Here is a 57671-nt window from a genome sequence, read left to right on the forward strand (position 1 = left end):
TCGTGGACCCACGGCGTCCCCCGCCGGTTCGCGGCGTCACCCGCGGGCTCGCGGCGTCACCTGTGAACACAGCGCTGCCCCGCGAATTCGCGGCGTCACCCTGGATTCACAGCGTCAGCCGCCAGTCCTGGCCGACCAGGTCCTGCCCGAAGCTGTGGTGCGGCGACTCGGCGACCAGCTCGAATCCGGCCCGCTGGTAGAGGGTGCGGGCCGAGGCGAGGACGGAGTTGGTCCACAGCACCATCTCGCCGTACCCGGCCTCCCGGGCGAACTCGATGCAGGCGTCGACGAGTTGCCGCCCAGCCCCGTGCCCCCGGGCCTCCGGCTCCACGAGCAGCAGCCGCAGCCGGGCGACCCCCGGTCTGCCGTCCCGTACGCACATCACCGCGCCCACGCGCCGCCCGCCCAGCTCCCCTATCCAGGTGCGGTCCCACCGCGGGTCGAAGTCCTCGGCGTACTCCGCGACGATCCGGGCCACCAGCGCCTCATAGCTCAGGTCGAAGCCGTACTCGGCGGCGTAGAGGGCGGCATTGCGCTCCACCATCCAGCCGAGATCACCGGGGCGGGAGGTGCGCAGCGTGACCCCGGGCGCGCGGTCCCCGCGCGGCTGCCGTGCCTCCTCGCCGGGCCGCTCTACCCCGTTCCCGGATTGCTCTGCCCCCTTGCCGGGTCGTTCCGTAACTTCGCCGGGCTGCTCCGTCCCTGCGCCGGGCCGTTCCCCGCCCTCGTCGAGCAGCGTGCGGACGGTGCGCATCGCCTCCACCAGGCGGGCGCGGTCCGCGGCCGGCAGCCGCCGCAGCAGTGTCCCCGCGGCGTCCTGGGAGCGCTCCTCCAGCAGGCCGGCCGCCTCCCGGCCGTCCTCGGTCAGGGTGATGCGCTGCCGCCGGGAATCCTGCTCGGACCTGCCGCGGGTGATCAGCTCGCGGTCCTCGAACTTGCCGAGCAGCCGGCTGAGATAGCCGGCGTCCAGCGACAGCGAGGCGCGCAGATCCGCGGCGTCCACCCGCCGATGGTTGGCGATCTCGTAGAGCACCCGCGCCTCGGTGAGGGTGAACGGGGTGTACAGATGCCGCCCGTAGTCGAGCGCGCCGATCAGATTCGTATAGAAGCGGTTGAATCTGCGCAGCTCACGGACGTCGGCCGCGGCATCGGACCGTCCCCCGCACAGGGCGTCGGGCGGTGTGTCGGATGGCCGGCCGGTCGGCGGGTCGGTTGGTGCCTCGGACGGCGTCCTGACGATCATGGCCAGCCCCTCACCTTTGACTGAGTCAAGCTTGACTGAGTCAAGAGTAAGCCGCCGGGGCCCCTCCGCACATCCCTCTTTCGTGTCATCCGTCCTTTCGTTCCGGCATTCGTTCCGTCATGCATTCCTTCGTTCGTTCCGCCGTGCCTCTGCACCGGCCCCGCCCCCGCCCTCGTCCCGACCCTGTGTTCGCCTCCCGCCACGCGGTCTGGCGCCCGCCGCCCGGAAGGCGCTTACTGGAGCGGGACTGCCACCTGCCTGCTGTGCGCGAGAGGGGCCGGGCCGTGACACGCACGACCGTACGCATCGCCATGAACGGCGTGACCGGACGCATGGGGCAGCGCCAGCACCTGGTGCGCTCCCTCCTCGCCCTGCGGGAACAGGGCGGCCTCGAACTGGCCGACGGCACGGTGATCTGGCCCGAACCGGTGCTCGTCGGCCGCAGCGCGCCCAAGCTCCGGGCCCTGGCCGGGCGGCACGGCCTGGCGCACTGGAGCTGCGACCTCGACGCCGTACTGGGCGACGACTCGATCGGCATCTACTTCGACGCCCAGATCACCGCCGCCCGCGAGGAGGCCGTGAAGAAGGCGATCGCCGCCGGAAAACACCTCTACGTCGAAAAGCCCACCGCGAGCAGCCACGCGGGCGCGCTGGAACTCGCCCGGCTGGCGCAGGAGGCGGGCGTCAAGAACGGCGTCGTCCAGGACAAGCTCTTCCTGCCCGGCCTGCGCAAGCTCCGCCGCCTCGTCGAGGGCGGCTTCTTCGGCCGGATCCTGTCCGTACGGGGCGAGTTCGGCTACTGGGTCTTCGAAGGCGACTGGCAGCAGGCACAGCGCCCCTCCTGGAACTACCGCGCCGAGGACGGCGGCGGGATCGCGGCCGATATGTTCCCGCACTGGGAGTACGTCCTGCACGAGCTGTTCGGGCCGGTCAGAACCGTCCAGGCGCAGCTGGCCACCCACCTGCCGCGCCGCTGGGACGAGTCGGGCACCCCGTACGAGGCCACCGCGGACGACGCCGCATACTGCGTCTTCGGGCTGTCCGGCGGCATCGTCGCCCAGATCAACTCCTCCTGGGCGGTCCGGGTGCACCGCGACGAACTGGTCGAGTTCCAGGTCGACGGCACCGAAGGGTCGGCCGTCGCGGGCCTGCGCCACTGCCGCGTCCAGCACCGCGCCCACACCCCCAAACCGGTCTGGAACCCCGACCTTCCGGCAACCGAACCGTTCCGCGCGCAGTGGCACGAGGTCCCCGACAACGCCGTCTTCGACAACGCGTTCAAGGCGCAGTGGGAGCTGTTCCTGCGGCACGTCGTCCGTGACGAGCCCTGGCGCTGGGACCTGGCGGCGGGCGCCCGCGGCGTCCAGCTCGCCGAACTGGCGGCGCGGTCCTCGGCGGAAGGCCGCCGCCTGGACGTCCCGGCGCCGGGCCGGTGAACGCGCCCGCGGGGCCGCCCCCGCCCGGGAAGGACCCCGCCACCCGCCCCCACGGGCCGGACTCCACCCGTCGACACGTGCCGGACCCCGCCCGCCCGTTCTCCGCGCGGCCCCCGCTCCGCTCCCGTACGGTCTTCGCCGCCGCCCATGTGGTCGCCGATCCCCGCGCCGACACCACCCCGGACGGCCCGGCTGCCGTCGACTGGGACGCCACCCTCGCCTTCCGGCACCACCTGTGGGCGCACGGCCTGGGCGTGGCCGAGGCGATGGACACCGCACAACGCGGTGCGGGCCTGGACTGGAGCGCCGCCGCCGAGCTGATCCGGCGCACCGCCGCCGAGGCCGCGGCCGTCGGCGGCCTCCTCGCCTGCGGCGCCGGAACCGACCAACTGCCGCCGCACCCGGCCTCCTTGGCGGACATCCGGCGCGCCTACGAGGAACAGCTCGGCCTCGTCGAGGCCGCCGGCGGCCGCCCGGTCCTGATGGCCTCCCGCCGGCTGGCCGATGCCGCCACCGGCCCGGACGACTACCGCGAGCTCTACGGCCACCTCCTGCGCCAGGCCGCCCGGCCGGTGATCCTGCACTGGCTCGGCCCCCTGTTCGACCCGGCGCTGGCGGGCTACTGGGGCAGTACGGAACTGGACGCGGCCACCGAGACGTTCCTCGCGATCATCGCCGACCACCCCGCCAAGGTGGACGGCGTCAAGGTCTCCCTGCTGGACGCCGGCCGGGAGGTGGCGCTGCGCCGCCGGCTGCCGCCGACGGTGCGCTGCTACACCGGCGACGACTTCCACTACCCGGAGCTGATCGCGGGCGACGACCACGGCGCCAGCGACGCGCTGCTGGGCATCTTCGACCCGCTCGCCGTGCCCGCCGCCGCAGCCCTGCGCCTCCTGGACAGCGGGGACACCGCGGGGTTCCGGGCCGCCCTGGACCCCACCGTCGCGCTCGCCCGGCACCTCTTCCGGGCACCCACCCGCCACTACAAGACCGGCATCGTCCTGCTGGCCTGGCTGGCGGGCCACCAGTCCCACTTCACCATGCTCGGCGGCCTGCAGTCGGCCCGCTCCCTGCCCCACCTGCGGCGCGCCCACCAACTGGCCGACGGACTCGGCCTCTTCCCCGACCCGGAACTCGCCGCCCACCGCATGCGGCAACTCCTCGCGGTCCACGGGACGGAGCTCGCGGCATACGGGACGGAGGCGGAGGACGTATGAGCGACAGCCCTCTCTGCCTCCTCAGCCGCCTCAGCCTCAGCCAGGAGACCGTCCGGCAGTGGTCCCTGCCCCAACTGACCGACGGCTGTGCGCGGGCCGGTGTACGGGGCGTGGGGCTGTGGCGCGCCCCGGTGCAGGAGTACGGGGTGGCCGCGGCCGCCCGGCTCGTACGGGACGCCGGCCTGCGGGTCACCAGCCTGTGCCGGGGCGGTTTCCTCACCGCGCCGGATCCGGGCGGGCGCGCGGCCGCCCTGGACGACAACCGGGCGGCCGTCGACGAGGCGGCCGCCCTCGGGACGGACACCCTGGTCCTCGTCTCCGGCGGGCTGCCACCCGGCAGCCGGGACCTGCCCGGCGCCCGGGAGCGGGTCGCCGACGCCCTGGGCGAGTTGGGCCCCTACGCCTTACAGCGGGGCGTCCGGCTGGCTCTCGAACCCCTGCACCCGATGTACGCGGCGGACCGCTGTGTGGTCTCCACGCTCGCCCAGGCGCTGGACCTCGCCGAGCGGTTCCCCGCCGGACAGGTGGGCGTGGTCGTGGACACCTACCACCTGTGGTGGGACGACACCGTCGGCACACAGATCGCCCGCGCGGGCGGCACCGGCGCCGAGGCCGCCTCCCGGATCGCCGCCTTCCAGCTCGCCGACTGGGTCACCCCGCTGCCCGAGGGCGCCCTGCTGGGGCGCGGGCAACTCGGGGACGGAGCGGTGGATCTGCGGTGGTTCCGGGAGCGGGTCGACGCGGCCGGCTACCGGGGGCCGATCGAGGTGGAGATTTTCAACCCGGCGCTGTGGGCACGCGACGGCACGGACGTGCTGGCCGAGATCGTGGACCGCTTCCGCACCCACGTCGGCTGACGCGCGCAGGCCGGATGGCGCACGCACGCCGGATGACGCGCCCAGGCCGGGGGCGCAGGCACTCGGACGACGCACGAGTGCCGGACGAGGCACGCAGGCCGGACGATGCACGAGCGCCGGAGGGCGCTCACGCCGGATGACCGGGAAATGCACACGGCGGGTGCCGGAGAAATAACTCAGCTGATGCGCGCAACCGTTGGCCGCCCACAAAGGTCATAGCTGACGCTGGTCCCGAAAGGGGAGGGGCCCGGGGGGGATCCGGGGACCGGCGTGGAGGGGGAATCGAGGGGCCCGACCATCGGACGGGCCCCTCGATGGTGCACCGGCGATCCGGCGAGCGGTCCGGCGGGGACCGGCCCGCTCCGGATCGCCGCCTGCCGGCGCGATGTCAGACCCCGGCGGTACGGTCGGTCCATGGTCAACGCAGCCGTGCTCGAAGGGGTCCTGGAGCGGATCACCTACGCCAACGAGGAGAACGGCTATACCGTCGCGCGGGTCGACACCGGCCGCGGCGCGGGCGATCTGCTGACCGTCGTCGGCGCGCTGCTCGGGGCACAGCCGGGCGAATCGCTGCGCATGGAGGGCCGCTGGGGCTCCCACCCCCAGTACGGCAAACAGTTCACCGTCGAGAACTACACCACCGTCCTGCCCGCCACCATCCAGGGCATCCGCCGCTACCTGGGCTCCGGCCTGATCAAGGGCATCGGCCCGCGGATCGCCGACCGCATCGTCGAGCACTTCGGCACGGACACCCTCGACGTCATCGAGACCACCCCCGCGCGCCTGGTGGAAGTACCGGGCCTGGGCCCCAAGCGCACCAAGATGATCGGTGCCGCCTGGGAGGAGCAGAAGGCCATCAAGGAGGTCATGGTCTTCCTCCAGGACGTCGGCGTGTCCACCTCCATCGCGGTGCGGATCTACAAGAAGTACGGCGACGCCTCCATCTCCGTCGTCCGCAACCAGCCCTACCGCCTGGCCGCCGACGTCTGGGGCATCGGCTTCCTGACCGCCGACCGCATCGCCCAGTCCGTGGGCATTCCGCACGACAGCCCCGACCGCGTCAAGGCGGGCCTGCAGTACGCGCTGTCGCAGTCCACGGACCAGGGCCACTGCTTCCTGCCCGAGGAACAACTGATCGCCGACGCGGTGAAGTTGCTCCAGGTGGACACCGGCCTGGTCATCGACTGCCTGGGCGAGCTCGCCGCGGACCCGGAGGGCGTGGTCCGCGAGCAGGTGCCGGGCGACGGGGACGGCGCGCCGCCGGTCACCGCCGTCTACCTGGTGCCCTTCCACCGCGCCGAGATCTCCCTGGCCGGCCGGCTGTCCCGGCTGCTGCGCACGGACGAGGACCGGATGCCGGCGTTCCGGGACGTCGACTGGGACAAGGCACTGGCCTGGCTGGCGCGGCGGACGGGCGCCGAGCTGGCCCCCGAGCAGCAGCAGGCGGTGCGGCTGGCGCTGACCCGGAAGGTCGCGGTGCTCACGGGCGGGCCGGGCTGCGGAAAGTCCTTCACGGTCCGTTCCGTCGTCGAGCTGGCCCGCGCCAAGAAAGCCACCGTGGTGCTGGCGGCGCCCACGGGCCGGGCGGCCAAGCGGCTCTCGGAGCTGACCGGCGCCGAGGCCTCCACGGTCCACCGGCTCCTGGAGCTCAAGCCCGGCGGGGACGCCGCCTATGACGCCGACCGGCCGCTGGACGCCGATCTGGTGGTGGTCGACGAGGCCTCGATGCTGGACCTGCTGCTCGCGAACAAGCTGGTCAAGGCGGTGCCGCCGGGCGCCCATCTGCTGCTGGTCGGGGATGTCGACCAGCTGCCGTCGGTGGGGGCGGGCGAGGTGCTGCGCGATCTGCTCGCCGGGGGAGGGGCCGCGCGTAGCGGGTCTGACAGCGGTGGTGGTCGGGCGACGGGAGGGACCGTGCCGGCCGTCCGGCTGACCCGGATCTTCCGCCAGGCCCAGCAGTCAGGGGTGGTCACCAACGCCCACCGCATCAACTCCGGCGTCCCGCCCCTGACCACCGGACTGACGGACTTCTTCCTGTTCGCCGAGGAGGACGCCGAGGAGGCCGGACGGCTGGCGGTGGACGTCGCGGCCCGCCGGATCCCGGCGAAGTTCGGCCTCGACCCGCGCCGGGACGTCCAGGTGCTCACCCCGATGCACCGCGGCCCGGTCGGTGCGGGCGCCCTGAACGGCCTGCTCCAGCAGGCCGTCACCCCCGCCCGCCCCGACCTGCCCGAGCGCCGCTTCGGCGGCCGGGTCTTCCGCGTCGGCGACAAGGTCACCCAGATCAGGAACAACTACGAAAAAGGCCTCAACGGCGTCTTCAACGGCACGGTCGGCGTGGTCACCGCCCTGGACGGTGACGAGCAGCGGCTGACCGTGCGCACCGACGAGGACGAGGAGATTCCGTATGACTTCGATGAACTCGACGAACTCGCCCACGCCTATGCCGTGACGATCCACCGCTCGCAGGGTAGTGAGTATCCAGCGGTGGTGATTCCGGTCACCACCAGTGCCTGGATGATGCTGCAGCGCAATTTGCTGTATACCGCCGTGACCCGGGCAAAGCGCTTGGTGGTGCTCGTCGGCTCCCGCAAGGCCCTGGGGCAGGCCGTCCGCACGGTATCCGCCGGTCGGCGGTGTACGGCGCTCGATCACCGGCTCGCCGGTGCGATATGAGAGGTCCCCCCTCTTTCCCATTCGGGGCGAAGGGGGGCAGGATGGGCACTCAGACGGCACTGAGTGCCGCAGACAGGCCCTATGGCCGACCCCGAGTGCACAACCAAGGCCCAAATGGGGGAAGGTATAGGCAGTCAGGGCACCTCGAAGAAGAGGCACAACGTCGGTGAGGGATGACGTGAGCGACAACTCTGTAGTACTGCGTTACGGGGACGGCGAATACAGCTACCCGGTCGTCGACAGCACCGTTGGCGACAAGGGCTTCGATATCTCGAAGCTTCGCGCCCAGACCGGTCTGGTGACCCTGGATTCCGGTTACGGCAACACCGCGGCGTATAAATCCGCGATCACCTATCTCGACGGTGAGAACGGGATTCTTCGTTACCGCGGCTACCCGATCGAGCAGCTCGCAGAGCGCAGCACGTTCGTCGAGACCGCGTACCTCCTCATCCACGGTGAGCTGCCCACCGTCGATGAGCTGGCGAACTTCAAGCAGGACATCACCTACCACACCCTGCTCCACGAGGACGTCAAGCGCTTCTACGACGGCTTCCCCCGGGACGCCCACCCGATGGCGATGCTGTCCTCGGTCGTCAGCGCGCTGTCGACCTTCTACCAGGACAGCCACAACCCGTTCGACGAGCAGCAGCGCCACATCTCCACGATCCGGCTGCTGGCCAAGCTCCCGACGATCGCGGCCTACGCGTTCAAGAAGTCGGTCGGCCACCCGGTCGTCTACCCGAGCAACGACCTCGGGTACGTCGAGAACTTCCTGCGTATGACCTTCTCGGTGCCCGCCGCGGACTACGACCTCGACCCCGTGGTGGTCAACGCCCTCGACAAGCTGCTGATCCTGCACGCCGACCACGAGCAGAACTGCTCCACCTCCACGGTCCGCCTGGTCGGCTCCTCGCAGGCGAACCTCTTCGCCTCGATCTCGGCCGGCATCAACGCCCTGTGGGGCCCCCTGCACGGCGGCGCCAACCAGTCCGTGCTGGAGATGCTGGAGGGCATCCAGGCCAGCGGCGGCGACGTCGACTCCTTCATCCGCAAGGTGAAGAACAAGGAAGACGGCGTGAAGCTCATGGGCTTCGGGCACCGCGTCTACAAGAACTTCGACCCCCGCGCGAAGATCATCAAGGCGGCGGCGCACGACGTCCTCTCCGCGCTCGGCAAGTCCGACGAGCTGCTGGACATCGCCCTCAAGCTGGAGGAGCACGCGCTGTCCGACGACTACTTCGTCGAGCGCAAGCTCTACCCGAACGTCGACTTCTACACCGGCCTGATCTACCGGGCCATGGGCTTCCCGACCGAGATGTTCACCGTGCTCTTCGCGCTCGGCCGGCTGCCCGGCTGGATCGCCCAGTGGCACGAGATGATCAAGGAGCCCGGCTCCCGCATCGGCCGCCCGCGGCAGATCTACACCGGTGTCGTCGAGCGCGACTTCGTGCCGGTCCAGGAGCGCTGACCCCTCCGAGGCCGGCTCCCCGCACGCAAAAAAGAAGCGCCCCGCCTCCGGATCCCCCCACGGGTCCAGAGCGCGGGGCGCTTCCCTTGTCCCGGTTGGATTCCCCCCACGGGATCCGTCCGGGCGTTCCGGGTTGCACCGCGATCTGCCGGGACGCGCACATTCGGGAGGGCCGCTCAAAGCTCCCCGGGCACGTCGCCCCGGCCACGCGTAGCCGGGCACGATCCCCCAAGATCAGCCCGGCTGTGCAGTGCAAGCCCCGCCGGGGTGCCTGCACTTGCCCGGTTAGACTCGCGACCCCCCTCAATGGTTACGTTCGGATGAGTGTGATCTGGGTCTCTTGCCATATGGGGGCGAATGCGGTCAAGGGCCTCCATAGGGAGATCGAGACCCTTGGGTATGGGTGTTGTGCCGGTTGTAAGGGCCGTGTGAAATTTCCCGGGCGCGGGGCCGTGGGGAGCTCCGGGGTCCGCTGCGGGTAACCCGGGAGGTCCGGCGTGGCGCGTCAGGCCACCTGTCCCGCGAGCTCGTAGCCGGCCTCGTCGACGGCCGCCCGCACCGCGTCCTCGTCCAGCGGCGCCTTGGACGTCACGGTCACCAGGCCGATGGCCGCGACCGCCTGTACCGAACTCACCCCGGCGAGCTCACCGATCTCGGACGACACCGCCCCCTCGCAGTGGCCGCAGGTCATGCCGGTGACCCGGTACGTGGTGGTCACCTCGCCGACCTGGACGTCGGTGCCGCCGGACTGGCAGGAGCCTTCGGGGGTGCAGCAGGAGCCGTTCTCGGTCATGGGGGATCTCCTTGTGGTGCCGATGTGTTCCGCGTGGTGCTCGTGCGTGCAGTGTGGTGCTGTGTGTTCCGTGTGCTGTCACGTGCCAGGGAGGTGTGCCGCACCGTGAGTGGCTGGCTCCGGCAGAACCCGGCGCCTCCCGACGCTCGGTACTTTATACCCCTAGGGGGTATCAATCCAGCTTCCGGGTGCACCCGCCGCGCTGCCCCCGCGCCCCACCGCGTTGCCGCACGCCCCGCCACGCGTCAGCCTTGGGATATACGGGCTCGGGGCGGATCCGAGGAGGCGGCCGTATGGACGTACTCGCCCTCTACGGCCTGCTGGTGCTCACCACGCTGCCACCACTGATCCCCAACTCGGCGCTCCTTGTCACGACCGGAGTACTCGCCTCCCGGGGCGAGGTCTTCCTCCCCCTCGTCCTGCTGACCGTCGGGGGCAGCGCACTGCTCGGGGACCTCCTCATGTACGCCGCCGCACGCCGCTTCGGCGGGCCCGTACGGGCCTGGATGCGCCACAACCCCCGCCGCCGGGCACTGCTGGAATGGACCTCGGGCCGCATCCAGCGCTACGGCCTGCCCTTCGTGATCGCCGTCCGGTTCCTGCCCAGCGGCCGGATCGTCGGCGCCCTGGCCTCCGGAGTGCTGCGCTACCCGCTGCGCAAATACGTACTCGGCGCCGCCATCGCCGAGGCGACCTGGGCGACGTACTCGGTCGGCCTCGGCTACGTGGGCACCGCCACCACCGGCCGCCCCCTCTACGCCGTCGGCGTCGGCTTCGGAGTCTCCTGCGCGGTCGCCGCCGCCGGCGCCGCGATCCAGTGGGCCGCCCGCCGCCGCACCCTGCGCGACCCGCCGGAGGAGAGCGGCGAGGGTGAGAGCGGCGGAACCTCCGAAGGAGGCGACGGCGGCCGGGGCGAGGGGCGGGGTGAGGGACGGGGCGGCCGGGCCTCGGCCACCGCGTCGGCGCGATTGTCAGTGGGTGGACCTACAGTGCAGTCATGGCATTGTTACGCAGAGTGATTTTTTGGGTGGGATGCCTCACCCGCGGTGGCCCGTACATCCGCCACGGCCACCGGCTCGCCCGTGCGCCGCGAACGCTCACACGCCTCGGCGATGTACAGCGCCTCCAGGGCCTCCGCGGGCGAGCACGGGCTCGGGGCACGCCCCGCCGCGACCTCGGCGAAGGCGCCCAGCTCGGTGACGTAGGCGTCGTGGAAGCGCTCCATGAACGTGGCGTACGGGTCCGCCGCCCGCTGCCACGACAGCTCCGGCTCGGCGGAGGGCAGCGGCGCACGGTCGTCGAGGCCGACGAAACGGGCGCCCTCGGAGCCGCAGACCTCCAGCCGGACGTCATGGCCCGCGCCGTTGTAGCGGGTCGCCGTGACGGTGGCCAGGGTGTCGTCGTCGAAGCGCAGCAGCGCCGCGCAGGTGTCCACGTCGTCGCCCTCGGCGAAGAAGGGTGCGCCGCGGTTGGCGCCCTGGGCGTAGACCGAGACCACCTCCCGGCCGGTGAGCCAGCGCAGGATGTCGAAGTCATGGATGCTGCAGTCCCGGAACAGCCCGCCGGAGGTGGGGATATAGCCGGCGGGCGGGGGCGTCCGGTCGCTGGTGCAGGCCCGCAGGGTGTGCAGCCAGCCCAGCTCACCGGAGTGCAGCGCCTCGCGGGCGGCGCGGTAACCCGCGTCGAAGCGGCGCTGGAAACCGATCTGTACCGGCACGGAGCCGGCCCGCGCCCGCTCCACCACGCCGACGGTGCCCGGCACGTCCAGCGCAACCGGCTTCTCGCAGAACACCGGCACCCCGGCGTCCAGGGCCTGGTGGATCAGCGTGGCGTGTGCACTGGTCGCGGCGGTGATCACTACGCCGTCGAGGCCGTCCGCGTACATCTCCCCGACGCTCGCCGCAGGCCGTACACCCAGGGTCTCGGCCAGCGATGCGGCGCGTGCGGGGTCCGCATCCGCGACGGTGATGCCGGTGACGCCCGGGACGCTCAGCAGGGTGCGGGCATGGAACGCGCCGATGCGCCCGGTGCCGATCAGACCGATCTTCATGCCTCGGGTCCTTTCCGGGGGAGGGGCTTCCGGGACCGTTGGAACGGTCCAACCGTCGCTTTCACGGGCACCCTGCATGTCCTGATGTCTGCATGTCAACCATTCCGCAGCGTCGTTTGGTGGTCGCTTGGTGGTGCGTTGACGTCGATCCGGCCCGATGGGAGGCTCGGCCTATGGAACGGTCCAACCAGTGCGCCGACGGGCAAGCCGCAGGGCAGCCGGACGAGCCGCCCGGAGAGCGGGACCGTGCACGTTCCGGCGAGCGGCCGGGAGCGGACCGGCATCCGACGATCCGCGGTGTCGCCGAGCGCGCGGGCGTCTCCAAGTCGCTCGTCTCGCTCGTGCTGCAGGGCTCACCGCGGGTCAGTGCGGCCAGGCGGCAGGCCGTGCTGGCGGCGATCGAGGAACTGGGCTACCGGCCGAACGCCGCGGCCCGCAGCCTGGCCGCACGCCGCACCCACACGGTCGGCGTGCTGCTGCACGATATGCGCAACCCCTGGTTCGTCGAGGTGCTGGACGGCCTGAACTCCCTGCTGCAGGCGCACGGTCTGCGGATGCTGATGATCGACGCCCGACTGGACCGGCGGGCCGGTCAGGACTTCGCCCGTACCTTCCAGGAGCTGCGGGTCGACGGCATCGTCATCGTCGGCCAGCTCCCGGACACCGACGGCCTCGCCGAGGTCGCGGAGCGGCTGCCGACCGTCATCGCCGGCAACCACGAACCGCGGCTGCCGCGCGTCGACCTCGTCGCCAACGACGATGAGCGCGGCGCCCGGCTCGCCACCGAACACCTCCTCGCCCTCGGCCACCGGCGCCTCGCCCATATCGCCGGACAGGGACAGGTCGGCGAGCTGCGCCGCCGCGGCTTCGAGGCCGCCATACGCTCCCACGGCCCGTCGGCGAGCGCCGTCGTGGAGAGCGGCGACGGAACCGAGGAGGGCGGCTACCGTGCGGCCGTCCGGCTGCTCCACCCCTCGCGTGCCCCCGGACGCCCTGCCCCCGGAGGCCCTTTCCCCGGAGGCCCTGTCACCGGAGATCCCACCGCCGAACGTCCCACCGCCGTCTTCGCGTTCAACGACATCTCCGGCGTCGGCGCGCTGTCCGCCGCCCAGGAGCTGGGGCTCGATGTCCCCGCCGATCTCTCCCTCGTCGGCTACGACAACACCTACCTCGCCCGCATCCGCCACCTCTGGCTCAACTCGGTGAACAACGCCAGCCACGAGGTCGGCCGGCGGGCGGCGCGCTGCCTCCTGGACCGCATGGAGCACCCCGAGGCCCCGGCCGGGCAGCAACTCGTGCCCCCGGAACTGGAGATCAGAGGCTCCACGGCACCACCCCGGACCGTCTGACCCACGGCTGAGCATCCTTGCCCGGGGCGTCCGCCCGGCGCACGCCCGCCCGTCCCGCCCGGCCCCCTACGCCCATCCGGCCCCCTACGCCCATCCGGCCCCCTACGCCCATCCGGCCCCCTACGCCTTCCCGCCCCGCAGTTCGCGGTCCACTGCCCGCAGCAGGGTCAGCAGCATCCGGTTCAGCGGAGTGGCGATGCCGTGCCGTTCACCGGCCCTGACCACCGCGCCGGTGAGGAACTCATGCTCCAGCGGACGGCCCGCCAGGCGGTCGTAGAGCATCGAGGAACCGCCGTCCCGAGGCGCCGTGGCGTACAGCTCAAGCGTCCGCGAGATGTCCGCCTCGCCGATGTCCGCCCCCTCGGCGCGCGCGACGACGGCCGCCTCGCGCAGCAGATCGCGGGTGAGCGCGGCCATCTCCGGGTCGGCGAAGATCCCTGTCCGCTGCTGGAGAAGAGCCGTGATCGGATTGGCCGCGAGGTTGGTGAACAACTTGCGCCAGGCGGCCGTGGTGAAGTCCGGCACGCGATGCACCCGCAGCTCGCTGCCGTCCAGCAGGGCGGCAAACCGGTCCGCCAACGGACCCTCGGGCACATGCAGTTCACTGGCGACGTGATGCAGGACCCGGCCGGGCGCGGTGCGCTCCGCCGAGATGTAGACCACGGTGGGGAGGATGCGCGTGCCCCGGGGAACGAGCGGAGCGACACGCTCCTCCAGGCCGATGCCGTTCTGCAGCACCGCGACCGCGGTGTCCCGGCCGCACAGCCGCCGCAACCAGCCCTCGGCGCCCGCGGTGTCCTGCGCCTTGGTGGTCAGCAGCACCCAGTCGACCGGCCCCACCTGCGCCGGATCGGTGACGATACGCACCGCGGCGGGCCGGACCGTGCCGCCGCTCTCGATGCTCAGACCGTCCAGCGGGCTGCGTACGCACAGCGTGACGTCGAGCCCGGCCCAGCGCGCGAGGGCCGCGGTGTAGCCACCGATCGCGCCGCCGCCGATCACCGCGATCCGGGCGGGTGCCGCTGCTGGGGAGCTCCGGGGCATACCTCGATCGTAGAGCCGGGGAAGCCTGACGGGTGGGTGCCGCCCGGGCCCCGGCGTCGCCCGGGAGCGGGGCCCGGGCCGTACGTACCGGTGGCTCTCAGCGCCGGCCGCGCTGGCCCGGCCGCTGCGCCACCCACGCTCTGACCGTGTCGGCGAACCAGTACGGTTTCCCGCCCTCCACCAGATCCGGTTCGGGCAGCAGCCCGTGCTTGCGGTAGGAGCGCACGGTGTCCGGCTGCACCTGGATGTGCGCGGCGATCTCCTTGTACGACCAGAGCTTGCGGTCGGTCATCTCTGCCACCTCCTGAGAGCCGTACGCAGGGTCGGCCCGGAGGAACCGGCAGGGGGCTGCGTACGGCCTGGTGATCACTCACCCTGTGCCTGGACAACGACACCGAGTAACCATGGGGGAGGGGCTGTTGATCGGCTGTGACGGAAGCCCCGCGTAACGGTGACAGCCGTGACGCGAGCCGGATGGCTGTGACGGGGGCGGGACGGACCGGAGCGGGGGCGGGACGGACCGGAAGGGGTGCGAAGCGGCCAGGAACGGGCCGGGAGGGCCCGAAAGGCGGGGGACGGAGCGGCGGTGGCCCCGCGACAAGGCCGGCGGCGGGCCCGGGGCGAAACGGCGTGCGGCGGGCCGGCCCCCCCGCTGGGGAACCGGCCCGCCACACGTACATGTACACCAGCAGCGGCCCTGCCGGCCGGGCAGCCCGCTGTCAGACTGTCCGGCCCGCAGCGCGGCGGGTCAGGCGATCAGGCGTAGAGCGCCCGCCAGGTCTTCTTGTCGACCTTGCCGTTGGCGGTCAGATGATGCCGGGACTGGAACTTCTTCACCGCGGCCAGGGTCTTGGGACCGAAGTAGCCGGTCACATCTCCCCACGGGAGATAGCGGCGGTTCGCCAGCAGGCACTGCACCTGCGAGACGCGGTCGCCGCGCTGACCGTAGACGGTGAGGGCAGTTCCGTTGTAGTACGCGCAGGCGGCCAGCGGGCCGGGCCGGCCGGCCGCCGGACTGTCGGCGGACGCCGGACCGGCGAGCAGTCCGGCGGTCAGCAGCCCCGCGGTCGCGGCCAGGACGGCCGTGCGCCTGACGGCTTGGCTGAGAGAGTTGGCATTCACGAATTCCCCCGTTTCCCCCGTTGGATGTGATTCCACCCGTTCTGACGCCGGGCAAGCGGCGCGCGGTTCCGGCAATGCCTCGGCACTTGGCGCGCGCCGGCACTTGGCGCGCGCCGTGGCGCGCGCCGCCGTCAGCTTTGGCCCGGACTCCCGCCGGGGCTTCGGCCCGGACTCCCGCCGGGGGTCCCGTTCGGGCTGCCGCTCGGGCTCCTCGTGCCCGGTGCCGCCTTCGTGGCCGCCTTGCGCAGCTCGTGCTCCAGATCCTCCAGGGCCAGCCCCTTCGTCTCCGGTGCGTACCGCTTGCAGAAGACCAGGGACAGCACACACATCACGCCGAAGAACCAGAACGTGGTGCCCGCGCCGACCGCGTCGAGCAGCAGCGGGAAGGCCAGCGCGACCCCGAAGTTGACCATCCACATCATGAACACCGCGGCGCCCATGGCCAGTCCGCGCACCTTCAGCGGGAACATCTCGGCGAGCAGCAGCCAGACGCCGGTGTTGAGGGTGGCCTGCATGAACGCCATGTAGAGAACCATCAGGCCGAGCACGAGGGCGCTGACGGCGGTGGAGTGCGGAAGGCGGAAGGCGGCACCGAGCAGGGCGAGCGAGACGGCCATACCGGCCAGCCCCGCGAGCAGCATGGGCCGCCGGCCGACCCGGTCGATCAGGGACATCCCGATCGCCGTGGCCAGGACGGAGATCGCGCCGACCGCGATGGTGGCGGTGATCGAGGCGCCGGTGCCCAGACCGGTCGACGCCAGGATCTTGGGCGCGAAGTAGACCACGGCGTTGACCCCGGTGATCTGCTGGACGGCCGCCAGACCGATCCCGACCAGCAGCAGCCGCCGCACCCACGGGGTGCGCAGCTGCTGCCAGGCGCCGCGCCGGGCGTCGGCCTCCAGTGCGCGGGCCTGATCGATACGGGCCAGCTCGGCGGGTACGTCCTCGGCGGGCAGCGTACGGTGCAGCACCCGGCCCGCCTCGTCCGGCCGGCCCTTGCTGATGTACCAGCGCGGTGTGTCGGGCAGGAAGAACAGCCCCGCGAACAGGGCCACGGCGGGCAGCGCCGCGAGGCCCAGCATCCAGCGCCAGGCCGCCCAGTGCGCCAGAACGGCATTGATGAGGTAGGCGAGCAGCTGACCGCTGACGATCATCAGCGAATTGAAGGAGACCAGCCGGCCGCGGATGTGCGGGGGCGCGATCTCGGACAGGTACAGCGGGGTGATGACGGAGGCGCTGCCGACGGCGAGCCCGAGGACGAAGCGCGCCACGGTCATGAAGGGGACGCTCGGCGAGAGCGCGACGGCCAGCGCACCGCCGATGAACACGGAGCCCGCCCACAGCAGGGAGTCGCGCCGGCCCAGCGCATCGGCCATCCGTCCGCCGATCAGCGAACCGAAGGCCGCGCCGATCAGCAGCGCGCTGGTGATGATGCCTTCGCCCAGAGAGGTGAGGCCGAAATGGCCCTCCATGAAGGGGAGGGCGCCGGAGATCACTCCGGTGTCGTAGCCGAACAGGGCGCCGCCGAGGGCGGCAATGGCAGCGATGCCGACGATGAAGCGCTTGGCGCTGCGGGCCCGCACACTCTCGCGCGGGCCGGCGGGCGCCATCTGGCTGGTCGGAGCGGCCATCCTCAGCTCCGGTACGCCGTGCCGACCCGCCCGGCGGCCGGGGCCGTGGTCAGGGCCGGGGCCGGAATCAGGGCCGGTGTCGGTGTCGGCCGGGCCGGGGAGGGGCGGGCCGGCGAGGGGCGCAGGGGTATGAGGCCGGTTGTGCGGAGCGGGCCGGCGTCAGGGGTGACGTGCATGGTGCGGGGGCCTTTCGGTGGTGCGGGGCCTTTCGGTGGGGTGGCGGTACGGCGACGGCCACTAGCGGTACAGCGACGGCCGCTCGATCAGGTCGACGGTCACCCGCTCGCCGGTGGTCTGGGCCCGTACGCCCGCCTCGCACACGGCGGCCGCGGCGTAGCCGTCCCAGCAGCTGGGGCCCTCGACCTCGCCGCGCCGGGTGGCGTTCACCCAGCGCTGCACCTGCCGGTCGTAGGCCTCCTCGAAGCGCTCCACGAAACCAGGGGGGATGGTGCCACCCCAGTGGCCCGAGATGTTGCTGAACACTCCGTGGTCGTCGCCGATCCTGGCAGTGCCGCCCTCGCAGACCGCCTCGCAGCTGACCTGGTAGCCGAAACCGCAGTTGACGAAGATTTCGGTGTCCACGACCTGGCCGCCCGCGGTCTCGAAGAGGACCAGCTGCGGGTCGCTGAGGCCTTCCGGTGCGTTGCCGGTGGGCGTCGGGCGCAGCACCCGGACCGCGGTGATCTCCTCCTCCAGGAGCCAGCGGGTCACATCGATCTCATGCACCACCGAGTCGTTGATCATCATCGCGTTGGTGAAGCCGGGCGGGGTGTCGGCGTTGCGGTGCTTGTTGTGGAGCATCAGCGGGCGACCGTAAGTGCCCTGCTCCAGAAGGGACTTGAGGGTGCGGTAGTCGGCGTCGTAACGGCGCATGAAGCCGACTTGGACGCGGCGGTGCCCCAGCGCCTGCTCGGCCTCCAGGACGCGCAGCGCGGAGGCCGCGTCCGGCGTCAGCGGCTTCTCGCACAGCACGGGCAGATCGCGCGCGAAGGCCTCCAGCAGCGTCGCCTCGTGCGCGGGTCCCGGCGAGGCGATCAGTACGGCGTCCACCGCGGGGTTGTCCATGGCGGCGGCCGGGTCGGTGTAGGGGGTGCACCCGTCGATGCCGTCGGCGAGGTGCTTGACGCGGTCCGCGTCGATGTCGACCACGGCCGCCACCCGGGCACCGCTGATCACCTCATTGATCCGGCGTACGTGGTCGGCACCCATCCGGCCGGTGCCGATGACGGCCACGCCGAGCGTTTCGTGCGAAGTCATGTCGTCCTCAAGTCCTTACGTTTCCTTACGTGCTACAGAGTGTGATGTACGCTGGGAACTGATTACTCTCCGTAATCGTTGCCGGGGTGTGAGGAGGCGGTCGTGAGGCATACGCATGCGAGACGTACCTGCGCGAGACGTGCCTGCACGAGGCATAGCTGTACAGGGCGCACGCCTCGAGCCGCCCGAGCTGCGGGCGGCGTGCCGCCTTGGAGGGGCGCACGGCCTTGAAGCGGTGTGCGGCGCAGGGGTGGCGCGCGGCCTCGGGGCGGCGCGCGGTCGTGAGGTAGCGCACGGCCTCGGGGCGGCGCGGGGTCGTGAGGTGTGCACGGCCCCGCTGTAGCGGGTGGTTCAGGCGCCGCAGGAGCGCAGGAAACGGCGGGTGCGCTCGGCGATGGGGAACGGCTGGTCGGGCGGGCAGGGGTACATGTCCTGCTCGACGATGGCGAAGAGGTCGACATCCAGTTCCTGGGCGGCCTGCAGGACGGGCGGCAGGGCGGGCACGCCGAGCGGCGGCTCGCACATCACGCCCTGCTTGACGGCCGGGCCGAACGGGGTGCCGTTGGCGACTACCTCGCCGAGGATGTCCGGGTCGACCTGCTTGAGGTGGAGGTAGCCGATCCGCTCGCCGTAGGTGCGGATCAGCTTGACGCTGTCGCCGCCGCAGTAGGCGTAATGGCCGGTGTCCAGGCAGAGGTTGACCAGGCCGGAGTCGGTGGCGTGCAGGAACCGCTCGACGTGTTCCTCGGTGTCGATATGGGTGTCGGCGTGCGGGTGGACGACGATGTCCAGCCCGAACTCGTCCCGTACGCGCTTGCCCAGCCGCTCCATGCCGGTGGTCAGGTGCTTCCACTGCTCCGCGGTCAGCTCGCGCGGCTCGATCTCCTCGGCGGTCTTGTCGTCCCGCCAGAAGGACGGGATGACGACGAGGTGTCCCGCGCCCATCGCCTGGGTGAGGGTGGCGACCTCGGAGACGTGCGCCCAGGTCTTGTCCCATACGGACGGGCCGTGGTGCAGCGAGGTGAAGATCGTGCCGGCCGAGACCTGCAGGCCGCGGCGGGTGATCTCGTCGCGCAGGACGGCGGGGTCGGTGGGCAGGTAGCCGTACGGGCCGAGCTCGATCCACTCGTAGCCGGCTTCGGCGACCTCGTCCAGGAAGCGCTGCCAGGGCACCTGCTGGTCGTCGTCGGGGAACCAGACTCCCCATGAGTCGGGTGCGGAACCGACGCGAAGGCGGTCCAGGACGGGCGGGGCGGCATGGGGAACGGACATGCTGCGGCTCTCCTCTCGCCGGTCGGCGGTGACCGGGAGGCGCTGGGGTGGGTCGTGGGGCACAGCCTCTCTGCCGCCCCGGGGAGTGTCAAGACTTCGTCCTGACATTAGGACTTAAGGACTTTGACGGCTCCAGTTGGTACACCCAGGCGTCCCGGAGGGTGTTTCCGCGGCGCCCCGGATGGTGTTCCCCCGGCGCCTCGGTCGGTGTTCCCGCGGTGCGTCGGCTGGTGTTCCCGCGGCGCGTCGGCTGGCGCCTCGGTCGGTGTTCCCGCGGTGCGTCGGCTGGTGTTCCCGCGGCGCGTCGGCTGGCGCCTCGGTCGGTGTTCCCGCGGTGCGTCGGCTGGTGTTCCCGCGGCGCGTCGGCTGGCGCCCCGGTCGGCGCCCCGCGGTGCCCCGGTCGGCGCTCGGCGGCGCCCCTGGCGTTCCGTGGTGCTCCGGATTGCCTCCCGGATTACCTCGGGGGTGTTCCGGGCGGGTCGGTCTCCGCTCTTTTCGGCCCGGCACTCCCCTTCGGTGCCCCGGCCGGCCCTTCGGGGCCCCGGCCCGAGACCTCCCTTCAACGTCAGTATGTAAGGACAAATTGTTGACAGGGTCTGACTCTCCCCGTTAGACCTTTCCTCAGAGCCGAACCCGCCGAATCCGCCGCGCCGGCCGACCCGAAGGGGCGCACATGACCGAGCCGTACGACCTGATCACCATGGGCCGCATCGGAGTCGACATCTACCCGCTGCAGACCGGTGTGCCGCTGGCGCAGGTGGAGACGTTCGGGAAGTTCCTCGGTGGCTCGGCCACCAATGTGGCGGTCGCCGCGGCCCGGCTCGGCCGGCGGAGCGCGGTCATCAGCCGCACCGGAAGTGACCCGTTCGGCGACTACGTCCATCAGGCGCTGCGCGACTTCGGTGTGGACGACCGCTGGGTGACCCCCGTCGACGCCTATCCGACCCCGGTCACCTTCTGCGAGATCTTCCCGCCGGACGACTTCCCGCTCTACTTCTACCGCCGCCCCAAGGCCCCCGACCTGGTCATCCGCCCCGAGGAACTGGACCAGGACGCGATCGTGGGCGCCCGGATCTTCTGGGTCACCGGCACGGGGCTGTGCGAGGAGCCCAGCCGCAGTGCCACCCTCGCCGCGCTGGAGGCCCGCGCCAGGACGGGGGCCACCGTGTTCGACCTCGACTGGCGCCCGATGTTCTGGGGCGGCGAGGGCGGCGCCTCCGGGGACGGCGGCGCGAGCGGCGCCGCGGCGATGGCCACCGCCCGCCCGCATTACGAGGCCGCCCTGCGGTACGCCACGGTGGCGGTCGGCAATGTCGACGAGGCCGAGGTCGCCACCGGACTGCGCGACCCCAAGGCCTGCGCCCAGGCGCTGCTGGACATGGGTGTCGAGCTCGCCGTCATCAAGCAGGGCCCCAAGGGTGTGCTCGCCGTGCACCGGGACGGCCGTACCGCCGAGGTCCCGCCGACCCCCGTCGAGGTCGTCAACGGCCTCGGCGCCGGCGACTCCTTCGGCGGCTCGCTCTGCCACGGCCTCCTGGCCGGGTGGGACCTGGAGCCGATGATGCGCTACGCCAACGCCGCCGGCGCGATCGTCGCCTCCCGTCTCGCCTGTTCGTCCGCGATGCCCACGGCCGACGAGGTCGACGCGTTCCTCGCGGGGCGGTGACCCCTGTGGCCGCCTTCGTCCCTGCCACCCCTGCGGCCGCACCCACCCCCGTCGCCCTGGGCCCGCCTACCCCCGTCCCCCCGGGGCCGGGCCGCCCACCCCGTCACCCCGGGGCCGCCCCCGCAGCCGTCCCCGCCCCACCTGTGCACTCAAGAAGGTGAGTTGAGCCTTGAATCCTCGGATCAGTGACCTCGCGACGCTGCGGGCCCGGCACCCCGAAGCCGTCGCGGAGGCCGCCGCCCGCCGCACCCGTCGTCCGCTCATCGGCGACAGCGGCCGGCTGATGATCGTCGCGGCCGATCACCCGGCCCGCGGAGCGCTCGCCGTCGGAGACCGGCAGCTCGCCATGGCCAACCGTCTCGATCTGCTCGAACGCCTGGTCCTTGCGCTGTCCCGGCCCGGTGTGGACGGGGTGCTCGCCACCGCCGACATCCTGGAGGACCTGCTGCTGATCGGGGCCCTCGAGGGGAAGGTCGTGATGGGCTCGATGAACCGCGGCGGTATCGCGGGTGCCGCCTTCGAGATGGACGACCGGTTCACCGGGCACCGCCCCCAGGACCTCGCCCGGCTCCGTTTCGACGCCGGCAAACTGCTGCTGCGCATCGACTACAGCGACCCCGGTTCGCTGACCACCCTGGAGACCACCGCCCGTGCCATCGACGCGATGGCCGAGCGGCAACTCCCCGTCTTCGTGGAGCCGTTCCTCTCCTCCCGAATAGAAGGCGCGGTCCGCAACGACCTCAGCGCCGAGGCCGTCACCCGCTCGGTGGCCATCGCCTCCGGCCTCGGCGGCACCTCCGCCTACACCTGGCTGAAGCTGCCGGTCACCGACGACCCCGACGCCATGGCCCGGGTCTGCGAGACCACCACGCTGCCGACGGTGCTGCTCGGCGGCGACATCGGCAGCACCGTCCGGGACCAGGAAGCCGCCTACGAGAAGTGGCGCAAGGCGCTGCGGCTGCCGACGGTGCAGGGCCTGGTCGTCGGCCGCTCCCTGCTCTACCCGGCCGACGGCGATGTCGCGGCCGCCGTGGACACCGCCGTGGGCCTGCTGTGACCACCGCCACCGGCCGGATGTGACCGCCACCGGCCGGATGTGACCACCGCCGTGGGCCGGCGGTGAAGACCGTGAACACCACCGAAGGCCTGCTGTGAACACCGCGATTTCCGCAGGAGACTCGATATATGAGCACTGAATTCCACCTGAAGGCCACAGCGGCGGCCGACGGCCCGTATGCGCTGGACATCGATCCGGAGCGGGCGGGCTGGGGCTACTCCTCGCTGCGCGTCCTCGACCTGCCGCCCGGTGGCCACCACTCCTTCGCCACCGGCGACAGCGAATGGATCGTGCTGCCGCTGTCCGGAGGCTGCACGGTGCTGACCGGCAGCGGTGAGACCGGTGAGACCAGCAGGGCCGGTGAGGCCGGTGAGACCAGCAAGGCCGGTGAGACCGGTGAGATGTTCGAACTGACCGGCCGGGAGAGCGTGTTCAGCGGGGTCACCGACTTCGCGTACGTGCCGCGTGACGCCCATGTGCGGATCGCGAGCGGCGCCGGCGGCCGTTTCGCGCTCACCGGCGCCCGCTGCGAGCGCCGTCTGCCCGCCCGCTACGGTGCCGCCCGTGACGTCCCCGTCGAGCTGCGCGGCACCGGCAACTGCTCCCGCCAGGTCAACAACTTCGGCGCCGCGGGCACCTTCGAGTGCGACCGGCTCATCGCGGTGGAAGTGCTCACCCCCGGCGGCAACTGGTCGTCCTACCCGCCGCACAAGCACGACGAGTGCCGCCCCGGCGAGGAGTCCGAACTGGAGGAGATCTACTACTTCGAGGTCGAGTCCGCGCACGGCACCGAAGGCGTCGGCTACCAGCGCGTCACCCCTTCGGGGCACGGCCGCGGCACCGACGTGCTGGCCGAGGTGCGCAGCGGTGACGCGGTCCTGATCCCCGACGGCTGGCACGGGCCGTCGATCGCGGCGCCCGGCCACGCCCTGTACTACCTCAATGTGATGGCCGGGCCCGGCGAGACCCGTGAGTGGCTGATCCGCGATCACCCCGACCACGGCTGGATCCGCTCCACCTGGCCCGCTCAGCCCGTCGACCCCCGCCTCCCCCTCTACGAAGCGCCCACAGGAGACGCCCGATGAATGCTCCGACGACCCGCCGGCTGACGGTCGCGCAGGCCCTGGTCGAGTTCCTGGCCCACCAGTACACCGAGCGGGACGGCCGCCGGCACCGCCTGATCAACGCCTGCTGGGGCATCTTCGGCCACGGCAATGTCGCCGGCCTCGGGCAGGCGCTGCTGGAATCGGGGGCTGCGTCCCACCAGGGGACAACCCCCCAACGCCCGGTGCTGCCGTACCTCCAGGGCCGCAACGAGCAGGCCATGGTGCATGCCGCGGTCGGCTACGCCCGGCAGCGCGACCGGCTCGGCGCGCAGGCCGTCACCACCTCCATCGGCCCCGGCGCCACCAACCTCGTCACCGGCGCCGCGCTCGCCACCGTCAACCGCCTCCCGGTCCTGCTGCTGCCCGGCGACACCTTCGCCACCCGGCCCGCCGACCCCGTCCTCCAGCAGCTCGAAGTGCCCTCCGCCGGTGATGTCTCGGTCAATGACGCGCTGCGCCCGGTCTCCCGCTACTTCGACCGGGTCACCCGGCCCGAGGCGCTGATCCCCGCGGCCCTGCAGGCCATGCGGGTGCTCGCCGACCCCGTCGACACCGGCGCCGTCACCCTCGCGCTGCCGCAGGACGTGCAGGCCGAGGCGTACGACTGGCCGGAGGAGTTCTTCGCCGACCGGGTGTGGCGCGTCCCGAGGCCCGCCCCCGACGCCGACGCCCTCGCCGAGGCCGTACGGGCCCTGCGCGGCGCCCGCCGGCCCTTGGTCATCGCGGGCGGCGGGGTCCACCACAGCGAGGCCGAGGACGCGCTGTGCGCGTTCGCCGACGCCACCGGCATCCCGGTCGCGTCCACTCAGGCCGGCAAGGGGTCGCTGCGCCACGACCACCCCGCCGACGTGGGCGGCATCGGCCACACCGGCACCGCCACCGCCGACGCCCTCGCCCGCGAGTCCGATGTGGTCCTCGGCGTCGGCACCCGTTACACGGACTTCACCACCGCCTCGTCGACCCTGTTCGCCGCGCCCGGTGTCCGCTTCGTCAACCTCAACATCGCGTCCTTCGACGCCCACAAGCTCGGCGGGCTCTCCCTGGTCGCCGACGCCCGCGCCGGTCTGGAGGCGCTGGCGAAGGAGCTGTCCGGCGAGCGGGTCGACGCGGAGTACGAGGCCGCCTACCGGGAGGCGAAGGCCGGCTGGGAGCGGCGGGTGGACGCCGCGTACGGGGCCGCCGACCCGTCGGTGCGGCCCTCGCAGACCCAGGTCCTGGGCGCGCTGGACGCCGTGGTCGGCGACACCGACGTGATCATCAACGCGGCCGGTTCTCTCCCCGGTGACCTGCACAAACTCTGGCGTGCCCGGTCCCGCAGGCAGTACCACCTGGAGTACGGCTACTCCTGCATGGGCTATGAGATCCCGGCCGCGATCGGCGTCCGGCTCGCCGCCCCCGACCGGCCGGTGTGGGCGCTGGTCGGCGACGGTACGTATCTGATGAACCCCACCGAACTGGTCACCGCGGTCCAGGAGGGCATCCACATCAACGTCGTCCTCGTCCAGAACCACGGCTATGCCTCGATCGGCGGGCTGTCCCAGGCCACCGGCGGTGAGCGCTTCGGCACCGACTACCGCTTCCGCGCCGCGGACGGCACGTACACCGGTGCGCCGCTGCCGGTCGATCTCGCGGCCAACGCCGCCTCGCTGGGCATGCAGGTGCTGCGGGCGGCCACCGTCGGTGAGCTGCGTGCCGCGCTGGCCGAGGCGCGTGGCGCGAACCGGCCCACATGTGTCTATGTCGAGACCGAAACGGCTGACACTGTGCCGGGCGCGCCCGAGGCTCAGGCCTGGTGGGATGTGCCTGTTGCCGAGACCGCGACACGTCCGGCGGCGGTGGCTGCCCGGGAGGCGTACGACCGGCACACCGCCGGGCGCCGCCGCCACCTCTGACTCCCGCTCGAAGTCGTCACCCAGAAAGGCCCTCCGCATGAAGACCCTCAGCCACTGGATCGGCGGTAAGCCCGTCGAGGGCGTCTCCGGCAACTTCGGTCCGGTCTACAACCCGGCCACCGGTGCCCAGGAGAAGCAGGTCGCCTTCGCCTCGGCCGACGAGGTCGACGCCGCGGTGAGCGCGGCCAAGGAAGCCTTCCGGACCTGGGGCAGCAGCTCCCTGGCCAAGCGCACCTCGGTGCTGTTCAAGTACCGCGAGCTGGTCGACGCGCATCGCGAGGAGATCGCCCGGCTGATCACCGCCGAGCACGGCAAGGTGCACTCCGACGCGCTCGGCGAGGTCGCCCGCGGTCTGGAGATCATCGAGCTGGCCTGCGGCATCCCCGAGAAGCTGAAGGGCGAGCTGTCCACGCAGGTCTCCACCCGGGTGGATGTGGCGGCGATCCGCCAGTCGCTCGGTGTGGTCGCCGGCATCACGCCGTTCAACTTCCCGGCGATGGTGCCGATGTGGATGTTCCCGATCGCCGTCGCCTGCGGTAACACCTTCGTCCTCAAGCCGAGCGAGAAGGTGCCCAGTGCCGCGTTCAAGCTCGCCGAGCTGGCCGCCGAGGCGGGGCTGCCCGACGGGGTGCTGAACGTCGTCAACGGCGACAAGGTGGCCGTCGACGCCATCCTGGAGCACCCGGACATCGCCGCGGTCTCCTTCGTCGGCTCCACCCCCATCGCCCGCTACATCCACACCACCGGTACCGCCAACGGCAAGCGCGTCCAGGCGCTGGGCGGCGCCAAGAACCACATGCTGGTCCTGCCGGACGCCGACCTCGACCTGGCCGCCGACTCCGCGATCAACGCGGCGTACGGCTCGGCCGGGGAGCGCTGCATGGCGATCTCCGTCGTGGTGGCCGTCGGCGAGACCGCGGACCCGCTGATCGGCAAGATCAAGGAGCGCGCGGACAAGCTGCGGATCGGCCCCGGCGACGACCCGGCCTCCGAGATGGGCCCGCTGATCACCAAGGCCCACCGCGACAAGGTCGCCTCGTACGTCTCCGGCGCCGCGGCCCAGGGCGCGGACGTCGTGATCGACGGCACCGGCTACACCGTCGAGGGCTACGAGGACGGCCACTGGGTCGGGGTGTCCCTGCTGGACCACGTCACGCCCGGGATGGACGCCTACCGTGACGAGATCTTCGGCCCGGTGCTGTCCGTGGTCCGCGTCGAGACCTACGACGAGGCCATCGCGCTGATGAACAACTCGCCGTGGGGCAACGGCACCGCGATCTTCACCCGGGACGGCGGCGCGGCCCGCCGCTTCCAGATGGAGGTCGAGGCCGGCATGGTCGGCGTGAACGTGCCGATCCCGGTGCCGGTGGGCTACCACTCCTTCGGCGGCTGGAAGGACTCGCTCTTCGGCGACCACCACATCTACGGCAACGACGGGGTGCACTTCTACACCCGCGGCAAGGTCGTCACCACCCGCTGGCCCGACCCGTCCGACGGCGGTATCAACCTGGGCTTCCCCAGCAACCACTGAGGGACGTTCCGACGGACGTTCCGACGGACCCCCTGCCGGCCCCCACCGGTAGGGGGTCCGTCATATCGGCGTTGCTACCGTGCTCCCTCGCCGCGCATCGACACAACCGGGGGACGAAATGCCGCAATCCATGGCGCTCGCCAAGGGCGCCCGTATCACCGGCGGAGTTTTCTGCCTGTTGTTCTTCCTGTTCACGGCCTACTGGCTGGCCGCGGACGTCAGCGAGTTCGGCCTCGACGGCCTGTGGCAGGCCTGGGCCCGGCAACGTGCCGGCCTGAACCAGGCCACCACGCCCTTCCACCTCGGCCTCGCCGCGGTCCAGTTGGCGGCGGCGCTCGCGGCCTTCGCCGGGCGGCGGGTGGCCGGCGGACTGCTGGCCGTCGCCACCACGGTCACCTTCGCCACCGCGACGCAGGCCGCCCTCAGCACCGGCCTGCACACCAGCGACAACCGCTGGTACCTGCACGCCGACATCGACGCCGCGCCTTTCGAAAGCGTCTTCCTCAGCAGCGTGTGCCTGTTCCTGCTGGCCTTCGCCGCCTGCGTCGTGCTGCTCGCCGGTATGCGCGCCTGGCCGCGCCGTACCCCCACGGACCCGCCGAAGCGCCCGGCGCGGACGGCCGGCCCGGCGGCCGGTGCGCTGCTCGGCGTGATGGTGCTGTGGAACCTGGTCTGGCAGGTCTACATGCTGGTGCAGGGCGGCACCGGCACCCTCGACATGTTCTACCTCGGCAAGGGCATCCTCAGCGCGCTGCTGAGCATGGCTCCCGGCTGGTCCGCCCTGGTCTTCCTCGTACTGACCGCGGTGGCCGCGCTGAGCAGCCTGACGCGCGGCCCGGCGGCCCGCGGGCTGGCCTCCGGGCTGGCGGTCGTGGCGCTGCCCGGCGCCCTGGTGACGGTGATCGCGCTGGCCGGCCACGGCACCCTCTTCGAGATGAGTGCTTCCACGCCGGGCCTGAGCGTCATCGGGGACATCGGGCTGCTGCTCGACCTGTTCGGCTCGGCGGCGCTGCTCGCCTTGACGGTCCGTGGCGAGCCGGTCGCCCCCGCCTGGTTCGCGCCGGCACCGGGCCTGCAGTTCGCCGCGCCGGGTTCTGTGCCGCCGGCCGGACCGCAGGCCCCGCCGCCCGGCCCGCCGGCCTGGCAGCCGCCCGCCGGCCCGGTGCCCCCGGTCAGCGGTCCGCCGCTGCCGCCGCCCGGTGCCCCGCCGATGCCGCCGGGCACCCCGCCGGCCCCGCAGGGCGGGTTCGGGCCGCCGCAGTACTGACGGGCGGACGGCGCGCCTCTTCCACGGGGCCACAGCCACGGGGCCGCAGCCACGGGGCCGCAGTCACGGGGCCGCAGTCACGGGGCCGCAGCCGCGGTACGAAGGCGCGAACCCTACTCCCCGGGCAGGCCGCGGGGGCCGGCCCGGGGTACCGGCCGCCCGCAGCGGCCCCTACCTAGGATTCACGGTATGGATCTGCGAGGCCTCAGACCGCGCGGCCGGCGCCGGTACGCCGCCGCGGCCGCGCTGGCCGTCCTCATGGGAGGCGGCACCTGGGCGGCGGCCGCCCCCTCGGACGCCGCGCCCGCCGTCCACCGCGCGGACCGGGTGATGACGATGCCGGACCGGCCGGGCAGCAAGAAGGAGGTGCGGATCGACACCTCCTTCTTCACCGCGGGGAGCGCCGCGCGGCGGCGGCCCGCCGTCCTGCTCGCCCACGGCTTCGGCGCCACCAAGGACACCCTCCGCCCCCAGGCCGAGAAGCTGGCCCGGGACGGCTACGCCGTCCTGACCTGGTCGGCGCGCGGCTTCGGCAGGTCCACCGGCAAGATCGGGCTCAACGACCCGCACGGCGAGGTCGCCGACGTCCGCCGGCTGATCGACTGGCTGGCCCGGCGCCCCGAAGTCCGGCTCGACAAGGCCGGCGACCCCCGGGTGGGCGTCGCCGGCGGCTCCTACGGCGGCGCGATCTCGCTGCTGGCGGCCGGCTACGACCGGCGCGTCGACGCCATCGCCCCGCAGATCACCTACTGGAACCTCGCCGACGCCCTCTTCCCCCACGGGGTCTTCAAGAAGCTGTGGGCGGGCATCTTCTTCACCACCGGCCCCGCGGGCACCACCGGCTCACCGACCGCCGCGCCCTCGGCACCCGGCGGCTGCGTCCGGTTCGAGCCGGAGCTGTGCCGGACGTACGAGCGGGTCGCCGAGAAGGGCAGACCGGACGAGGCGGCCCGCCGGCTCCTGGAGTCCCGCAGCCCCGCCGCCGTCGGCGACCGCATCAAGGTGCCGACGCTGATCATGCAGGGCCAGACCGATTCGCTGTTCCCGCTCGGCCAGGCCGACGCCCTGCAGCGGGCGATCCGCAAGAACGGCGCCCCGGTCGGCGTCGACTGGATCGCCGGCGGGCACGACGGCGGCGACCGGGAGCTCGGCCGCCTGGAGGCCCGTACCAAGGACTGGTTCGACCGCTATCTGAAGGGCGAGCGGCACGCCGCCACCGGGCCCGCGTTCCGGATCAGCCGCACCGGGGGAGTGGACTCCACCAACGGCGCGGTGCGGCTGCGCGGTGCGAGCGGGGGCAGCTACCCCGGCCTGGAGAACGATCCCCGGCGGGTCCGCCTCGCGGGCCGCCCCCAGGCCTTCAGCAACCCGGCCGGCGCCGGACCGCCCGCGATCTCCGCGGTGCCCGGTGTCGGCGCGCTCGGCAACCTCTCCTCGCTGGGCGCCGGCGGGCTGTCCGTGGACTTCCCCGGCCAGTACGCCGTCTTCGCCTCGGCGCCGCTGCGCACCCCCCTCCACCTCACCGGCAGCCCCACCGCCACCGTCCACGTGCGGTCCAGCTCCCGGGACGCGGTGTTCTTCGCCAAGGTCTACGACGTCGCCCCGGACGGCCGCCGCCAGGTCCTGCCCTCCCAGCTGGTCACGCCCTACCGCATCAAGGACGCCCACGACGGCAAGGCCGTGCGGCTGCACCTGCCCGCCGTCGACCACGAACTCGCGGCCGGCCACCGCCTGCGGCTGGTGCTCGCCGCCACCGACCTCGGCTATGCCTCACCGGCCGAACCCGCCACTTACCACGTCTCGCTGCAGGGCGGCGCCCTGAACGTCCCCACCGCGCCCCGGGTGCGCAGCGCGGCCGCCCCGCTGCCCGCCTGGACCTGGCAGCTGCCCGCCGCGGCCGCGGCGGTGGCCGCGCTGCTGCTGCTCACCGCCCGCCGCAAGGCCGCGGTGCCCGCCCCCGATCCGGCGCTCGCCGAGGTCCCGCTGCAGATCAGCGGCCTGAGCAAGCGCTACGCCAAGTCCGCGGCGGGATATGCCGTCCAGGATCTGAGCCTGCGTGCCGAGAAGGGGCAGGTGCTCGGCCTGCTGGGGCCCAACGGCGCCGGCAAGACCACCACCCTGCGCATGCTGATGGGGCTGATCAGGCCCGACGAGGGGGAGATCCGGGTCTTCGGGCACGCCGTCCGGCCGGGCGCCGGGGTGCTGTCCCGGGTCGGGGCGTTCGTCGAGGGTGCCGGTTTCCTGCCGCATCTGTCCGGCCGCGCCAACCTGGAGCTGTACTGGCAGGCCACCGGCCGGCCCACCGCCGACGCGCACCTCGACGAGGCACTGGAGATCGCCGGCCTCGGCGACGCCCTGCAGCGCGCCGTCCGCACCTACTCCCAGGGCATGCGGCAGCGGCTCGCGATCGCCCAGGCCATGCTCGGGCTGCCGGATCTGCTGATCCTCGACGAGCCGACCAACGGGCTCGACCCGCCGCAGATCCGTGCGATGCGCGAGGTGCTGATCCGCTACGCCGCTGCCGGACGCACCATCATCGTCTCCAGCCATCTGCTGTCCGAGGTCGAACAGAGCTGTACGCACCTGGTCGTGATGGACCGCGGGCGGCTGGTGCGGTCCGGCCCGGTCGCCGAGATCACCGGCTCCGGTGACACCGTGCTGGTCGGCGCCGCGGAAGCGGTCGGCGACGCCGTGGTGGAGAAGGTGGCCGCGCTGCCGGGGGTGGTCTCGGCGGTGCGCGCGGAGGGGGGCCTGCTCGTGCGGCTGGGCGGCGGCCTGACCACCACCGGGCTGCTCACCGAACTGCTCCGGCTGGAGGTCGCGGTGGACCGCATCGGCCCGCACCGCCGCCTGGAGGACGCCTTCCTCACCCTGATCGGAGGTGACCGATGACCGCGCACGCCACGGCGCGGGCGCCGGGCTACCGTCCGCGCCGCACCCTCCCGCTGCGCGTCGAGGCCCGCCGCCAGCTGCGGCGGCGCCGCACCCTGGTGATCGCCGCCGTCCTGACGCTGCTGCCGTTCGTGCTGGTGGCGGCGTTCGCGATCGGCGGTGACCCGCACGGCCGCGGCAACGGCCGGATCACCCTGATGGACACCGCCACCGCCTCCGGCGCCAACTTCGCCGCCACCGCCCTGTTCGTCTCCGCGGGCTTTGTGCTGGTGGTCCCGGTGGCCCTGTTCTGCGGTGACACGGTCGCGTCCGAGGCGAGCTGGTCCTCGCTGCGTTATCTGCTGGCCGCGCCGGTCCCACGGGCCCGGCTGCTGCTGAGCAAGCTCACCGTCGGGCTGCTGTTCAGCGCCGCCGCGATGCTGCTGCTGCCGCTGGTGGCGCTGGGCGTGGGCACCGCGGCGTACGGCTGGGGCCCGCTGCAACTGCCCGCCGGCGGCGCGCTGTCCGCGCCGGAGGCGCTGTGGCACCTGGCGGTCGTGGTCGGCTACCTCTTCGTCAGCCAGCTGGTCACCGCGGCCCTGGCGTTCTGGCTCTCGACGGTGACCGACGCGCCGCTGGGCGCGGTCGGCGGCGCCGTCGGGCTGACCATCGTCGGCAATGTCCTCGACCAGGTCACCGCCCTGGGCAGCTGGCGCGAGGCGCTGCCCGCCCACTGGCAGTACTCCTGGGCGGACGCGCTGCAGCCCGGGTGGGAATGGTCCGGGATGATCCAGGGCTCGGCGGTCTCGGTGGCGTATGCGCTGGTGCTGTGCGCGCTGGCGTTCCGGGGGTTCGCGCGCAAGGACGTGGTGTCGTGACGACGGGGTGAGTCGTGACGACCGTGTGAGGGGATGGCGCGGCGGGGGCGTGACGCCGGGCCGGGCGGTGGGGGACGCGGCTCCCGCACCGCCCGTGGCGGCCGCGTCAGGCGGTCGGCCCCTGCATGCGGGCACTGACCCAGCGCATGGTGCCCTCGCCCAGCCCCTGCACATACGTCTCGGCGCTGTGCGTGCCGCCCGGCACGATCTGCAGCCGGGTGTGCACCGGCCCGTGCCCGTAGCGCGCGATGAACTTCCGCACCTTCGGCAGCACCGTGTGCTCCTGGGAGCCGTCCTGGAAGGCGAGGCAGACCGGCGGTCCGCCGCGCGCGATCAGCCGGCGGGCCAGCACCTCCGGGTTGTTCTCCCGCTCCGCCTCGGCGTGGCCGTTCCACAGCGGCGAGTCGGGCACGATGTCCGGCCCGTTGGGTATCGCCACCTTGAAGGTCTCCGGGTGCTGGAGCACGTTCTTCAGGGCCGCGAACCCGCCCGAGGACGAGCCCATGATGGCCCAGGCGTCGCGGGTCTTGAGGGTGCGGAAGTTCTGCCGTACGAGATCGGGCACGTCCTGGCTGAGCCAGGTGCCGATCTTCGGCCGGCCCGGTATGTCACTGCCGTCGTAGTACTGCTTGTCATTGGGGTTGAGCACCGGCATGACGACGATGAAGGGCAGGCTGGTGCCGTTCTTGGACCACCGGGCCAGGTTCTCCTCCAGTTTGAGGTCGGAGCCGATCCAGTAGTTGACGGGGAAGCCGTACGCGCCGGGCAGCGCCTCCATCACCGGGAAGCCCTTGTGCGCGTTCCGCTTCTCGTAGTACTCCGGCGGTGCCCACACCCACACCTTCCCGGTGAAGCCCGACTTGGGGCCGTGCAGGGTGGTCACGCCGATCGGGGTGTTCTCGCCGGCCCCGCCGACCCGGCTCTCCTCCTCGAAGCTGATCGGACGCGTGGGCCACTGCACCAGCGACCGCTTTCCCGGGGGCGTGGCATGCAGTGCGGCGCCCGACTTGGGGGCGCCGAACCGCAGGGGAGAGGCCTGGGTGGCGCCGCTGCCGCAGCCGGACGTACCGACGAGGACGGTCAGGGTGATCAGCGTGATCACCGCGGGGAACAGGGCTTTGCGCACGGGGCCTTCTCCTTGCCGACGTCCGGGAACTGTCCCCGGCTGGCCAGCAAGAGGGGGCGGTGCGGGTCCGGGTTTCCCTTGCGGGGTGTCGGTTTGCTCGCACCGCCCCGCGGAATCCGGGCATCCCCTTCGTGACCTGGGGCGCTTTACGCAGGCAGGGAGGCTGGTTTACCGGGATTTTCCCGGCCGGCGGGCGGCGGGACGCGGGGCACCACACCCGCTCCCCGTGGCCCGGAACGTCCGTCTTGGGCCCGTATCCTCTCGCTATGACCTGGTCGCGTGCGCTCAAGGAGGCGGCTCGTTCGGGGCTGACCATCGAGCGGACCAAGCTCACCCCGTTGATCGCCCTCCGCGGCGCGGCCGGCGTCGCCCTCGTCATCGGCCTGTGCCTGTGGCGCGGCGACCCGACGCTGGCGGTCTCCTCCGCCTTCGGCGCGTACGCCTCCGGGATCGTCACCTTCCAGCGCAGCATGCGGCCGCGCCCGGTGCTCGCGCTCGCGGTCGCCGGCGCGCTGGCCCTGTCCACCTTCCTCGGCTATCTGGCCGCGGCCCGGCTCGTCTCCTTCGTCCTGCTGCTGGCCGGCTGGACCCTGCTGGCCGGGATGGCCTGGGCGATCGGGCCGGTCGCCGGGCTGATCGGCACCCAGACCGTGGCGATCATGCTGGTCACCGTCACCCTGCCGACGTCCGTCCTCGGCGCGCTGGAACACGCCGCCCTGATGTTCTTCGGCGGTCTGGTCCAGGCGGCTCTCATCGTGGTGCTCCCGGTCCGGCCCTGGGGCGTCCAGCGGGACGCGCTCGCCGACGCGCTGGCCGACGAGGCGGACTACGCCCGGCGGCTGCGGCACGACCCGGTCGCCCCGTTCGACCCGTCGCCCCTGATGGACGCCCGGCTCGCCTCCGCCATCACTCCCCGTCAGGCCCGGCGCCGCCCCGTACAGCTGCACGGTCCCCGGGGGCTTGCCGAACGCGTCCGGCCGGTCCTCGCCTCCCTCGCCGACCCGGTCGTGGGCGCCCCCCTGGAAGGGCCCGAACGCGACCGGGCCCGGGATCTGCTGGGCGCCGCGGCCACCGTCCTGGACGCCGTCGCCCACGCGGTACGGCACGCCCGGCCGGTCCGGCTGCCCCCGGAGGCGATGGCCGTCCTCGAAGTGCCCGCCACCGGCCCGATGCTCCACGGGGCCGCCCGGCGCTCCGCCTACCGGCTGATCTCGCTGCTCGCCGACGCCGTCGAGCTCACCGACGAACCGGTCCGCTCCACCCGCCCCACCACCGAGGCCGAGCGCGGCCATCTGCTGCGCCCCAGCGTCCCCCGGCTGGTGCCCGGCGCGCTGCGCTCCCTGCACCGCGAGGCCCGCTGGTCCTCGCACGTCCTGCGGCACGCCCTGCGGGTCTGTGCGGTCGCCACCGCCGGCTATCTGCTGGGCACCGCGCTCCCGTTCGGCCACGGCTACTGGGCGCCGCTGGCCTCGGTCATGGTGATGCGCCCCGACTTCGCCCAGACCTACTCCCGCGGTGTCGCCCGTTTCATCGGCACCCTCGTCGGGGTCACCGTCGCGGGCGCGCTGATGGCCCTGGCGCATCCGGGCAGCTATGTCAGCGGCGGGCTCGCCGTGGTGAGCGTGGGGCTGATGTACCTGCTGATGCGCACGGGCTTCTCGGTGACCTCGGCCTGCGGAGCCGCGTATGTGGTCTTCCTGCTCGGCCTCGCCGGGGCGGGCTGGGAGCAGACCGTCCAGGAACGCGTGGTGCTCACCCTCCTGGGCGGGCTGCTGGCGATGCTGTCGTACGCGCTGTTCCCCGCCTGGGAGACCCCCAAGCTCCGCGACCGGCTCGCTGCGTGGCTGGAGGCCAACGGCCGCTACGCCCTTGCCGTGTTCGACCTCTACGCCACGCCCGCCGAACGCCGCCCCCGGCAGATCCGCGACGCCCTGCTGGACTCCCGTGCGGCCCGTGCGGCCTGGGAGGAGAGCGAGGCCCGTGCCGAGAAGGAACCCGTGCGCCACCGCGGACTGTCCCCCGCCTCGGCGAAGGCGGCCGGCGCCGCGCTCGCCACGATGGGCCGGGTCACCATGATCCTGGAGGTCCACCTCCCCGAACGCGATGCCGCGGCCTCCCCCGGTGCCACCGCCTTCGCCTTCGAACTGCGCGCCTGCCTGGAGGAGGCCACGCGCGCGGTGCGGGAGCGGGACGAACTGAACTGGAGCGGGCTGCGGGACGTATGGGAGAGGTGGGACGCGGAGGACGAGAGCCGTGGTGTCGCCCTGCGCGTCGCGGACCTGCAGCTCGACGCCCTCGACGACCTGGCGGAGGCGCTGTCGCGGGAACCGCGCACGGACGACGGGACGGACCAGGACGCCCCGGACGGCGGCAGTCGGTGAGAGTGAGGTGAGGGAACCATTCCGGGCCCCCGGTAGTCTTATTGATTGCCCGCAATGAACGCCATTGCTCGCCCATGGGGTTGTCTGCGGCGCAATGCCCCAGGATCCCTACTCCCTCGCGAGAGAGCACACGAACCCCCCATGGCGTCCAGCACTTCGTCCGGAACGTACGACATAGGCATCGACCTCGGCACCGCCAACACCCTGGTGTACGCCCGCGGCAAGGGCGTGGTGCTGAACGAACCGTCCGTCGTCGCGGTCAACGCCGCCGGCGAGGTGATCGCCGTGGGCGCGGACGCCAAGCGGACCATCGGCCGTACGCCCTCCGGGATCACCGCGATGCGCCCCCTGCGGGACGGTGTCATCGCCGACTTCGACGCCGCCGAGCGGATGCTGCGCGCCCTGATGAAGAAGGCCCTGCCCAGCCGCCGGCTCTCCCGGCCGCGGGTGGTCATCTGCGTCCCCTCCGGCGTCACCGGCGTCGAACGGCGCGCGGTCATCGACTCCGCCCGGGGGGCCGGGGCCCGCGAAGTGCACCTCATCGAGGAGCCGATGGCCGCCGCGATCGGCGCCGGCCTCCCCGTGGACGAGCCGGTCGGCTGCATGGTGGTGGACATCGGCGGCGGGACGACCGAGGTCGCCGTCATCTCCATGGGCGGCCTGGTCACCGCACAGTCCGTACGGGTCGCCGGCGACGCCCTGGACGCCGCCGTCGCCGCCCACATCAAGAAGCAGCACTCCCTCGCCATCGGCGAGCGCACCGCCGAGGACATCAAGATCGCGATCGGCTCGGCGGTCTGGACGCCGGTCGACATCGACGAGGACGGCGCACCCGACCGCCCCTTCTCCTACACGGTCCGCGGCCGCGACCACATCAGCGGCCTGCCCCGGGTCCAGGAGATCAGCGAGGAGGAGATCCGCGACGCGCTGGCCGAACCGGTCGAGGCGATCGTCCGCGCCGTTCACCGCACCCTCGACGAATGCCCCCCGGAGCTCTCCGGCGACATCGTCGAGCGCGGTATCGCCCTGACCGGCGGCGGCGCCCTGCTCCGCGGCCTGGACCACCGGCTGCGCGAGGAGATGGGCGTGCCCGTGACGGTCGCCGACGATCCCCTGGACTGCGTGGTCAACGGCACCGCGAAGTGCGTCGACGAATTCGCCAGCCTGCACGGCGTGTTGACGGGCGCCAAGGAACAACCGCGGCGGACGGTGCGGTTGTAGGGAGCGGCCGAGGGCCGGTCTTCACACGTCCCGGACGGTGAAGACCGGCCCGGGGCGCGGGGCCCGCGTCCGGCCGGTTTGCCGTCCCGGCAAGTTGCCTTGCGCGCGGTGGCGCACCGCGATGATGGTGGGGGAGCGGTCGCGGGGACCGCGGGCCGCGCCGGACCGGGGCCCGCGCGCCCGTGGCCGCCGCCCGCAGGCGCCGCCACCACCGGCGCCGCCGCACTCCCCGAGGAGCATGCATGCCGCAGCCCGCCAAGACACCGCCCACGCCGCCCACTTCCCCGGCCGCCCCCATGCCGCAGCCGCCCGCCGGCCCGCTGCCGGCGGCGGCCCACCGTACGGTCGAGGTCCCCGGCGGCCGCATCCACCTCGTGGAGCAGGGCAGCGGCCCCCTCGTCCTGATGGTCCACGGCTTCCCCGAGTCGTGGTACTCCTGGCGCCACCAGCTCCCCGCGCTCGCCGCCGCGGGCTACCGGGCGGTCGCCATCGACGTGCGGGGCTACGGGCGTTCCTCGAAACCCCGTGACGTGGCGGCGTACCGGATGCTCGCCCATGTCGCCGACAACGTGGCGGTGGTGCGCGCCCTCGGTGCCCAGACCGCGACCATCGTGGGCCACGACTGGGGCTCGCCCATCGCCGCCAACACGGCGCTGCTGCGGCCCGACCTCTTCACCGCCGTGGCGCTGCTGAGCGTGCCGTACACGCCCCGCGGCGGGACCCGGCCCACCGAGGGCTTCGCGCGGCTCGGCGGCCCCGGGGAGTTCTACGTCAGCTACTTCCAGGAGCCGGGCCGGGCCGAGGCGGAGATCGAACCCGATGTCCGCGGCTGGATCGCCGGGTTCTACGCGGTGGCCTCGGGCGATGCCGAGCCGCCGTCCGGCGGGGACCACGTCGGAGGGTTCTCGGTCCGGCCGGGCGGCAAACTGTCCGACCGCTTCCCCGCCGGCAACCCCCTGCCCCTGCCCTGGCTCACCGACGCCGATCTCGACTTCTACGCGGGCGAATTCGAGCGGACCGGCCTGACCGGCGGGCTCAACCGCTACCGCAACGTCGACCGGGACTGGGCGGACCTCGCCGCCTGGGACGGGGCGCCGCTGCGGCAGCCGTCCCTGTTCATCGGCGGGGAGCGCGACGCCCCCACCAACTGGATGGCCGACGCCATCAAGGCCTTCCCGCAGACCCTCCCCGGCCTGTCCGCCTCCCACATCCTGGAAGGCTGCGGTCACTGGGTTCAGCAGGAACGCGCCGAGGAGGTCAACCACCTCCTCGTCGACTGGCTGGGATCCCTGCCGGCGAAGCCCGCCGCGCGGCCGGCCTCCTGAGCACCGCCGCGCGGGGCGGCGTCCTACGCGCCGCCCCGCGCCCCGCTCATATAGGCCTCCAGGCCGTCCAGGATCCGCTCCAGGCCGAACTCCCCTGCCCGGTCGCGGGACGCGGTGTCGGTTCCGGCGTCGGCGACGGCCGCGGCGACCGCGGGGAAGCGGTCGGCGCGGCCGGCGAGGAGTTCGTTCAGCGCGGCGCTCATGACCCCTTCCGGGCTCGTGGCCCGCGCGCTGCCCAGCCCCATCGAGGCCGACACCTGGGCGAGGGTCCGGACGTGGCCGTGCACCACGACCACGGCGTCGAGCTGTTCGCCGCCGGTCAGGCCGGTGCCCGCGAGCGCGGCGAGGGCGCACTCGGTCCAGCCGAGTTCGTGGGGGCCCATGACGCGGGGGCCGACGGCCGCGCCCAGCAGCCAGGGGTGCCGGTCGTAGACCGCCGCAAGCGCCGTTGCCCAGGCGCGCAGCGCCGGCCGCCACCCCCCGCGCCCGTCCGGGCCGGGGCCGGCCGGCGCGGCCACGACCGGCGGCTCCCCCATCGCCGTATCGATCATCAGCGCGACCAGTTCGCTCTTCCCCGGCACATAGCGGTACAGGGACATCTTGGTGAAGTCCAGTTCGGCCGCGACCCGTTGCATGGAGACCGCGCCGAGCCCGCCGGCGTCGGCGAGGGCCATCGCCGTACGCGTGATCCGCTCCAGGCTCAGCGCCGGCTTGGGGCCCCGGGTGGGCCGCTCCCGCCCGCCCCACAGCAGCTCGACGCTGCCCGCCTGGTCTCCGAACACGCTGCGCTTGCCGTCGTCTCCCGCCATCCCCGCATCCTAAAACCGTGTCCGGGGTATACAGAACAGTGTCCGTCGGATACAGTTTCTCTCATCGGTACGACGGACCGGATCGACGGGGGAGTGTGCGATGACGCACGACATGACGCACGAGATGACGTACGAAACGGCAACGGGGCGCGAGGGGGCGGCCCGGCCGGAGCGGGACCGGGGGCGGCGACCGGGGCCGCCGGGGCGCTCCGTTCTGATCTCCGGTGCCAGCGTGGCCGGCCCGGCCCTGGCCTACTGGCTCGGCCGCTACGGCTTCCGGCCCACCGTGATCGAGCTGGCACCCGCCCTGCGCGGCGGCGGCTTCGCGGTCGACTTCCGCGGGGCGGCCCAGCTGGCGGTCCTGGAGCGCATGGGCGTCCTGGACGACATCAGGGCCCACAGCACGGGCGGCGGCGACCCCCTCACCTTCATCGACGGGCAGGGGCGTCCGCTGGCCGCGATGCCTCCCGAATTCAGCGGCGGCGAGGTCGAGATACTGCGCTCGGAGCTGTCCCGGATCCTTCACCGGCACAGCCTGACCCCGCCCGGCAGCCGGCGGTCTCCCGGCGCCCACCCCACCCCCGGCAGCCCGCCCGGGGACCCGGCCACACCCGAGTACCTTTTCGGCGACTCCGTCTCCTCCCTCACCGAGACCGCCGACGGCGTCCGTGTCACCTTCGAACGGGGCGCGCCGCGCACCTTCGACCTGGTGATCGGCGCCGACGGCCTGCACTCCACCGTGCGCCGGCTCGCCTTCGGCCCCGAAAAGGACTTCGTCCGGCACCTCGGCTACTACGTCGCCGCCTGGGACCTGCCCGAAGACGCCGGGGACCTGGCCGCCCGCCCGGTCGGCTACGGCGAACCCGGCCGCCTCGCCACCGTCGGCCGCACACCCCGCCGCAGCGGGGAACGGGGGTACGCGGGCGAAGTCTTCTGTGTCTTCGCCTCCGAGGAGGAGCTGATATCCGACCGGCGCGACCCCCGCGCCCGGAAGCAGGCGATAGCCCGGGCCTACGAAGGCGCCGGCTGGCGGACTCCGGAACTCATCGCCACACTCGGGCAGGCCGGTGACGTCTACTTCGACTCCATCAGCCGCGCCGATGTACCGCGATGGTCCACGGGCCGCATCGCGCTCCTCGGGGACGCCGCCCACGGCGCCACGGTCGGCGGCATGGGCACCGGCTCCGCGGTCATCGGCGCCTACGTCCTCGCTGGAGAGCTCGCCCTCGCCGCGGGGGACCACCACACGGCCTTCGCCCGCTACGAACGCCTCCTGCGCCCCTATGTGACCCGGTGCCAGCAAGGCGGCCGCGGCGCCGGGGAGTTCCTGGCCCCGGCCACCCAGGAAGCCCTCGACGCCCGTAACGCCGCCCTGAACTCCCCGGCCGCCGTCGCCGCCATGCTGCAACAGGGCCAGGACCTCTCTGCGGCCCTCACCCTGGACGACTACCCCGCACAGGTCGCCGCCGCGGTCCGCGCCCGGTGGTGAACCTCCCGGCTTCGCGCTGAGCCGAATGGGTGTTCCGGCGTCAACGCGATTGTCCGGTGTCACCTCTTCTGGGTTACTGGTGGTGCCTGGTCGGTGGGCCGTCCATCCCCCTCGGGCTTCCGCGGCCGGCCCACCCTCCAGCCCTCTGCGCTGTGGGGGCCCGGAGGACGGCCGGCAGTACGACGGCCCTGCCGCGCCGCACGGTGCGGCCGGCCGCCGTGCGCCGGGTGGGCCGTCCTCCCCGTACGGCCGGCCGCTGCCAGTGCTCGGGTCCCGGCTCGTGAGCCGTGTCTGTCACGAACGGGCCCGGCAGCGAGCTCACTCAGCAGGAGGACTCCATGTCCACACCCACCATCCAGCCGGCCCTGCCGGCGTTGCCTTTCGGGCCGGTGCTGCTCGGCGTAGTGCCCAATTCGGGGCCGACCACGGGCGGTAACACCGTGCAGCTCGTCGGCCTCGGCCTCGGCGGCGCCACCAGTGTCCTCTTCGGGACGTCGACCGCGACGATCGTCGGGCAGGACCCGCTGGGGCTGACCGTGTCGGTCGTGGCGCCGGCGCACGCCGCGGGTGCCGTGCAGGTCACGGTCACCACCAGTGGCGGTACCAGCAACCCGGCGTCGTACGTGTACGTGGCGCCCGTCCCGCCGACGGCCGCGGTCATCACCCCCAACTCGGGGCCGGTCGCGGGCGGCACCGCGTTCGTCATCGCCGGAACCGGCCTGCAGGGTGCCACCGTCACCATCGGGGGCAACGCCGCGACCGTCGTGGGCACGGACCCCACCGGCGGTGTCCTGTTCGGTGTCACCCCCGCGGGACCCCCCGCAGGAGGCAACGTCCCGGTGGTGGTGACGACCCCGGGCGGCACCGCGACCGTCCCCGGCGGCTACACCTACCTGGCGGCGCCTCCCACGGTCACCGGAACGGTGTCGCCGTCCTCGGCGGCGGCGGGCGCCACCTTCACCATCGTCGGGACCGGGCTCCTCGGAGCGACCGTGCTCTTCGGGGCCGCCCCGGCCACCGGTGTGGTGGTCAACGCGGGCGGCACGTCCCTGACCGGCACCGTCCCGCCGGGCACGGTCGGATCGACGGTGCAGGTGACCGTCCAGACGGCGGCCGGCAGCGCCAACGCCGGGTCGTTCACCTACCTGTGACGGCCCGTCCGGCCGGCTGACGGTCCGGCGCCCGGCCGGTGACGGCGGGCCGCACCCGGCCCGCCCGGACCCGTCCGGACCCGCCTGGACCCGCCTGGACCGCCCGGATCCGTCCGGGCGGCCCGGCGCCGTCACCCGGCGGGGGGACGCCGGAAAGCGGTTCGGCCCCCGCCCGTCGTACGGGCAGGGGCCGAACTCGCCGGTGGCTCCCCATGGCTCTCCCCGGGCCGCACCGTCCCGTCGGGGGGCAGATAGCGCCGGGCGTCCTGCGGGGGGCGCCCGGCGGCGCCGCACAGCAAGGGCAACGGAAGTCCCGCGTCCGCCATCCACGTCAGCCCGGTGTGGCGCAGATCCTGCCGTCGGAGGTATTCATGACCGAGCTCGGCCACCACGTCGTCCCAGCCGGTGGTGTCCCGCAGCACCGCGGCGGTGAACCGGCGCCGGTGCGGACCGGTGAACAGCCGGGCCGTCGGCGTGTGCCGCGCCGCCTCCAGCCGGCCGGCGGCCAACTCCCGCGCGGCGGGGCGCAGCGGCACCACCCGGTGGTGCCGGCCCCGGCAGGCGCGGTCGACCGGGCCCGCCGGCTCGGACACGGTGAAGCGCTGGACCTGCCAGGTCCAGGTGCTCGTATCGATGTCCTGGGCCTGCAGGGCGGACACCTCGCTGAAGCGGGTCCCGGTCCAGGCGGCGAACCTGACGATGTCGCCCCACCCCTGGTAGCCGTCCGAGGACCGCTGGACGAGGGTGGCCGCCAGCCGCTCCAGCGTCTGCACGTCCGGCAGGGCCAGCGCCCTGGGAGTGGTGCGTTCGCTCTGCGCCCGCTGGTACTCCTGCTGCCAGCCGGCCACCCGGGCCGGATTGGCGTCGAGCACCCCGTCCCGCACGGCCTGTTCCAGGACCCGCACGAGCACGGCAAGGCTGTTCTTCACCGTCGACAGGCCGCATTCGTCGGCGATCCAGCAGTGCAGGGCGCGGTTGACGACGCGGCGGGTGACCTTCCGGATCAGGACGTGCCCGATGCTGGGAACGACACGCAACCGCCATCCGGCCTGGTAGGGGGACATGGTCAGGGGCTCCAGGCCGTGCATCGCGGCCGGCCACCGCCGTTCCCCGTAGTCGGTGAGCGACATGGTGTGGGTATCGGCCTCCCGGGGAAACCGGTCCCCGGCGTTATTGTTCATTATCCAATCACCCTTGTCTGCCGGGGAGTTATCCGGCCTCCCGGTACTGATGGCGTGCTGCGCTCTTGAGCCGGGAAAGCGGCCCCCTGGAATCGTGCTGACTTCATGCCGGTGGGGCGGTGGTGAACTGCGGCCCCGGCCCGGAGCGCTTTGACATGCGGTTGGCCGAGGGCGCGGGAACAACCGCCGGCCAAGGCCGGAATAGGGGCCGGACTCGCCGGTGCGGACGGCCCGTAAGACGGTCTCCCCTGACGCTGCCGCCGGCTGCGGAAGAATGGTGAACTCCTCTCCAACAGGGCTATGAAGGAGGGGAGTTGTGTTGCCGGTGAACGTTTGCCGGGGTCGCGGCGACTTCCGGTGCCTCCCGTCATCGTCGGCCGGTTTCCCGCTGCCTAGGGGCAGCAGGTCAGTTGTCGCTGCGCTCCCCATACACGAATGACAAGCGACGCGCTTGCTGCTGTGCACGGTTCTCCTGTGCCACCGGGCAGGAGCAGTGAGCTATCAAACGCTTCATCGGTCATGAGTGGAATAAAGGCATCTCCGCGGGTCATTGCGCAAGTTGGTACGGCTTTGTTCTTTTCGCGCTGCTCCGAACGGGTGGCCTTATCGATTGACTGTTGTAGCCCGGCGAGCCGCATGGATAACTAGTCGCATCCAACCGGTGGGCCGCCCATCCTCTCCGGGGAGCGGCACCTGGCCTACCCGTTGGCCCGGCCCAGCGCCTGGTTGCGGTCAGACCGAGATGCCGTATGGGCGTCCCCGGTAGAGGGTTTTGGATCCGTCAGCCGGTGCCGATACGTCGGCACCGGCTGATCGGCCCCCACATTCGGTGAGGGGGCTTCATGCGAACCATTTCCATCCTTCGCCGGGTCAACGGTCTACGCGCCTTGACCCCGGGCCTCACCGTGACAGCACCGGTATCCGCCCGGTCCGGAACGGCCCTCACGACCCCCGCTCCCGGCGCGGTCCGCACCACCCCAGCTCCCGGCAGGGCACACACCGCCCCCGCCGCTCATGGCCGTGCGAAGTCCCGCAGCGTCCCCGCCCGCAAGGGGAATTCACCGGTCCGCGGCACCGCCCCCACGGCCGCCCGTGGCACGGCCCCCACCACCGCACACGGCGCCGCCCCCACCACCGCACACGGCACCGTACCGCCGTCCGCGAGCGGCACCTCCGGCCACGCCGCCGGCTCCGCGGGAGGCCTTTGCACCCGCATCCGTCCGGTCGTCCCCGTGGCCGCGGCGGTCCGGTGCGGCGCCCCGCACACCGCCGCCGGCCCGGCCGGCGCCCCCCTCCCCGGCTTCCGCCACGAGGCGCAGCCGGCCCGCTGAGACCGGCCGGCCACCCTTCGGCCGCGCCGCCCGGGGCAACGACCCGGCCCCCTTTCCGCAGCCGCCCGGCCCCGGCCGTCCCGGCCGCGCCCCCGTAGCGAGCCGCGCCCGGCTCCCCCGACCGCCCCTCTGAAGCCTGCCCCCCACACACCCACTCCGACAGCACACCGGAGGACAGCATGGCGCAAAGAAAAATGGTGATCCTGGTCGACGGGCCGGAGGGAAATGGCCTGCCGCAGTACGCGCGCGACAATGCGGGCGATCCGATAAGGATCCTGCGCGGCAACGGGTACGAGCGCTTCGAATTCTACGGCGAATACGCGGACTTGGGCGGAGAACCGGTCCCCGTGTACCGCTGGTGTTACCGCACAAGAATCGCCGAATAGGTGCTGTGCGTCCCCGGGAAACAAGCGATGTGCAGAGGAGAACAACCATGTTGAACCTCGTGAGGGACGGAGTTCTGTCGTGAACCGAGAATCCGGTAAAGACGCAAGCGCGAGTGACGGCCGGAATGTCGTGGTGACCGGTGTCGGGTTCTGCCTGCCCGGTCGTACCGAGCCGGTTTTCACCGCCGACGACATGTGGGACGTCGTCTCCAACGGTCAGTCCTGCCTCAAGCGTGACGAGGTGTATTACGGCTCGGTCGAGCTCACCCAGGCGATGTTCGACGAACGCCTCCCGGACGTCCCGCCGTTCTTCTCCCAGCATTACACCCCGGCGCACCGGTTCGGGCTGGTGTCGATGGCGGAAGCCACCACCGATGCCGGGCTGGCTTTCTGTGGCGGCGCGCTGAGTGAAGCCGCCATTCTGGTCGGTCGCGGAGGCGTGGACTCCAATGTCGAAAGCTACCTTTCGGTGCTGAGTGCCGACCCCGGAAAGACCTCCGCGCCGGACGCCATGGAATTGTTCGTCGCGGCCCAGCAAGCCGTGACCCCCTCCGACGTCGCCCTGGTGCAGGCGGCGCTGACCCAGTCCAACGGCCCCTGCTACACCGTCTCGTGCGGCTGCGCCTCCTCCGCCGTACAGATCGGCAACGCCCGGCGGATGATCGCCCAGGGCGAGGTCGACATCGCGGTGGTGACCGGGGTCGACGTCTTCAACGTCCACCTCATCCAGAACATCCAGCGGCTGCTGAGCGGCGCCCAGCAGACCTACGACGCCCTCCGCACGACCGACATGCCCGAACTGCTGCCGTCCTTCACCTCCCTCATGCGGCCCTACGACCGCCGGGCGGACTGCATCAACCACGGCGAGGGCGCGGCCACAGTGATCATGGAGAGCCGGGAACACGCCGCCCGGCGCGGGGCGCACATCTACGGCCAGGTGCTGGCCACCGCCATGACCCGCGACGGGCTGGCCAACCCCCTCGCCTGCGACGAGACCGGCGCGGAACTCGTCACCGCGGTCCGCCGCTGCCTCGGCGACCGCTGGCAGCTGCGCGATGTGCCGTATGTCCACGGCGGCAGCGACGGCAACGTCGTCGTCACCGCCTTCGAGGCGAACGCCATCAAGGAGCTCTACGGAGCCGACAACGACGTCCTGATGACGTCCCAGGAAGGCTGCTTCGGCCACAACGGCGCACCGGCCGGCTGCCTGGGCGTCGCCATGACGCTGATGATGATGGAGCGAGGGCAGGTCTGCCCCACCGCCAACTGCGAGCAGCCGGCTGACGGGCTGCCCTTCGACCCGGTCCCCGGAGTGCGGCCGCGGCCGCTCGACTTCGACTACGCGCTGAGCTTCAACTACCAGGTCGGCGGCGTGAAGAACGCCATTCTCCTCGGCAGTCCGGAAGCCGTGTGACCACGGGCAGATCACCTCCCACGTACGGAGACCCCGATGAGCAACGACATGCACGGCCCGGGCGCCGAGACGCGCCCCACCCATGAGACAGACCGGATCGCCGTGATCGGCATGGGCTGCCGGCTCCCCGGCGACACCGACTCGCCCGCGGCCCTGTGGCGGCTGCTGGTCGAGGAGCGGGACGCGGTGGGCGAACTGCCCGCCGAGCGCCGGCGCCTCGTCCCGGAGGACTCCCCGGGCCCCGGGGGCAGGGCACCGACACCCCGCCAGGGCGGTTTCCTGCGCGAGGTGACGGGCTTTGACGCCGCCTTCTTCGGCGTGGCGGGCCGGGAGGCCGACGTCCTGGACCCCCAGCACCGCCTGCTGCTGGAAGTCACCTGGGAGGCCCTGGAACACGCCGGCCTGCCACCGGACCGGATGAACGGCACCCCCACGGCCGTCTTCGCCGGCATCAGCTACAGCGACTACATGGACCGGCTGGCCGGGCAGCCCCAGGAACTGGAGGGGTCGATCCTGACCAACGGCCACTGTGTGGCCGCCGGCCGGATCTCCTACCTGCTCGGCCTGCAGGGGCCGTGCGTGGCGCTGGACACCGCCTGCTCCTCCTCGCTGGTGGCCGTGCACATGGCACGTCGGGCGCTGATGGCCGGCGAGTGCGACCTCGCGCTCGCCGGCGGCGTCACCCTGAGCTTCCAGCCGCGCATCACCCGGTCCTTCGCCCGGATGGGCATGCTGTCGGAGGGCGGCCGCTGCCGGACGTTCGACGCCGGCGCCGACGGATTCGTACGGGGCGAGGGCTGCGGCGTCGTGGTGCTGAAACGTCTCGCCGACGCTGTACGGGACGGTGACCGGGTCCTGGCGGTGCTGCGCGGCTCGGCCACCAACCAGGACGGCTCCTCCGAAGGGCTGGCCGCCCCGTCGGTCACCGCCCAGACGGCCCTCTACCAGGAGGCCCTGGAACAGGCCGGCGTCGACCCGCGGGACGTGGGCATGGTCGAGGCGCACGGCACGGGCACCCCCGTGGGGGACCCGATCGAGTTCGCCAGCCTCGCCGAGGTCTACGGCAACGGGCCCGGCCGCTGCGCCCTGACCTCGGTGAAGACCAACGTGGGGCATCTGGAACCGGCCGCCGGCATCACCGGACTGATCAAAAGCGTGCTGTGCCTGCAACGCGGCACCATCCCCGCGAACCTGCACTTCCGGCGCTGGAACCCGGCCATCTCCGCGGCCGGCACCCGCTTCTTCGTCCCCACCGAGCTGTCCGCCTGGCCCCTGCGGACCCCCACCCGGCTGGCCGCCGTGTCCTCCTTCGGCTTCTCGGGCACCAACGCCCACGTCCTGCTGGAACAGGCGCCGGAGCGTCCCTCCGCCCGCCGGCAGGACTCCGGACGGCCGGACCGGGGCTCCTGTGACGTCTTCCTGGTGCCGGCCGGCTCTCCCGACGTCCTGCCGGCCGCGGCCACCCGGCTCGCGGACTGGATGGAGGGCGACGGCGCGCACGCCCCGCTGCGCGACCTCGCGCACACCCTGGCCCTGCGGCGCTGCGCGGGCCACGGCCGGCTGGGCGTGGTGGCCTCCGGCCGCCGGGAACTCCTCACGGCCCTGCGGTCCTTCGCGGCTGGGCAGCGGCATCCGGCGGTCGTGACCGGCGCCGTGGGCGCCGCCGTGGCGCGGCAGCCGGTGTGGGTGTTCTCCGGCCAGGGCTCCCAGTGGCCCGGCATGGGCCGCCGGCTGTTGAAGACCGAACCGGCCTTCCTCGACGCGCTGACCGAGGTCGACGAGCTCATCAGCGCGCAGAGCGAGGTCGCCGTCCTCGATGTGGTGCGAGGCGGCCGGCCCGTCCACGGATGCGGCACGGTGCAGCCGGTCCTGTTCGCCCTGCAGATCGCCCTCGCCGCGACCTGGCGCTCGTACGGCGTCGAACCCGCCGCGGTGATCGGGCACTCCATGGGCGAGGTCGCGGCCGCGGTGGTCGCCGGGGCGCTGACCCTGGCCGACGGGGTCCGGGTGATCTGCCGGCGCTCCGGGCTGCTGAGCGATATCGCGGGCTCCGGCAGCATGCTGAGCGTCGGCCTGGACGCCGACACGGTGCGGGCCGAACTCGCCGACAGCGCGGCCGGCACCGTGTCGGTCGCCGTCCTGTCCGCACCCGACTCCACCGTCGTGGCCGGACGCACCACGGAGGTGAGCCGGCTGGCCGCCGCCTGGGAGGCCCGGAAGATCCCGGTCTTCCCGATCGCCGTGGACGTCGCCTCGCACTGCCCGCTGGTGGACCCCGTGCTGCCGGCCCTGCGGTCGGCCCTGGCCGGTCTCGACCCCCGCTCGCCCAAGGTGCCGTTCTACTCGACGGTCGTCGACGCCGGCCGGACGCCGGCCTTCGACGCGGACTACTGGTGCGACAACCTGCGCCGCCCGGTGCGCTTCGCCGAGGCGGTGGCGGCCGCGGCGGCCGACCGGCACCTGGTCTACACCGAGATCTCGCCGCACCCCGTGGTCACCCACTCCATCGAGCGCAGCCTGGCCGGTCTCGTCACCGACCCCGTCGTGCTGCCCACCCTGCGCCGTGAGGAGGACGAGCAGGCCACCTTCCGCACCCAGCTCGCCGCGCTGCACTGCGCCGCGGTGCCGGTGAACTGGCGGCGCCTCTACGACGACGGCAGCCTCGTCGACGCCCCCACCGTCACCTTCGACCGCCGCCACCACTGGGCCGACACCGCTGCCTCCACCGCCCCGTCCGCGGAGACCACGGAAGCCCCCCGGGCGGGGCTGCCCGGCCACCACACCGAATTCCCCGGCGAACCCGTACGGCACTGCTGGCGCGCCGACGCCGGCACCGGGGCGCTGCCCTGGCTCGGGGACCACCGGGTGCACGGCAACGCGGTCCTCCCCGGGGCGGCGCACTGCGGGCTGGCGCTCGCGGCCGCCTGCGAGGTCTTCGGCGCGGCACCGCACGAAGTGGAGGTCACCGACGTCCACTTCACCCAGCTGCTGCGGCTGGGCGAGACCACCGAGGTCTCCACCGCCGTCACCCTGACCGCGCCGGACCGGGCGCACTGCGAAATCCTCGCCCGGAACGAGAACGGCGACTGGGAGGTGCAGGCCGACGCGGTGCTGCACCGGCTGACCGTACGGCCCGAGCTGCGGCCGAGATCCGTCGACGCGATGAGCCTGCGCCACCCGGTGCCCCTGGAACCGGCCGCCCTCTACGACAGCCTGCGGCAGCGCGGCCTGGAGCACGGCCCGGCGTTCACCGGTGTCCACGCGCTGCACACCGGCCGCCACAACGACAGTTTCTGGGCCGGGGTCGGGGTGCCGCCCGAGGCCTGCGCCCCCGACCCCGGCCTGCCGGTCCACCCCGTTCTCCTCGACGTCTGCGCCCAGCTCGCCGTGGCGCCGCTGATCAACGAGGACGACCGGTCACTGGTGCTGCCGGTGAGCGTGCAGGCGGTCCGCATCCTCGGCGACCCCGCGCAGGCCGCGTACTGCCACGCCCACGTCAGCGAGATCACCGCGCAGGCCATCGTGGCCAACGTCCGGCTCCTGGACGAGCGCGGCGCCGTGGTCCTCGTCGTCAACGGCCTGCGCTTCGCCCGGCGGGCCGTCCGCGAGACCCCGGAGGTCGACGACTGGCTGCTCGGCATCGGCTGGCGGTCGGCACCCCGGGCGGCACCGGACGGCGGCCACGCCCCGGGGAGCTGGGTCGTCGTGGGCGAAGCGGACGGCTCGGCCCAGGCGCTGGCCGCCGCGCTGCGCTCGCGCTGCGCGCGCACGGTGGTCTGGGACCGTCCGCTGGACGACACCTCCCTCGCCGCGTTCCGCGACGCCCTCACCGGCCGGCTGTCCGCCACCCTCGAAACCCCGCGCGGGGTGGTGCTGGTGTGCGGACGCGCCGAGGGCGGGGAGCCGACCGTGCAGTCCCTGTGGCGCACCCGCCGGCTGCTCGGCGCGATGCAGGCGATCACCGCCACCTCCTCGGCACCGCGCCTGTACGTCGTCACCCGGGGCGCCCGCAGCGTACTGCCCGACGACGAGGTCGACCTCGGACAGAGCGCGCTGCGCGGCCTGCTGCGGGTCGGCGCGCTGGAACACCCCGAGATCCGGCCGGTGCTGGTGGACGCCGACCCGCACGAGGCCGATCCCGAGGACGTGGCCCTGGAACTGCTGGCCGACGCGGACGACGACGAGGTCGCGCTGCGGGCGGGCCGCCGGCACGTCGCCCGCCTGGAACACGCCGCGCCGAACGGCGGGCAGGACCAGGCCGCCACCCCGTGCACCGTGCGGTACGGCGAGGACGGCTTCCGGCTGCGCGCGAGCCGGCTGGGCGATCTGTCGAGCCTGGAGTACGCCGCCACCGGCCGGCGCGCACCGGCACCCGGCGAGGTCGAGGTGCGGGTCACCGCCGCCGGCCTGAACTTCCGCGACGTGCTCACGGCCATGGGCCTGCTCCCCGGCGACCTGGACGTCCGCTACCGGATCGGATTCGAGTGCTCCGGTGTGGTGAGCGCGGTCGGCGCCGGGGTGGAACGGCCCCAGGTCGGGGACGAGGTGATCGCCGTCGATCTGCGCGGCGGCGCCTTCGGCTCCTTCCTCACCCTCCCCGCCGACGCGGTCGCCCCCATCCCCTTCGGCATCGAACCGGTGGCCGCGGCCGGGCTGCCGATCGCCTTCCTGACCGCCTGGTACGCGCTGCGCTCGGTGGCCCGCCTCGCCGCCGGGGAGCGGGTGCTGATCCACTCCGCCACCGGTGGCACCGGCCTCGCGGCGATCGCGGTGGCCCGGCTGCTGGGCGCGGAGGTGCTGGCCACGGCCGGCAGCGAGGACAAGCGCCGCTATCTGCGGAGCATGGGCATCCGCCACGTCATGGACTCCCGCACGCTGGAGTTCGGCGAGCGCACCCGCGAGGCGACGGGCGGGGAAGGCGTCGACGTCGTCCTCAACTCCCTGTCCGGAGCGGCCATCCGCACCGGCCTGGAGACGCTGCGGCCCTTCGGCCGGTTCGTGGAGCTGGGGGTGCGCGACATCATGGCGGACGCCCCGCTCGGCATGCTGCCGCTGCGGCACAACGTCACCCTGAGCACCGTCGACCTGATCGAACTGCACCGCAACCGCCCCGACACCTTCGCCACGGTGTGGAAGGACGTGCTCGGCGCGTTCGAGGAGGGCCGGCTCAAGCCCCTGCACTGCACGGAGTATCCGCTCGCGGAGGCCACCACGGCCTTCCGCACCATGGCGGCCGCCGACCACATCGGCAAGCTGGTGCTGACCGTGCCCGACGAGGGGGACGCCCCCGCGGTGCTGCCCGAAAGGGACCTGCCCGTGGCGGAGGGCGGCGCCTACATCGTCACCGGCGGACTGCGCGGTCTGGGCCTGGCCACGGCGAAATGGCTGGCCGCACACGGCGCCGGCCATGTGGTGCTCAACGGTCGCAGTGCCCCGGAGCCCGAGGTCGCGCAGACGCTCGCCACGGTGATCGGCAGGACCGCCAAGGTATCGGTGGTCCTGGGCGACATCGCCGATCCGGATGTCGCCCGGCGGCTGGTCTCCACGGCGGTGAGCGAGGGGTTCCGGCTGCGCGGGGTGGTGCACTGCGCCATGGTCCTGGACGACGCCGTGATCACCAACGTGGCCGACGACCAGCTGGAACGGGTCTGGATGCCGAAGGTCGTCGGCGCCTGGCATCTCCACCACGCCACCGAGGACCACGCGTTGGACTGGTTCGCGGCGTTCTCCTCGATGGCCTCCCTGCTGGGCAACCCCGGCCAGGGCTCCTACGCGGCGGCCAACTCCTGGCTCGACGGGTTCGCGGCCTGGCGCTCCGCGCAGGGGCTGCCGACCGTGGCGGTCAACTGGGGCCCGTGGGGCGAGATCGGTGTCGCCACCGACTTCAGCCGCCGCGGCTACCGCACCATCCCCACCGACCACGGCCTGGAGGCGCTGCGGGCGCTGCTGGCCCGCCGGTGGGTGCAGACCGGAGTGATCCCCGGACCGCCGGACACCTGGGTGCCGCCCGCCGGCCGCCATCTCCCGTTCTTCAGCGGGGTGTCCGGCGAGGCACCGGTGGACTCGACCCCGCCGCCCGAGGAGACCGACGACATGCGGGCCCGGCTCACCGCCCTGCCGCCCGGCCTGGCCAGGAGAGCCGCGCTGGAAGAGCATCTGGCGGGCCACGTCCGGGACGTGCTGCGGCTGGGGGAGAGCTCCCTCGACCCGCAGACCCCGCTGAAGTCACTGGGATTCGACTCCCTCCTGGCCATGGAGCTGCGCGTACGCATCGACCGCTCCTTCGCCATCTCCCTGCCGAGGAACTTCGTCTGGGAACACCCGACCCTCGCCGCCCTCGCCGCCGGTATCGCCGAGCACCTGGGCCTGGAACTGACCGCGAACTAGCCCCCTCTGGCCCCTCAGGCCATCGGGGACCGCAGACGCCCGGCGGACCGCACAACGGCCCGCCGGGCGTCGGCGTGCCGGGGCCGGGGCCGGGGCCGGGGCCGGGGTCCGGGGGCTGGGCCGGCCGGGGGCCGGGTGCCGGGGCCGAGCCGGCCCGGGGGCACGAAGCCACGAAATTCTCACCCCACCCGACCTCACCTCTCCCTCCTCTCTCCTCATGCACGCAAACGGATGCCGCAATTCCGAACCGCCGCGATTTCTGGTAGATTCTTGCCGCCCGAACTCTGGCACCCCTCCGCGCATTACCGGGAAATTCCATTACCGGTAATGCGCAACCGTTTTTTTATGGTGATAGTATTTCGCTTCCCCATATCCCCGCCCCGCTCCCGGCGCTGCGCTGCGCGCCTTCCCGGGCGGACGCCCCGAATGCTTGAATTATCGGGAAAGAGCGAGGTCAGAAAGCGGCCCGGTACGCACCGGAGGCGACGCGGCGCACTGCGAAGGCCGCCGCCAGGGCAGATCGAGCGATGGCGCTGGCCGTGTTTCATGAGGCGAAAGCGGCATCGAGGTCCATGAGGCACGTACGAAAGGGGTAGTCATGTTACCCACCACAACGCATGCGGCCGAAGTTATGGTGACCGCCCGGCATATCGTGAGCTGGCCCCAGGAAAGGGCAGCCTTGATTCCCGCCGACTGCTGGCGTTCCGTGCAGTGCGTGGTATTTCGTCTGCCGGCGGTGAAGCGGGCGGTGCCGATCTGCCGGAACCTGGTCCACGCCTGGCTCGACGGGCAAAGCATCCATGACGACGACACACGCTATCCGGTGTTGCTCGTCCTGTCGGAACTCTTCTCCAATGCCATTCAGTATTCCGCCAGCAGACACATCACCTGCCGGATATGGAGGTCGGAAAGTCTGCTGCACATAGAGGTGCACGACCGCGGCGGGACCCCGTCGGTCCCCCGGATGCGACGCCCGGGCCAGGCCCAGGAGCACGGCCGCGGCCTGGAACTGGTCGCCCAGTCCTCCTCGCGCTGGGGCCGCAGAACCGAGGCTGACAACGGCTGCACCGTATGGGCCGCGATACCACTGACCACCGGTGTGCCCAGCGGCCTGGCGCCGTAACGCACCCGCCCCGGATCCGGCCCGGCGGCCGCCCGGGGCTCCACCGGGCGACATCCCCACCTCACCCACCCCCACCCCCAAGCGGCCGGCCGGCCGGGCCGCCACCGGCGACCGGACACCACCGCCGCGCCGCCCCTCCCGGGTGGCTCCCTGCCGCCGACGGCCAGGCAGGCACCGGCTCCGCACCACCTCCCCGCGTGACGGAACCAGCCGGCCGGCCGTCGGCACCGCATGACGGGCACCGGACGCACGTCACCGCGGCACCCGCACGCCGCTCTCCTGGACCAGTGCGTCCAATTCGCGCACCGGCTGCGCGTCACCGTACGGCCGCAGCTCGTCCCTGAAGTTCTGCAGGTACCGCTCACCGAGCGCCGACTTCAGCCGGCTGAGCAACGCCACCGCCTCCACGGCGGCCCGGCATGCCTCCTCGACGTCACCGGCCTGCACTAAGGCCGAAGCGAGCAGCAGCAGATCGATGGCCCGTCGGCGCACCCGGGTCCGTGGGTGCCGGGCCAGCGCCTCCTCGGCCCGGCGGGCTGCCGGCCGCGGCTGCTTCAGATCCCGGTAGCAGTGGGCCAGTTCATCCGCCAGATAGGCCCGGTCGAAGTGCGCGATCCATTCGGGACTGTCCCCCGGAACGACATGCCCCATGGCGTCCGTGGCTTTGTCCGCCAGTATTTTGCACATCCGCGCGTCCCCGAGCATGGCGTAGCCGCGGGCCTCGGTGGCGTAGAACATGGCCTGGGCGGCCAGCGGGGCGCGCCCCCGGGTGCCTTCCTGCGCGGCCCGGGCGAGCTGCACCGCCTCCCTGGAGCAGCCGGCGCCGACGGCGAGATGACTCAGACCGGCCGCCAGCACATAACCGCCGTAGCAACGGTCGTCCGCGGCCTGCGCGAGCCGCAGCGCCTGGATGTAATAGCGCTGCGCCAGGCCCGGTTGCCCGGTGTCCAGCGCCGTGTACCCGGCGAACTCCGTCAGCCGGGCGGCCGCGGCGAACAGCTGCCGCCCCGTGGTCTCGCCGTAACTCCCCTCCATCAGCCCGGACAGCACGCTGCTGAGGCACGAGACCACCACCGGCCGCACATACCCGCTGCCGACCCGGTGGTCGAGTTCGGCCAGCGCCTGGGTGGTCGCCCGCACCAGCTCCACATCGGTCATCCCCACCCGCGGCCCCAGCCGCCAACTGCGCGCCACCTGCGGGTCAGGCGAGCTGATCAGCCAGTCCCTGCTGGGTTCCACCAACGCCGAGGCGGTCATGGCGGAACGGGACAAGAGCCCCCGGGATTCGGCGTCCATGTGCCATAGTTCACGGACCTGCTCCAGCGCGTCCTCCACGGTCGCAGCGAAGTGCAGTCCCACCCCACACGTCACGCTGTTGCCGTTGGCCATACCGATCTCTTCGGTCGAGACCGTACGGCCCAGCCGGCCGCTCAGTGCCTCGGCGATGATGGCGGGAACCCGGCCGCGCGGCCGCTGACCGCCCAGCCACCGGCTCACGGAAGTCTTGTCGTACCGCAGATCCAGGCCCTGTGCCTCCCCCAGGACGTTCACCTGGCGGGCCAGAGCGGAGTTGGACAGCGAGGCTTCCTGGATGAGGGACCGCAGTCGCTGGTTGGTCTGACGCGCGACGAGTGGTCGGGCGGCCATGGTTCGCCTCCAAGCACATGCCGCCAACGCTGCACGTTGGCATATCCAGAGAGAACGGGATGGAACAGTCATTACCCAACAAGCGGGACTGAATCGCGATGACCAAAGTCAAGTAGCCACCTGGGCGTTGCGCCCAGTAGCGCAGGCGCACCCGGGGGCTCCAGCCACCCTCCACTCACGCTGGACTGTCCCCCACGCCCCCCACCGCCCCTCCAGCGCCCACCCCTCCACCCGGCGCACAACCCACCCCACCGCGCGCCGGGCGGGTGACTCACGGCCGGGGCCGACGAGCCGCGACTCCGCCGGCGCACGAGGGGCGACCACGGATCACGGACCACGGACCACCTGCTGCGGACCACGGACCACGGACCACGGACCACCGATCAGAGATCACGGACCACGGAGGCCCCACCCATGAGCGAGGAAATCAAGCCGCTGCTGGACCCCCTCGCGTCCCTGTCCCGACAGGCCGCCGCATATGACTGGGCGGCCAACGGGGCGCTGACGCTGGACCGGCGCTACCGGGAACGGCAACTGCCCCTTCTCCACGACCGGGCCAGAGCGCCGCTCGGCCCCGAAACCGGCGCGGCCGAGTACTGGCCGCCGATCCGGTCGGCAGTGATCCCCCTCGACGGCCGCCGGCTGGCGGCTGACCCCGCCGTCACCGCCTTCCTCGACGACCTCCGCCACAGTGACGTCGCGCCCCTCGTCTGGTGGCCGGGACTGGCCTTACGGGCCGACCGCATGCACGCCACCCTCGCCGGAGGACTCACAGAAACCCCGGAACTCCTCGCCGGCCCGACCCCGCACATCGAAGTGATCGTCCGCGGGCCGTGGGTCGGACGGTTCAACACGGGCAGGATCTACCTCCCCGTACAGGCAGCCGACACGGAATCCGCAACCGCCCTCGCGCACCTGCGCACTCGGACCGGCGCGCCCCATCGCCCCCTCCTGGCCGGCTACCTACAGCTCACCGACGACGTCACCGGCACCCCCTACCGGCAACTCCGCGACCTCGTGACCACTCACCAGAGCCGCATCGCGGTGCGCCTACCACTGACCGAACTCTGGCTGATGGACACCATGGACGACCTGGTGCTGCGCTCCCACCTCACCACCCGCATCCCGTTGTTCGGCTCCGTGGACAGCGTTTCTGCGTCATGATCAGGGAATGCATCTCCAGGGGGGCGGCGCCTTCGGACCGTTGGCGCGTCAGCTGCCTTGCGGACCGGTCGCCGGAAGGTGAAGACCCGTGCCGGCCGACGGGAAAGCAGGAGGCATCCGCGAAACCGAGCCGGATGCCGCAGTCAGAAATGGTGATGGGGGTTCAGGTCGTGCCTTCGGGGAGCCATCGTATGCGGGCCATTGCCGCGTACCGCGAAGTTGTCAACGAAGCATTGGCGGACTTTGATGAGCTTCCGGGGGTTGACGCCGCTCACCGCCAGGCCCTGCGAAGCGAGGTGCGGCGCATTGTTTCCAGGCCGCGTGCGCTGAGGCGTTATTACACGCGGCTGTGGATGCCCTACATCCTCCTCGGCCTGCTGATCGCCACGGCAGTCCTCGCGGTGGCGACGCATGCGTGGATCGAGCTTTGGGGCGGCGGTGCGGGCAAGTCGCTGGCCATCGGTGCCCTCTGCGGGCCGGTGTTCTTCTTCGGTGCCGCAGGACTGGCGCAAGGTATCGGATATTTTGATGCCTTTGTACGGCCCTTCTTTCTCTCGCTCATTCTCGCTTATGCCGCCATCATGACCACTTATCCCATGACGAAGGAAAAGAGCCTCGTTCCGGTTGCCGGGATCGCCCTGTTCTCCCTGTCATTCATAGTGGTATTTACTGTCTTCACGGCAATTGTCGGCATGGTGAGAAGAGGGCGCCCTCCCCTCACCAACAGCATCTACGCCGTGGCGGCAGCGCAGATGCTGGAGGTGGCCTCTCTGGTCTCGCAAAGTTGCCCGGAGTGGCGTTCACGCAAAGATGCCAGGTATCTCATTTCTGAGATCGAGCAATTGGCGCGCACCTGCGAAGATTCACTTTCCCTGCGCTCCCGGATCGGGATGCAGCACCGTGACGTCTTCACCGAAACGGCGGTCGAAGCCCTCCGGATAGCTCATGTGGTAAGGCAGCACAAGAAAATAATTGCGTGCGCCGCCAGCGCTGACGACTACGAGCGAGTTGCCGTTTCGCTTTCCAACGGCTTGCATGCGCTTCTCGTGAACGACCGGAGCAAACTGCTCGAGAACGCCCCTGATGCGGTCCTCAAGCAGCGTTTGAAGCTCATAGCTCGGCACCTGTTTCCCGTCCTGCTGCTGACGGCGGCAGCCATCGCTTTGCCGTTGGTGCCGCCCATCTCCGATCAAGCGAAAATCGCGGACAGTGTGAGGTGGACCTTCATCGTTGCGGCTGTTCTGGCGCTGATAGCTCCCCGGAGTGACTCTTCCGCCAAGATTCTTGATGTGCTGGGCAAGTCAATGCCATCGAAGTAGCCGGAGCGCTCGCTGATCGGCGAGTTCCCCCTGTCACCGATCGCCCGCCTCGCACCATTCGATACGCTGCAGGACCACGGCGTTACCGGCCACTGCTGCCGGCAGTCTCGTCGATCGGTAGATGCGCGCTCTGGCCACTTGCGCGGGATTCAAATACCTGTACGCGGACTTTCCGCTGGACACGGCGAGGTCTGCCTCCCTCAGGTCCGCGCGCCGGAGATCCGCATCGCCGAGGTCCGCGTAGAGGAAGCCCGCCCCACGGAGTACGGCACCACTGAGCTTGGCTTCTCGAAGGTCAGCCGATTCCAGGTCCGCCACCTGGAGGTCGGCGCCCCGCAGATCCGCGCCCCGCAGGTCGGCGCCTTTCAAGTCGGCGAAACGGAGATTCGCTCCGCGAAGGTCCGCCATCCGCAACACGGCCCCACGAAGGCTGGTTTCTTCGAACCTGGCCTCCCTCAAATCCGCGGCCCGCAGATCCGCCTCACGCAGATCGGCACCTCGGAAGTCCATGCTGCGCAAATCAACCCATTCATC

At 72.3% G+C, this 57671-nt stretch carries 41 protein-coding genes (1 of these 41 only partly in view); 27 read left to right on the top strand and 14 right to left on the bottom strand.

Annotated features, from left to right (window positions below; all coding sequences use genetic code 11):
• Positions 1–106 precede the first annotated feature (106 nt).
• On the bottom strand, positions 107–1243 hold the full coding sequence (locus ABZ851_RS05375; protein WP_361122442.1) for a helix-turn-helix domain-containing GNAT family N-acetyltransferase: 1137 nt from the start codon (positions 1241–1243) through the stop codon (positions 107–109).
• 284 nt (positions 1244–1527) lie between these two features.
• Here ABZ851_RS05375 and ABZ851_RS05380 point away from each other — a divergent pair, with 284 nt between their 5' ends.
• From ABZ851_RS05380 to ABZ851_RS05400, 5 genes are all read left to right on the top strand, one after another.
• Entirely contained in the window at positions 1528–2679 is a 1152-nt protein-coding gene (locus tag ABZ851_RS05380) for a Gfo/Idh/MocA family oxidoreductase (protein ID WP_361122445.1), read from the top strand.
• Positions 2680–2756: 77 nt separating this feature from the next.
• Positions 2757–3896 carry a dihydrodipicolinate synthase family protein gene (locus ABZ851_RS05385; RefSeq protein WP_361122448.1) on the top strand — a complete coding sequence of 380 codons (1140 nt, stop codon included), beginning with the start codon at positions 2757–2759 and terminating at the stop codon, positions 3894–3896.
• On the top strand, positions 3893–4753 hold the full coding sequence (locus tag ABZ851_RS05390) for a sugar phosphate isomerase/epimerase family protein (RefSeq protein WP_361122451.1): 861 nt from the start codon (positions 3893–3895) through the stop codon (positions 4751–4753). The genes ABZ851_RS05385 and ABZ851_RS05390 overlap by 4 nt, the downstream gene beginning before the upstream one ends.
• A gap of 414 nt (positions 4754–5167) precedes the next feature.
• The gene (locus tag ABZ851_RS05395; RefSeq protein ID WP_361122454.1) at positions 5168–7429 is read left to right on the top strand and encodes an ATP-dependent RecD-like DNA helicase; all 2262 of its coding nucleotides are present in this window, start codon (positions 5168–5170) and stop codon (positions 7427–7429) included.
• A gap of 178 nt (positions 7430–7607) precedes the next feature.
• Positions 7608–8897 (top strand): citrate synthase, encoded by a 1290-nt coding sequence (locus ABZ851_RS05400; RefSeq protein ID WP_088797737.1) that lies wholly within the window; start codon positions 7608–7610, stop codon positions 8895–8897.
• A gap of 505 nt (positions 8898–9402) precedes the next feature.
• Here ABZ851_RS05400 and ABZ851_RS05405 read toward each other — a convergent pair.
• A complete protein-coding gene (locus ABZ851_RS05405) occupies positions 9403–9690 on the bottom strand; it encodes a heavy-metal-associated domain-containing protein (protein ID WP_361122459.1) in 288 nt (95 codons plus the stop codon).
• A gap of 293 nt (positions 9691–9983) precedes the next feature.
• Between ABZ851_RS05405 and ABZ851_RS05410 the strand changes: the two genes are divergently transcribed.
• Positions 9984–10709 (top strand): VTT domain-containing protein, encoded by a 726-nt coding sequence (locus tag ABZ851_RS05410; protein WP_361122462.1) that lies wholly within the window; start codon positions 9984–9986, stop codon positions 10707–10709.
• Here the strand turns inward: ABZ851_RS05410 and ABZ851_RS05415 are convergent.
• On the bottom strand, positions 10697–11740 hold the full coding sequence (locus ABZ851_RS05415) for a Gfo/Idh/MocA family oxidoreductase (RefSeq protein WP_361122464.1): 1044 nt from the start codon (positions 11738–11740) through the stop codon (positions 10697–10699). The two genes, ABZ851_RS05410 and ABZ851_RS05415, sit on opposite strands and share 13 nt — an antisense overlap.
• Positions 11741–11913: 173 nt before the next feature.
• Here ABZ851_RS05415 and ABZ851_RS05420 point away from each other — a divergent pair, with 173 nt between their 5' ends.
• Positions 11914–13089: a LacI family DNA-binding transcriptional regulator gene (locus ABZ851_RS05420; protein WP_361122467.1), complete on the top strand. Its 1176-nt coding sequence runs from the start codon at positions 11914–11916 to the stop codon at positions 13087–13089.
• A gap of 120 nt (positions 13090–13209) precedes the next feature.
• Here the strand turns inward: ABZ851_RS05420 and ABZ851_RS05425 are convergent, their stop codons facing one another.
• The 6 genes from ABZ851_RS05425 to ABZ851_RS05450 form a co-directional block, all read right to left on the bottom strand.
• Positions 13210–14133: a 2-dehydropantoate 2-reductase gene (locus tag ABZ851_RS05425; protein ID WP_361122470.1), complete on the bottom strand. Its 924-nt coding sequence runs from the start codon at positions 14131–14133 to the stop codon at positions 13210–13212.
• Positions 14134–14230: 97 nt separating this feature from the next.
• Positions 14231–14425, bottom strand: a complete 195-nt coding sequence (locus ABZ851_RS05430) for a MerR family transcriptional regulator (RefSeq protein ID WP_086721239.1) — start codon at positions 14423–14425, stop codon at positions 14231–14233.
• A gap of 464 nt (positions 14426–14889) precedes the next feature.
• Positions 14890–15255: a peptidoglycan-binding domain-containing protein gene (locus ABZ851_RS05435; protein ID WP_361122474.1), complete on the bottom strand. Its 366-nt coding sequence runs from the start codon at positions 15253–15255 to the stop codon at positions 14890–14892.
• A 131-nt stretch (positions 15256–15386) separates the two neighbouring features.
• Positions 15387–16886, bottom strand: a complete 1500-nt coding sequence (locus ABZ851_RS05440; protein WP_361122477.1) for a sugar porter family MFS transporter — start codon at positions 16884–16886, stop codon at positions 15387–15389.
• A 237-nt stretch (positions 16887–17123) separates the two neighbouring features.
• Complete coding sequence (locus ABZ851_RS05445; RefSeq protein WP_361122480.1) at positions 17124–18143, bottom strand: Gfo/Idh/MocA family oxidoreductase; 1020 nt, start codon at positions 18141–18143, stop codon at positions 17124–17126.
• A gap of 351 nt (positions 18144–18494) precedes the next feature.
• Positions 18495–19415 (bottom strand): sugar phosphate isomerase/epimerase, encoded by a 921-nt coding sequence (locus tag ABZ851_RS05450; RefSeq protein ID WP_361122483.1) that lies wholly within the window; start codon positions 19413–19415, stop codon positions 18495–18497.
• 673 nt (positions 19416–20088) lie between these two features.
• On the opposite strand from ABZ851_RS05450, the gene iolC reads away from it, so the two are divergent.
• The 8 genes from iolC to ABZ851_RS05490 all read left to right on the top strand — a co-directional run bounded on the left by iolC (position 20089) and on the right by ABZ851_RS05490 (position 31683).
• Positions 20089–21081, top strand: a complete 993-nt coding sequence (gene iolC / locus ABZ851_RS05455; protein ID WP_361122486.1) for a 5-dehydro-2-deoxygluconokinase — start codon at positions 20089–20091, stop codon at positions 21079–21081.
• Positions 21082–21250: 169 nt separating this feature from the next.
• Positions 21251–22138 (top strand): deoxyribose-phosphate aldolase, encoded by an 888-nt coding sequence (locus ABZ851_RS05460; RefSeq protein ID WP_361122489.1) that lies wholly within the window; start codon positions 21251–21253, stop codon positions 22136–22138.
• 128 nt (positions 22139–22266) lie between these two features.
• The gene (gene iolB, locus ABZ851_RS05465; protein ID WP_361122492.1) at positions 22267–23223 is read left to right on the top strand and encodes a 5-deoxy-glucuronate isomerase; all 957 of its coding nucleotides are present in this window, start codon (positions 22267–22269) and stop codon (positions 23221–23223) included.
• Entirely contained in the window at positions 23220–25136 is a 1917-nt protein-coding gene (gene iolD, locus ABZ851_RS05470; protein ID WP_361122495.1) for a 3D-(3,5/4)-trihydroxycyclohexane-1,2-dione acylhydrolase (decyclizing), read from the top strand. The genes iolB and iolD overlap by 4 nt, the downstream gene beginning before the upstream one ends.
• 37 nt (positions 25137–25173) lie before the next feature.
• The gene (locus ABZ851_RS05475) at positions 25174–26667 is read left to right on the top strand and encodes a CoA-acylating methylmalonate-semialdehyde dehydrogenase (RefSeq protein WP_361122497.1); all 1494 of its coding nucleotides are present in this window, start codon (positions 25174–25176) and stop codon (positions 26665–26667) included.
• 118 nt (positions 26668–26785) lie between these two features.
• Complete coding sequence (locus ABZ851_RS05480) at positions 26786–27934, top strand: hypothetical protein (RefSeq protein ID WP_361122500.1); 1149 nt, start codon at positions 26786–26788, stop codon at positions 27932–27934.
• A 189-nt stretch (positions 27935–28123) separates the two neighbouring features.
• The gene (locus ABZ851_RS05485; protein ID WP_361122503.1) at positions 28124–30826 is read left to right on the top strand and encodes an alpha/beta fold hydrolase; all 2703 of its coding nucleotides are present in this window, start codon (positions 28124–28126) and stop codon (positions 30824–30826) included.
• Positions 30823–31683, top strand: coding sequence for an ABC transporter permease (locus ABZ851_RS05490; RefSeq protein WP_361122506.1), 861 nt, complete (start codon positions 30823–30825; stop codon positions 31681–31683). The genes ABZ851_RS05485 and ABZ851_RS05490 overlap by 4 nt, the downstream gene beginning before the upstream one ends.
• A 106-nt stretch (positions 31684–31789) precedes the next feature.
• Here ABZ851_RS05490 and ABZ851_RS05495 read toward each other — a convergent pair whose 3' ends face one another.
• The gene (locus ABZ851_RS05495) at positions 31790–32809 is read right to left on the bottom strand and encodes an alpha/beta hydrolase-fold protein (RefSeq protein ID WP_361122509.1); all 1020 of its coding nucleotides are present in this window, start codon (positions 32807–32809) and stop codon (positions 31790–31792) included.
• A gap of 266 nt (positions 32810–33075) precedes the next feature.
• Here ABZ851_RS05495 and ABZ851_RS05500 point away from each other — a divergent pair, with 266 nt between their 5' ends.
• From ABZ851_RS05500 to ABZ851_RS05510, 3 genes are all read left to right on the top strand, one after another.
• Entirely contained in the window at positions 33076–35190 is a 2115-nt protein-coding gene (locus ABZ851_RS05500; protein ID WP_361122512.1) for an FUSC family protein, read from the top strand.
• 141 nt (positions 35191–35331) lie between these two features.
• Positions 35332–36411: a rod shape-determining protein gene (locus tag ABZ851_RS05505; RefSeq protein ID WP_361122515.1), complete on the top strand. Its 1080-nt coding sequence runs from the start codon at positions 35332–35334 to the stop codon at positions 36409–36411.
• A 242-nt stretch (positions 36412–36653) separates the two neighbouring features.
• Positions 36654–37736 (top strand): alpha/beta hydrolase, encoded by a 1083-nt coding sequence (locus ABZ851_RS05510; RefSeq protein WP_361122518.1) that lies wholly within the window; start codon positions 36654–36656, stop codon positions 37734–37736.
• 23 nt (positions 37737–37759) lie between these two features.
• Here ABZ851_RS05510 and ABZ851_RS05515 read toward each other — a convergent pair whose 3' ends face one another.
• Positions 37760–38545, bottom strand: coding sequence for a TetR/AcrR family transcriptional regulator (locus ABZ851_RS05515; RefSeq protein ID WP_361122521.1), 786 nt, complete (start codon positions 38543–38545; stop codon positions 37760–37762).
• 100 nt (positions 38546–38645) lie between these two features.
• Here ABZ851_RS05515 and ABZ851_RS05520 point away from each other — a divergent pair, with 100 nt between their 5' ends.
• Together ABZ851_RS05520 and ABZ851_RS05525 are read left to right on the top strand one after the other, a co-directional pair.
• Entirely contained in the window at positions 38646–40034 is a 1389-nt protein-coding gene (locus tag ABZ851_RS05520; RefSeq protein ID WP_361122524.1) for an FAD-dependent monooxygenase, read from the top strand.
• 338 nt (positions 40035–40372) lie between these two features.
• Complete coding sequence (locus ABZ851_RS05525) at positions 40373–41185, top strand: IPT/TIG domain-containing protein (RefSeq protein ID WP_361122527.1); 813 nt, start codon at positions 40373–40375, stop codon at positions 41183–41185.
• A gap of 131 nt (positions 41186–41316) precedes the next feature.
• Here ABZ851_RS05525 and ABZ851_RS05530 read toward each other — a convergent pair whose 3' ends face one another.
• Complete coding sequence (locus tag ABZ851_RS05530; protein ID WP_361122530.1) at positions 41317–42366, bottom strand: tyrosine-type recombinase/integrase; 1050 nt, start codon at positions 42364–42366, stop codon at positions 41317–41319.
• 842 nt (positions 42367–43208) lie between these two features.
• On the opposite strand from ABZ851_RS05530, the gene ABZ851_RS05535 reads away from it, so the two are divergent.
• The 5 genes from ABZ851_RS05535 (at position 43209) to ABZ851_RS05555 (ending at position 53007) form a co-directional block, all read left to right on the top strand.
• Positions 43209–43697, top strand: coding sequence for a hypothetical protein (locus tag ABZ851_RS05535; protein ID WP_361122533.1), 489 nt, complete (start codon positions 43209–43211; stop codon positions 43695–43697).
• 179 nt (positions 43698–43876) lie between these two features.
• Positions 43877–44083, top strand: a complete 207-nt coding sequence (locus ABZ851_RS05540) for a DUF5988 family protein (protein ID WP_336052319.1) — start codon at positions 43877–43879, stop codon at positions 44081–44083.
• A gap of 130 nt (positions 44084–44213) precedes the next feature.
• Positions 44214–45497 (top strand): beta-ketoacyl synthase N-terminal-like domain-containing protein, encoded by a 1284-nt coding sequence (locus tag ABZ851_RS05545; protein WP_361123738.1) that lies wholly within the window; start codon positions 44214–44216, stop codon positions 45495–45497.
• A gap of 36 nt (positions 45498–45533) precedes the next feature.
• The gene (locus tag ABZ851_RS05550) at positions 45534–51884 is read left to right on the top strand and encodes a type I polyketide synthase (protein WP_361122537.1); all 6351 of its coding nucleotides are present in this window, start codon (positions 45534–45536) and stop codon (positions 51882–51884) included.
• Positions 51885–52482: 598 nt separating this feature from the next.
• Positions 52483–53007 carry an ATP-binding protein gene (locus ABZ851_RS05555; RefSeq protein ID WP_361122540.1) on the top strand — a complete coding sequence of 175 codons (525 nt, stop codon included), beginning with the start codon at positions 52483–52485 and terminating at the stop codon, positions 53005–53007.
• Between the two features lie 252 nt (positions 53008–53259).
• On the opposite strand, the gene ABZ851_RS05560 is transcribed toward ABZ851_RS05555, so the two are convergent.
• Entirely contained in the window at positions 53260–54654 is a 1395-nt protein-coding gene (locus tag ABZ851_RS05560) for a transcriptional regulator (RefSeq protein WP_336052316.1), read from the bottom strand.
• 414 nt (positions 54655–55068) lie between these two features.
• Here ABZ851_RS05560 and ABZ851_RS05565 point away from each other — a divergent pair, with 414 nt between their 5' ends.
• The gene (locus ABZ851_RS05565; protein WP_361122544.1) at positions 55069–55818 is read left to right on the top strand and encodes a hypothetical protein; all 750 of its coding nucleotides are present in this window, start codon (positions 55069–55071) and stop codon (positions 55816–55818) included.
• A gap of 191 nt (positions 55819–56009) precedes the next feature.
• Positions 56010–57137, top strand: a complete 1128-nt coding sequence (locus ABZ851_RS05570) for a hypothetical protein (RefSeq protein WP_361122547.1) — start codon at positions 56010–56012, stop codon at positions 57135–57137.
• 33 nt (positions 57138–57170) lie between these two features.
• Here ABZ851_RS05570 and ABZ851_RS05575 read toward each other — a convergent pair whose 3' ends face one another.
• Positions 57171–57671, bottom strand: partial view of a pentapeptide repeat-containing protein gene (locus ABZ851_RS05575; RefSeq protein WP_361122550.1) — the 3' end only. 567 nt of this gene lie beyond the right edge of the window; the window shows 501 of its 1068 coding nt (coding positions 568–1068); its start codon lies beyond the right edge, outside the window; it ends in the stop codon at positions 57171–57173.

The sequence above is a fragment of the Streptomyces sp. NPDC047049 genome (assembly GCF_040643995.1).
In the GTDB taxonomy this organism is placed as follows: Bacteria; Actinomycetota; Actinomycetes; order Streptomycetales; family Streptomycetaceae; genus Streptomyces; species Streptomyces mooreae.

Excerpts from the sequence above, each read along its gene's own strand:
- ABZ851_RS05375 (WP_361122442.1), bottom strand. The coding sequence starts at position 1,243 with ATGATCGTCAGGACGCCGTCCGAGGCACCAACCGACCCGCCGACCGGC.
- ABZ851_RS05390 (WP_361122451.1), top strand. The coding sequence starts at position 3,893 with ATGAGCGACAGCCCTCTCTGCCTCCTCAGCCGCCTCAGCCTCAGCCAG.
- ABZ851_RS05395 (WP_361122454.1), top strand. The coding sequence starts at position 5,168 with ATGGTCAACGCAGCCGTGCTCGAAGGGGTCCTGGAGCGGATCACCTAC.
- ABZ851_RS05405 (WP_361122459.1), bottom strand. The coding sequence starts at position 9,690 with ATGACCGAGAACGGCTCCTGCTGCACCCCCGAAGGCTCCTGCCAGTCC.
- ABZ851_RS05410 (WP_361122462.1), top strand. The coding sequence starts at position 9,984 with ATGGACGTACTCGCCCTCTACGGCCTGCTGGTGCTCACCACGCTGCCA.
- ABZ851_RS05415 (WP_361122464.1), bottom strand. The coding sequence starts at position 11,740 with ATGAAGATCGGTCTGATCGGCACCGGGCGCATCGGCGCGTTCCATGCC.
- ABZ851_RS05420 (WP_361122467.1), top strand. The coding sequence starts at position 11,914 with ATGGAACGGTCCAACCAGTGCGCCGACGGGCAAGCCGCAGGGCAGCCG.
- ABZ851_RS05425 (WP_361122470.1), bottom strand. The coding sequence starts at position 14,133 with ATGCCCCGGAGCTCCCCAGCAGCGGCACCCGCCCGGATCGCGGTGATC.
- ABZ851_RS05430 (WP_086721239.1), bottom strand. The coding sequence starts at position 14,425 with ATGACCGACCGCAAGCTCTGGTCGTACAAGGAGATCGCCGCGCACATC.
- ABZ851_RS05440 (WP_361122477.1), bottom strand. The coding sequence starts at position 16,886 with ATGGCCGCTCCGACCAGCCAGATGGCGCCCGCCGGCCCGCGCGAGAGT.
- ABZ851_RS05445 (WP_361122480.1), bottom strand. The coding sequence starts at position 18,143 with ATGACTTCGCACGAAACGCTCGGCGTGGCCGTCATCGGCACCGGCCGG.
- ABZ851_RS05450 (WP_361122483.1), bottom strand. The coding sequence starts at position 19,415 with ATGTCCGTTCCCCATGCCGCCCCGCCCGTCCTGGACCGCCTTCGCGTC.
- iolC (WP_361122486.1), top strand. The coding sequence starts at position 20,089 with ATGACCGAGCCGTACGACCTGATCACCATGGGCCGCATCGGAGTCGAC.
- iolB (WP_361122492.1), top strand. The coding sequence starts at position 22,267 with ATGAGCACTGAATTCCACCTGAAGGCCACAGCGGCGGCCGACGGCCCG.
- iolD (WP_361122495.1), top strand. The coding sequence starts at position 23,220 with ATGAATGCTCCGACGACCCGCCGGCTGACGGTCGCGCAGGCCCTGGTC.
- ABZ851_RS05475 (WP_361122497.1), top strand. The coding sequence starts at position 25,174 with ATGAAGACCCTCAGCCACTGGATCGGCGGTAAGCCCGTCGAGGGCGTC.
- ABZ851_RS05480 (WP_361122500.1), top strand. The coding sequence starts at position 26,786 with ATGCCGCAATCCATGGCGCTCGCCAAGGGCGCCCGTATCACCGGCGGA.
- ABZ851_RS05485 (WP_361122503.1), top strand. The coding sequence starts at position 28,124 with ATGGATCTGCGAGGCCTCAGACCGCGCGGCCGGCGCCGGTACGCCGCC.
- ABZ851_RS05490 (WP_361122506.1), top strand. The coding sequence starts at position 30,823 with ATGACCGCGCACGCCACGGCGCGGGCGCCGGGCTACCGTCCGCGCCGC.
- ABZ851_RS05500 (WP_361122512.1), top strand. The coding sequence starts at position 33,076 with ATGACCTGGTCGCGTGCGCTCAAGGAGGCGGCTCGTTCGGGGCTGACC.
- ABZ851_RS05505 (WP_361122515.1), top strand. The coding sequence starts at position 35,332 with ATGGCGTCCAGCACTTCGTCCGGAACGTACGACATAGGCATCGACCTC.
- ABZ851_RS05510 (WP_361122518.1), top strand. The coding sequence starts at position 36,654 with ATGCCGCAGCCCGCCAAGACACCGCCCACGCCGCCCACTTCCCCGGCC.
- ABZ851_RS05515 (WP_361122521.1), bottom strand. The coding sequence starts at position 38,545 with ATGGCGGGAGACGACGGCAAGCGCAGCGTGTTCGGAGACCAGGCGGGC.
- ABZ851_RS05520 (WP_361122524.1), top strand. The coding sequence starts at position 38,646 with ATGACGCACGACATGACGCACGAGATGACGTACGAAACGGCAACGGGG.
- ABZ851_RS05525 (WP_361122527.1), top strand. The coding sequence starts at position 40,373 with ATGTCCACACCCACCATCCAGCCGGCCCTGCCGGCGTTGCCTTTCGGG.
- ABZ851_RS05530 (WP_361122530.1), bottom strand. The coding sequence starts at position 42,366 with ATGAACAATAACGCCGGGGACCGGTTTCCCCGGGAGGCCGATACCCAC.
- ABZ851_RS05535 (WP_361122533.1), top strand. The coding sequence starts at position 43,209 with ATGCGAACCATTTCCATCCTTCGCCGGGTCAACGGTCTACGCGCCTTG.
- ABZ851_RS05540 (WP_336052319.1), top strand. The coding sequence starts at position 43,877 with ATGGCGCAAAGAAAAATGGTGATCCTGGTCGACGGGCCGGAGGGAAAT.
- ABZ851_RS05550 (WP_361122537.1), top strand. The coding sequence starts at position 45,534 with ATGAGCAACGACATGCACGGCCCGGGCGCCGAGACGCGCCCCACCCAT.
- ABZ851_RS05555 (WP_361122540.1), top strand. The coding sequence starts at position 52,483 with ATGTTACCCACCACAACGCATGCGGCCGAAGTTATGGTGACCGCCCGG.
- ABZ851_RS05560 (WP_336052316.1), bottom strand. The coding sequence starts at position 54,654 with ATGGCCGCCCGACCACTCGTCGCGCGTCAGACCAACCAGCGACTGCGG.
- ABZ851_RS05565 (WP_361122544.1), top strand. The coding sequence starts at position 55,069 with ATGAGCGAGGAAATCAAGCCGCTGCTGGACCCCCTCGCGTCCCTGTCC.
- ABZ851_RS05570 (WP_361122547.1), top strand. The coding sequence starts at position 56,010 with ATGCGGGCCATTGCCGCGTACCGCGAAGTTGTCAACGAAGCATTGGCG.